At 72.1% G+C, this 55988-nt stretch carries 41 protein-coding genes and 2 pseudogenes (1 of these 43 only partly in view); 22 read left to right on the plus strand and 21 right to left on the minus strand.

Annotated elements, in window-relative coordinates:
- Both R6Y94_RS23545 and R6Y94_RS23550 read left to right on the plus strand, forming a co-directional pair.
- On the plus strand, positions 1-674 hold the end of the coding sequence (locus tag R6Y94_RS23545; RefSeq protein ID WP_318398074.1) for a rhamnulokinase family protein. It extends 835 nt beyond the left edge of the window; the window shows 674 of its 1509 coding nt (coding positions 836-1509); the start codon falls outside the window, past its left edge; it ends in the stop codon at positions 672-674.
- Positions 675-813: 139 nt separating this feature from the next.
- On the plus strand, positions 814-3000 hold the full coding sequence (locus R6Y94_RS23550; RefSeq protein WP_318398075.1) for an acyltransferase family protein: 2187 nt from the start codon (positions 814-816) through the stop codon (positions 2998-3000).
- Positions 3001-3020: 20 nt separating this feature from the next.
- On the opposite strand, the gene R6Y94_RS23555 is transcribed toward R6Y94_RS23550, so the two are convergent.
- Positions 3021-3455, minus strand: a complete 435-nt coding sequence (locus tag R6Y94_RS23555; RefSeq protein ID WP_318398076.1) for a VOC family protein — start codon at positions 3453-3455, stop codon at positions 3021-3023.
- A 5-nt stretch (positions 3456-3460) separates the two neighbouring features.
- Positions 3461-4018 (minus strand): DinB family protein, encoded by a 558-nt coding sequence (locus tag R6Y94_RS23560; RefSeq protein WP_412102854.1) that lies wholly within the window; start codon positions 4016-4018, stop codon positions 3461-3463.
- Between the two features lie 62 nt (positions 4019-4080).
- On the opposite strand from R6Y94_RS23560, the gene R6Y94_RS23565 reads away from it, so the two are divergent.
- The 4 genes from R6Y94_RS23565 (at position 4081) to R6Y94_RS23580 (ending at position 9542) form a co-directional block, all read left to right on the plus strand.
- Positions 4081-4440, plus strand: a complete 360-nt coding sequence (locus tag R6Y94_RS23565) for an HTH domain-containing protein (RefSeq protein ID WP_318398077.1) — start codon at positions 4081-4083, stop codon at positions 4438-4440.
- 392 nt (positions 4441-4832) lie between these two features.
- The gene (locus R6Y94_RS23570; RefSeq protein ID WP_318398078.1) at positions 4833-5894 is read left to right on the plus strand and encodes an IniB N-terminal domain-containing protein; all 1062 of its coding nucleotides are present in this window, start codon (positions 4833-4835) and stop codon (positions 5892-5894) included.
- Between the two features lie 353 nt (positions 5895-6247).
- The gene (locus tag R6Y94_RS23575; RefSeq protein WP_318398079.1) at positions 6248-8170 is read left to right on the plus strand and encodes a polysaccharide lyase family protein; all 1923 of its coding nucleotides are present in this window, start codon (positions 6248-6250) and stop codon (positions 8168-8170) included.
- A gap of 1 nt (position 8171) precedes the next feature.
- A complete protein-coding gene (locus R6Y94_RS23580) occupies positions 8172-9542 on the plus strand; it encodes an alpha-L-fucosidase (protein ID WP_318398080.1) in 1371 nt (456 codons plus the stop codon).
- 290 nt (positions 9543-9832) lie between these two features.
- Here the strand turns inward: R6Y94_RS23580 and R6Y94_RS23585 are convergent, their stop codons facing one another.
- Positions 9833-11131 (minus strand): ABC transporter substrate-binding protein, encoded by a 1299-nt coding sequence (locus R6Y94_RS23585; RefSeq protein WP_318398081.1) that lies wholly within the window; start codon positions 11129-11131, stop codon positions 9833-9835.
- Between the two features lie 459 nt (positions 11132-11590).
- Here R6Y94_RS23585 and R6Y94_RS23590 point away from each other — a divergent pair, with 459 nt between their 5' ends.
- A complete protein-coding gene (locus R6Y94_RS23590) occupies positions 11591-14554 on the plus strand; it encodes a M36 family metallopeptidase (RefSeq protein WP_318398082.1) in 2964 nt (987 codons plus the stop codon).
- A 61-nt stretch (positions 14555-14615) separates the two neighbouring features.
- Here the strand turns inward: R6Y94_RS23590 and R6Y94_RS23595 are convergent, their stop codons facing one another.
- Positions 14616-15560 carry a hypothetical protein gene (locus R6Y94_RS23595; protein WP_318398083.1) on the minus strand — a complete coding sequence of 315 codons (945 nt, stop codon included), beginning with the start codon at positions 15558-15560 and terminating at the stop codon, positions 14616-14618.
- Positions 15561-15788: 228 nt separating this feature from the next.
- Here R6Y94_RS23595 and R6Y94_RS23600 point away from each other — a divergent pair, with 228 nt between their 5' ends.
- The 4 genes and pseudogenes from R6Y94_RS23600 to R6Y94_RS23615 form a co-directional block, all read left to right on the plus strand.
- Positions 15789-16481, plus strand: a complete 693-nt coding sequence (locus tag R6Y94_RS23600) for a class I SAM-dependent methyltransferase (RefSeq protein WP_318398084.1) — start codon at positions 15789-15791, stop codon at positions 16479-16481.
- A 9-nt stretch (positions 16482-16490) separates the two neighbouring features.
- Positions 16491-17654 carry a cytochrome P450 gene (locus R6Y94_RS23605; protein WP_318398085.1) on the plus strand — a complete coding sequence of 388 codons (1164 nt, stop codon included), beginning with the start codon at positions 16491-16493 and terminating at the stop codon, positions 17652-17654.
- Positions 17655-17809: 155 nt separating this feature from the next.
- A complete protein-coding gene (locus tag R6Y94_RS23610; RefSeq protein WP_318398086.1) occupies positions 17810-18571 on the plus strand; it encodes a DeoR/GlpR family DNA-binding transcription regulator in 762 nt (253 codons plus the stop codon).
- A gap of 74 nt (positions 18572-18645) precedes the next feature.
- Positions 18646-19266, plus strand: a pseudogene (locus R6Y94_RS23615) (MFS transporter); the annotation flags it as partial.
- 486 nt (positions 19267-19752) lie between these two features.
- Here R6Y94_RS23615 and R6Y94_RS23620 read toward each other — a convergent pair.
- The 5 genes from R6Y94_RS23620 to R6Y94_RS23640 form a co-directional block, all read right to left on the minus strand.
- Positions 19753-20292, minus strand: a complete 540-nt coding sequence (locus R6Y94_RS23620) for a signal peptidase II (protein WP_318398111.1) — start codon at positions 20290-20292, stop codon at positions 19753-19755.
- A 450-nt stretch (positions 20293-20742) separates the two neighbouring features.
- Positions 20743-21357, minus strand: a complete 615-nt coding sequence (locus R6Y94_RS23625; RefSeq protein WP_412102860.1) for a response regulator — start codon at positions 21355-21357, stop codon at positions 20743-20745.
- Between the two features lie 107 nt (positions 21358-21464).
- Positions 21465-23114: a sensor histidine kinase gene (locus R6Y94_RS23630; protein ID WP_318398112.1), complete on the minus strand. Its 1650-nt coding sequence runs from the start codon at positions 23112-23114 to the stop codon at positions 21465-21467.
- Positions 23115-23203: 89 nt separating this feature from the next.
- Entirely contained in the window at positions 23204-23938 is a 735-nt protein-coding gene (bioD, locus tag R6Y94_RS23635; RefSeq protein WP_318398088.1) for a dethiobiotin synthase, read from the minus strand.
- A gap of 16 nt (positions 23939-23954) precedes the next feature.
- Positions 23955-25091, minus strand: coding sequence for an 8-amino-7-oxononanoate synthase (locus tag R6Y94_RS23640; protein WP_318398113.1), 1137 nt, complete (start codon positions 25089-25091; stop codon positions 23955-23957).
- 283 nt (positions 25092-25374) lie between these two features.
- Between R6Y94_RS23640 and bioB the strand changes: the two genes are divergently transcribed.
- Together bioB and R6Y94_RS23650 are read left to right on the plus strand one after the other, a co-directional pair.
- Positions 25375-26370, plus strand: a complete 996-nt coding sequence (gene bioB, locus R6Y94_RS23645; RefSeq protein WP_318398089.1) for a biotin synthase BioB — start codon at positions 25375-25377, stop codon at positions 26368-26370.
- Positions 26371-26372: 2 nt separating this feature from the next.
- Positions 26373-26573 carry a hypothetical protein gene (locus tag R6Y94_RS23650; RefSeq protein WP_318398090.1) on the plus strand — a complete coding sequence of 67 codons (201 nt, stop codon included), beginning with the start codon at positions 26373-26375 and terminating at the stop codon, positions 26571-26573.
- A gap of 99 nt (positions 26574-26672) precedes the next feature.
- Here R6Y94_RS23650 and R6Y94_RS23655 read toward each other — a convergent pair whose 3' ends face one another.
- Positions 26673-27572 carry a LysR family transcriptional regulator gene (locus R6Y94_RS23655; protein ID WP_318398091.1) on the minus strand — a complete coding sequence of 300 codons (900 nt, stop codon included), beginning with the start codon at positions 27570-27572 and terminating at the stop codon, positions 26673-26675.
- Between the two features lie 106 nt (positions 27573-27678).
- On the opposite strand from R6Y94_RS23655, the gene R6Y94_RS23660 reads away from it, so the two are divergent.
- Together R6Y94_RS23660 and R6Y94_RS23665 are read left to right on the plus strand one after the other, a co-directional pair.
- Positions 27679-28218 carry a cysteine dioxygenase family protein gene (locus tag R6Y94_RS23660; protein WP_318398092.1) on the plus strand — a complete coding sequence of 180 codons (540 nt, stop codon included), beginning with the start codon at positions 27679-27681 and terminating at the stop codon, positions 28216-28218.
- A gap of 121 nt (positions 28219-28339) precedes the next feature.
- The gene (locus R6Y94_RS23665; RefSeq protein WP_318398093.1) at positions 28340-28777 is read left to right on the plus strand and encodes a VOC family protein; all 438 of its coding nucleotides are present in this window, start codon (positions 28340-28342) and stop codon (positions 28775-28777) included.
- A 344-nt stretch (positions 28778-29121) separates the two neighbouring features.
- Here the strand turns inward: R6Y94_RS23665 and R6Y94_RS23670 are convergent, their stop codons facing one another.
- The 3 genes from R6Y94_RS23670 to R6Y94_RS45270 all read right to left on the minus strand — a co-directional run bounded on the left by R6Y94_RS23670 (position 29122) and on the right by R6Y94_RS45270 (position 32351).
- A complete protein-coding gene (locus R6Y94_RS23670; RefSeq protein WP_318398094.1) occupies positions 29122-29298 on the minus strand; it encodes a hypothetical protein in 177 nt (58 codons plus the stop codon).
- A gap of 267 nt (positions 29299-29565) precedes the next feature.
- Entirely contained in the window at positions 29566-32022 is a 2457-nt protein-coding gene (locus R6Y94_RS23675; RefSeq protein WP_318398095.1) for a M14 family zinc carboxypeptidase, read from the minus strand.
- 116 nt (positions 32023-32138) lie between these two features.
- A complete protein-coding gene (locus R6Y94_RS45270; RefSeq protein ID WP_412102855.1) occupies positions 32139-32351 on the minus strand; it encodes a putative leader peptide in 213 nt (70 codons plus the stop codon).
- A 176-nt stretch (positions 32352-32527) separates the two neighbouring features.
- On the opposite strand from R6Y94_RS45270, the gene R6Y94_RS23680 reads away from it, so the two are divergent.
- The 3 genes from R6Y94_RS23680 (at position 32528) to fxsT (ending at position 38999) form a co-directional block, all read left to right on the plus strand.
- Complete coding sequence (locus R6Y94_RS23680) at positions 32528-34570, plus strand: glycoside hydrolase family 3 protein (RefSeq protein WP_318398096.1); 2043 nt, start codon at positions 32528-32530, stop codon at positions 34568-34570.
- A 400-nt stretch (positions 34571-34970) separates the two neighbouring features.
- Positions 34971-35756: an effector-associated domain 2-containing protein gene (locus tag R6Y94_RS23685; protein WP_412102856.1), complete on the plus strand. Its 786-nt coding sequence runs from the start codon at positions 34971-34973 to the stop codon at positions 35754-35756.
- Between the two features lie 63 nt (positions 35757-35819).
- The gene (fxsT, locus tag R6Y94_RS23690) at positions 35820-38999 is read left to right on the plus strand and encodes an FxSxx-COOH system tetratricopeptide repeat protein (protein ID WP_318398098.1); all 3180 of its coding nucleotides are present in this window, start codon (positions 35820-35822) and stop codon (positions 38997-38999) included.
- On the opposite strand, the gene R6Y94_RS23695 is transcribed toward fxsT, so the two are convergent.
- On the minus strand, positions 38992-40125 hold the full coding sequence (locus R6Y94_RS23695; protein WP_318398099.1) for an aKG-HExxH-type peptide beta-hydroxylase: 1134 nt from the start codon (positions 40123-40125) through the stop codon (positions 38992-38994). The genes fxsT and R6Y94_RS23695 overlap by 8 nt on opposite strands.
- 445 nt (positions 40126-40570) lie before the next feature.
- Between R6Y94_RS23695 and R6Y94_RS23700 the strand changes: the two genes are divergently transcribed.
- The gene (locus tag R6Y94_RS23700) at positions 40571-41248 is read left to right on the plus strand and encodes an SMI1/KNR4 family protein (protein WP_318398100.1); all 678 of its coding nucleotides are present in this window, start codon (positions 40571-40573) and stop codon (positions 41246-41248) included.
- Positions 41249-41329: 81 nt separating this feature from the next.
- On the opposite strand, the gene R6Y94_RS23705 is transcribed toward R6Y94_RS23700, so the two are convergent.
- Complete coding sequence (locus R6Y94_RS23705) at positions 41330-43825, minus strand: glycoside hydrolase family 9 protein (RefSeq protein WP_318398114.1); 2496 nt, start codon at positions 43823-43825, stop codon at positions 41330-41332.
- Positions 43826-44666: 841 nt separating this feature from the next.
- Between R6Y94_RS23705 and R6Y94_RS23710 the strand changes: the two genes are divergently transcribed.
- Entirely contained in the window at positions 44667-46244 is a 1578-nt protein-coding gene (locus R6Y94_RS23710; RefSeq protein WP_318398101.1) for an aldehyde dehydrogenase family protein, read from the plus strand.
- A gap of 187 nt (positions 46245-46431) precedes the next feature.
- Here R6Y94_RS23710 and R6Y94_RS23715 read toward each other — a convergent pair whose 3' ends face one another.
- Together R6Y94_RS23715 and R6Y94_RS23720 are read right to left on the minus strand one after the other, a co-directional pair.
- Positions 46432-47514 carry a GNAT family N-acetyltransferase gene (locus tag R6Y94_RS23715; protein WP_318398102.1) on the minus strand — a complete coding sequence of 361 codons (1083 nt, stop codon included), beginning with the start codon at positions 47512-47514 and terminating at the stop codon, positions 46432-46434.
- 320 nt (positions 47515-47834) lie between these two features.
- Positions 47835-48551, minus strand: a pseudogene (locus R6Y94_RS23720) (amino acid-binding protein); the annotation flags it as partial.
- Positions 48552-48808: 257 nt separating this feature from the next.
- Here R6Y94_RS23720 and R6Y94_RS23725 point away from each other — a divergent pair.
- Complete coding sequence (locus R6Y94_RS23725; RefSeq protein WP_318398103.1) at positions 48809-49918, plus strand: phosphotransferase family protein; 1110 nt, start codon at positions 48809-48811, stop codon at positions 49916-49918.
- A gap of 124 nt (positions 49919-50042) precedes the next feature.
- The gene (locus tag R6Y94_RS23730) at positions 50043-51278 is read left to right on the plus strand and encodes an acyl-CoA dehydrogenase family protein (protein WP_318398104.1); all 1236 of its coding nucleotides are present in this window, start codon (positions 50043-50045) and stop codon (positions 51276-51278) included.
- Between the two features lie 56 nt (positions 51279-51334).
- On the opposite strand, the gene R6Y94_RS23735 is transcribed toward R6Y94_RS23730, so the two are convergent.
- The 4 genes from R6Y94_RS23735 to R6Y94_RS23750 form a co-directional block, all read right to left on the minus strand.
- A complete protein-coding gene (locus tag R6Y94_RS23735) occupies positions 51335-52378 on the minus strand; it encodes a LacI family DNA-binding transcriptional regulator (RefSeq protein WP_318398105.1) in 1044 nt (347 codons plus the stop codon).
- A 172-nt stretch (positions 52379-52550) separates the two neighbouring features.
- Positions 52551-53984 (minus strand): GH1 family beta-glucosidase, encoded by a 1434-nt coding sequence (locus R6Y94_RS23740; RefSeq protein WP_318398106.1) that lies wholly within the window; start codon positions 53982-53984, stop codon positions 52551-52553.
- Positions 53981-54814 carry a carbohydrate ABC transporter permease gene (locus R6Y94_RS23745; RefSeq protein WP_318398115.1) on the minus strand — a complete coding sequence of 278 codons (834 nt, stop codon included), beginning with the start codon at positions 54812-54814 and terminating at the stop codon, positions 53981-53983. Before R6Y94_RS23745 ends, R6Y94_RS23740 begins: the two co-directional genes overlap by 4 nt.
- 77 nt (positions 54815-54891) lie before the next feature.
- A complete protein-coding gene (locus R6Y94_RS23750) occupies positions 54892-55875 on the minus strand; it encodes a sugar ABC transporter permease (protein WP_318398107.1) in 984 nt (327 codons plus the stop codon).
- Positions 55876-55988 lie beyond the last annotated feature (113 nt).

Genomic DNA, 55988 nt, shown 5'->3' on the forward strand with positions numbered 1-55988 from the left:
TGCCCGCACCGGTGCTGACCGAGGCGAGCCGGGCGGCCAACTTCACCAACGAGGCCGGGGTGGACGGCACGGTCCGCTACCTGCGCAACGTGATGGGGCTCTGGCTGCTCCAGGAGTCGCTGCGGGTGTGGCGGTCGCAGGGGCTGGCCGACGACCTGACCGCACTGCTCGCCGCCGCCGCCCGGGCGCCCTCGCTGGCCGCCGTGGTCGACCCGGACGACCCGGTCTTCCTGCCTCCGGGCGACATGCCGGCCCGGATCGCCCAGGCGTGCGCCCGGCGCGGCGAGCCGGTACCCGAGGGGCCGGCGGCGCTGACCCGGTGCATCCTGGACAGTCTGGCCCTGGCCCACCGGGTCGCGGTACGCCAGGCACAGCGGCTCTCCGGCCGGAACGTGGACGTGCTGCACGTGGTCGGCGGCGGGGCCCGCAACGAGCTGCTCTGCCAGCTCACCGCCGACGCGTGCGGACTGCCGGTGGTGGCCGGGCCGGTGGAGGCGACCGCGCTGGGCAACGCGCTGGTACAGGCCCGGGCGCTCGGCGTACTGGACGGCGGGCTGACGGAGCTGCGGGCGCTGCTGCGGCGTACCGGATCGACCCGGACCTACCGGCCGCGGGCCGGCGGCGAGGCCGCCTGGCGGGCGGCGGCGCAGCGCGCCGGTCTGGCCGACGGATAGCCGCGGACCGTCCACCCCGGCGTCACCGGCGCAGGTCCGAAGGTGAAGGCCGCTCGAAAACGTCAAAAGACATCTATCAGGGCGTTTATCTGTTAAGAAGGGACTAACTGGACAGAAAGCCCGGGCCGGAGGTTGAACAATGGTTACGCGGTCGCGACCACGGTCCCGAACGGACGCCGCCGGCCCGACCCGGCAGCGCGCCGACCTCACCGGCCTGCGCGCCCTGGCCGTCGGGTCACTGCTGCTGGGCGCCGCCGGAATCGGCATCGTCCCCGGCGGCTTCGTCGGCGTCGACGTCTTCCTGGTGATCTCCGGCTTCCTGGTCACCGGTGCCCTGCTCGGTGCATGGCAGCGCACCGGACGGATCGACCTGACCGGATTCTTCGCCCGACGGGCCCGGTGGGCACTGCCGGCCGGCACCCTGGTGCTCGCCGCGTCAATGCCGCTGACGCTGGCCTGCCTGCCCCGGGGCCGCTGGTCGGCGGCCGGCTGGGACGTGCTGGCCGGTGCCGGGCACGTGCTGAACTGGCGGCTCGCCGCGCAGCACGCCCAGGCGGTGGTCCCGGACGCCGGCGCCAGCCTGCTGGCCCAGTTCTGGGCGGTCGGGGTCGCCGCACAGTTCGTCCTGGTCTGGCCGCTGCTGGCGGCCGGCGTCGCCGCCTGGACGGTACGCCGCCGGGGACAGCCGGGCAGCGGCCCCGTGCGGCTCGCCGGCCCGCTGCTGCTCACCGCCGGCCTGCTCGCGCTCGCTTCGTTCGCCTGGTCCGTCTGGCACACCGCCGCCGAACCGGGTCGTGCCTTCCTCGTCACCACCACCCGGTTCTGGGAGCCGGCCCTCGGCGCCGTGCTCGCCCTGCTCGGGGCGCGACTGGCCGGACTGCCCCGGCGCCTCGGCACCCTGCTCGGCTGGGCCGGCGTGGCCGCCGTCGCGGTCGCGGTACTCACCCTGCGGCCCGGCCCGGAATTTCCCGGACCGCTGGCCCTGCTGCCCGCACTGGGCGCGGCCGCGATCATCGCCGGCGGCACGATCGGCATGCCGGCCGGCGCCACGGGTACGGCGGCGAGGCCGGGTGCGGTGTACCGGGTGCTGGGCGCGAGGCCGCTGCGGGCGGCGGGTGCGGTCAGCTATCCGCTCTACCTCTGGCACTGGCCGCTGCTGGTCGCCGCGCACGCCCGGTTCGGCGACCTGCCGCCGGCAGCCGATCTCGGCGTACTCGGCGGGGCCGTACTGCTCGCCGTACTCACCCACCGGTACGTCGAGATCCCGGCCCGGACCGGTGCGTGGGACGGCTGGTCACCCGGGCAGGTACTCCGGGTCGGCGCACTGCTCCCCGCCGCCGGAATACTCGCCGGGCTACTCTTCCAGCTCTCCGTCTGGCCACCCGAGCGGCCGGTCCCGCCGTCCGCCGCCGCACCGGTGTCGGCGCTTCCCAGCCCGGCGCCGTCGGCGGCACCGGGCGCCGCCGCGCTGGGCCGGTCGCCCCAGAAGAGCCGGGCCGGCGTCCCGGTCGACCGGGTCGGGTCGATCACCCCGGACCCGGCCGACGCCGCGGCCGACCTGCCCGACGTCTACCGGCACAACTGCTTCCCCGCGGTCATCAGCGGCACCGCGCAGGCGTGCGTGTACGGCGACCGGGACGCCCCGTTCACCGTCGCACTGGCCGGCGACAGCCACGCCGCGAGTTGGGTACCGGCGCTCCAGGCGGTCGCACTGGCGAAACGCTGGCGGCTGGTGACGTACCTCAAGCCGAACTGCCCGTTCCTCCGGCTCGAGGTGCTGACCGGAGACCAGCGGCAGCGGGACGCCTGCGCCGAGTGGTACCGCAACGTCCGCGCCGCGCTCGCCGGACCGGAGCGGCCCGAACTGCTGCTGACCACCAGTTCCCGCTACCGGCCGATGGCCGACGGCCGGGGCCTGGACGGCGAGCGGGCACACGACGCGCTGGTGGACGGCATGCGCCGCACCTGGTCGGACCTGGTTTCGGCCGGGGTGCCCACGGTGGTGCTCCGGGGCACCCCGATCCTCACCGCCGACAGCGCGAAATGCGTGTCGGCGAACCCGCGCCGGCTGACCCGGTGCGCACCCGACCGGCAGGACGCCTTGGCGACCGGCGCCGGAGCCGCGCAGCTCGCGGCACTGGAGGACCTCCCCCGGGTCGGCCTGATCGACCTCACCGGGGCGATCTGCCCCAGGCAGCGCTGCGCCCCGGTCATCGGCGGAGTGCTGGTCTACCGGGACAACCAGCACCTCACCGCCACCTACGCCGGTACGCTCGCACCACGGCTGCGCAGCGCGCTCGAACGGATTCTCGCGACCGCCCCCTGAGCCGGCCACCGGCAGCCCGGCTAGCGGGAGACGCAGAACTCGTTGCCCTCCGGATCGGCGAGGGTGACCCAGGTGTACGGGCCCTGCCGCCCGTTGTGCAGGAACTTCGCGCCGCGCGCCACCAGCGCCTCGACCACCGGCGTGAGGTCCTCGGCACCGGTACGGACGTCGAGGTGCATCCGGTTCTTGACCGTCTTGGCCTCCGGAACGAGTTGGAACAGCACCCGTGGCGCCCGCTGCGCCCCCTCGGGGTGCCGGATCGCCGCCCCTTCCTTCCAGACCAGCACCCCGTGGTGAGTCCGGGTGTCGTCCTCGGTGGCGTGCCCCTCGGCGACCATGCGGCGGATGAACGCCTCGTCGGAGGGCTCCACCTGCCAGCCGAGCGTCTCCGCCCACCAGTCGGCGAGCACGTGCGGGTCGGCACTGTCCTGTGTCACCTGGAACTCGTACGCCATTCGGATCACCGCCGCACCCGGTAGAGGTCACGGAGCAGACTGATCTCCGCGCCGTGGTGGATGGTTTCGCGGTTGATGTGCAGCACCAGTGCGGCCATCGGGAAGTCGGCGTACGGGCCCTCGGCCGGGCCGCACGGCCGGGCCAGCGCGTCCGGGCCGAGCCCGCGTACGCCGTCGCGCCAGGTGGCGTACGCCGTGTCGAGCTGGTGCAGCGCCTCGGCGGCGGTGCCGGCGTAGTCGAAGCTGTCGAAGTCGACGGGCGGCCCGCCGAAGTGTGCCGCGCTGCGCAGGCCGAAGACTCCGACGATGACGTGCGCCAGCCGCCAGGCGATGGTGGTGACCGGCGGTGGCGTCGGCTCGGGCAGCGCGTACTCGATGACATAGCTGCCGGCGCCGTACGCCGTCGCCGCCTCGACCTCGCCGCGCGGGCGCACGCCCCAGCCGCCGTCCACCGGCTCCCAGTGGTACTCGTCGTCGGTGAGCCCGTCGAGCCGGGGCCGCAGCTGGTGCTGCCAGTGCCAGTCCACCTGGTCGACCAGTTGTCCGGTCCAGTCGATGTCCATGTTTGGCAGGCTAGGCCCAATTGAGGACAGGATCGTTCCTGGTTTGCTGACAGACTCGGGAAATGCTCGACAGCTCGGCACGGCTGCTGCGCCTGCTCGCCATCCTGCAGACCCGGACCGAGTGGACCGGCCCGGAACTGGCGCAGCGGCTGGACGTGACGGTGCGTACCCTGCGCCGGGACATGGCCGAGGAGGTCGCCGAACGGGTCCCGCCGACGGCCGGACTGGTGGAGGCGGTCGACCGGCGCAGTTGCCTGCTCAGTGCCGGAGCGGACACGCTCGGTTTCCTGGCGCTGCACCTCGCCCTGCTCGGCCCCGAGTTCACCGTGCTCGAACCCGCCGAGCTGGCCGACGAACTCGGCGTCCTGGCCGGACGACTGGACCGGGCCCGGAGCCGGTCCGGGTCGCAGCGACCGGAGTAGCCCCGGGCCCGCCGAGGGGTGCCCGGGCCGGCGCCTCGAACCCGCAGGGGCAGCCGGGATGAACTGGGCCGATCCGTCGGCCGGGTGCATCGCGCCGGGACGGTGGCGGGGCGGCGATCGGGGTGACCCGCCGACCGCAGCCCCTATGCCCCTAACCCGGGGCGTGGCCTGGCACCTAGCCGGTTAGGGCGAGAACCGGGGATCGTCCCCGATGTCCGGTACGTCGGCAACGCCGTACGGTCGGCGCCAGGTCTGGAACGACATGCCCAGATCATCCCGCCCAAACCTCTGAGGAGATCGTCACCGTGGAATCGGCACCGACCGTGGAGACCCCCGCCCCGGCTCCGGCCCCGGCCCCTGCCCCCGCCCCGGCCTCCGAGGCGACTCCCGCCGTGGAATCCACCCAGACCCTGCAGGAGTTCGTGGTCAACCTGCTCACCGACGTGGACCTGCGCACGGCGTACGAACTCGACCCGACCGGCACGCTGGAGAGCGTCGGGCTCGGCGACGTGGTCCCGGCCGACGTGGCGGACGTCCTCCCGCTGGTGGTCGACTCCGTACCGCTGCAGGGCCTGACCGACCTCGGCGCGGTGGAAAGCCTGGGCCTCGGCTCGGTCAGCCTCAGCCCGACCAGCGTCGTCGGCCAGGTGCAGACCGTCGCCAACCAGTTCACCGCCGGCGTCTACGGCACCGGTGTCGACGTCGACGTGGCCGGCGTGGGCGCCGTCAGTGTGGACCCCAACGGCCTGGAGGTCGGCGTCAGCTCCGCCCTGCCGGTGCTGGGCCTGGGCAGCGGCCTGAGCGTGGACCTGTCCGGCGTGCACGACGTGGCCGGCACCCTCGACTCGACGGTGCTGGGCACCGCGGGCGGGGTCGACACCGTCGACGGCGTGCTCGGCACCGCCGACTTCGCCGCCAGCACCGTGACCTCCACGGTGGCCGGCACGACCAGCCTGGTCGGTGCCGGCGACCTGAGCGGCGTGACGGACCTGAGCAACATCACCGACCTGACCAACGTCGCCGACCTGGGTGGTGTGGCGGACCTCGACGGCACCCTGGGCAGCGTCACCGGCACGGTCGGCGGCGTCACCGGCACCGTCGACGGGACGCTCGGCGGCATCGGCCTGGGCGGCGTCACCGACACCGTCGGCGGAGTCACCGACCTCGGCGCCACCCTCGGCGGGGTCACCGACACCGTCGGCGGGGTCACCGACCTGGACGGCACCCTCGGCGGGGTCACCGACCTGGACGGCACCCTCGGCGGGGTCACCGACCTGGACGGCACCCTCGGCGGCGTCACCGACACCGTCGGCGGAGTCACCGACCTCGGCGGCGTCACCGACACCGTCGGCGGAGTCACCGACCTCGGCGGCACCCTGGGCAGCGTGACCGGGCTGGTCGGCGGCGCCGACTTGGGCGGCACCACCGACCTGCTCACCGACGGCGTGCTCTGAGCCGTATCCGCACCAAGACGGCGGTGGCCGGCCCCCACAACCGCCGGGGCCGGGCCCCCCCGCCGGGGGTTCCCCCCCCGCGGGGGGGGCGCCCCCCCCCTCCGGGGGGGGGGCCCCCCCCCCGCCGTCGGGCTTTACCCGAAGAGCGAACCCCGATCCCGCCCTGACATCCGATGTCTGGTGGCGGTGCCTTGACAGGTGTCCTCGTAGCGCAATAGCGTCGTAATCCGATTGATTCGTTTCAACCACGAGTCGGCGACGGTCGCACCGGGACGGTTCCGCCTGCGGTGGCCGGACGCTGTGGCCGGCCACCGTGGGCAGACATCCGATGCTCCTGATCGGAAGGACACGACGTGATCGCACGCAGGGACTTTCATCGAATCAGCGCGGCGACCGCCCTCGGCGCCGGGATCGGTGCCGCAACCGGCGGCGCGGCCGCCGGTGCGGCATTCGACGAGGGGCAGCCGAGCGAGGGGCGGACGAGCTGCGAGGTCACCGAGACCGACGCCGAGATCGTCGTCGACAACGGACCGGTCCGGATCACCGTCAGCAAGACCAGCGCCAGCCGGCTGACCTCGCTGCGGCTGCACGGTCAGGAGTTGCTCGGCGCGGGCGGTCGCGGCAACTTCGACATGAACAACGCGATGGAGGGCAATCCGCTGCCGTTGCCGCCGGCTCAGAACTCGTACGAGATCCGGCGCGGGGACGACTTCGTCGACATCGCCTTCCGGTACAGCCCGACCAACGGCGGGCCGTTCTGGCTGGAGCGGCACCACATCGTCCGGGCCGGCGAGCCCGGCATCCACCTGGCCACCGTCTTCCAGCACCCGTCGGAGCTGCACGGCTTCCGCTCCGACCAGCACCGGTACGTCTGCTACCTGGACCCCGAGCTGTTCACGGACGTCTCGGTCGAGGACGACCCGATCGGTGCACCGTGGCGGGCCGGCGCCGCCCGGATGCCCACCCCGGCCGAACTGGCCGCCGCTCCCGTGGTGATGGACGCGACGCACGACCTGGCCGGCCTCGGCTCGGCCTATCCCCGGCGCTACTACACCAAGTACGACTGGGCCACCTACCTCAAGGACCACGTGGTGCACGGCCTCTACGGCAACGGGTACGGGATCTGGGCCGTCGCGCCGAACCGGGAGGCGTTCTGCGGCGGCCCGGTCCGGCAGGACCTGACCCTGCACCAGACCACCAGCCGACCGGTGCTGCTGGTCGAGCCGCAGGCGACACACTACGGCTCGCCACCGGTACGGGTGGCCGCCGGCCAGGCGTGGGAGAAGACGTACGGGCCGTACTTCGTCTACCTGAGCCGGGGCGACGACCCGGCCCGGATGCGTGCCGAGGCGCTGCGCTACGCCCGCCTCGACGTGCACCGGAACTTCTACGACCGGGTGGCGCTGCCGGGCTGGACGCCCGGTGCACAGCGGTGCACCGTACACGGCCGGATCCGGCTCGCCGGCCAGCCGCACCTGCGCGGCGCGGTGGCGGTGCTCTCGGACAACCGGCTGGACTTCCAGCGGACCGCGCTCGGATACGCGTACTGGACGGACGTGGACCCCGGCGGCGCCTTCCGGCTACCCGACGTGCGGCCCGGGACGTACCGGCTCACCGTCTACCGGCCCGGCAGCTGGGGCGAGTACGTCCGCGACGACGTGACCGTGCCGGCCGGCGGCCGGGTCGACCTGGGTGAGCTGCACTGGGAGCCGCCCCGCAACGGCCGGACGGTCTTCCAGCTCGGTACCCCCGACCGCACCTCGGCGGAGTTCCGGCGTGGCGACGAGTTCCGGCAGTGGGGCACGGCGCGGTTCTTCAAGGCCGACTTCCCGGACGGGGTTGTCTACACGGTCGGGCGCAGCGGTGACGACGACTGGAACTACCTCCAGTTCCAGCGGGTCGACGGGGAACCGGTGCCGCCCTGGCGGATCCGGTTCGACCTCGACCGGCCGGTACGGCCCGGCGCGACCGCCACGCTGACCGTCGCGCTCGCCGCCTGGGCGATGGACACCGCCCGGGACGTACCGCCACTGCCGAGCAACCTGACCATCGGTGTCAACGACCTGCGGCTGGTCTGGACCTTCACGCCGGACGACGCCCGGGGCGCCACCTACCGCAGCGCCTGCGGCGGCCGGCACTACCGGCGGGAGTTCCGGTTCGACGCGGCGGCGCTGCGCCGGACCGGCAACGAGATCACCCTGGCGATAAACGAGGAGACCCCGCCGGAGCTGGGCAACGAGGCGGCGTACGACGCGATCCGGCTGGAGCTCGACTGACGTGCGCGGGGAGCGGGAGACCCCGGCCTGGTACCGGGACGCCAAGTTCGGCATCATGATCCACTGGGGCCTCTACTCCGTCCCGGCCTGGGCACCCCTGGACGACGAGGTGGTACGGCTGCTCGGCGCCGGCCGGACCGGCCCGGACGGGTCCGGCTCAGGCGAGTCCGCCCCGGAGGGGTCCGCCGGCGCGGTGGAACGCTCGGACCCGCTGGCCCGGCACTCGTACGCCGAGTGGTACCAGAACACCTACCTGCTGGACGGGCCGACCCGGGCGTACCACCGGCGGGTGCACGGCGACCGGGCGTACGCCGACTTCCGCTCCGAGTTCGTCGCGGCGGTCCGGGACTGGGATCCGGCGCCCTGGGCCGACCTCTGCGCGGCGGCCGGCGGCCGGTACGTCGTGCCGACCAGCAAGCACCACGACGGTTACCTGCTCTGGCCCTCCGCCCACCCCAACCCGCACCTGCCGCAGTGGCAGACCGGGCGGGACGTGGTCGGCGAACTCGGCGCGGCGGTGCGCGACCGGGGGCTGCGCTACGGCCTCTACTACTCCGGCGGCCTGGACTGGACCTTCGGCAACCTGCCGATCCACCGGATGGCCGACGTGGCGGCGAGCGTCCCCGACGCGCCGGGATACGCCCGGTACGTGGACGCGCACTGGCGTGAGCTGATCGACCGGTACCGGCCGAGCGTGCTCTGGAACGACATCGGATATCCGCCGGCCGGTGACCCCGACCGGCTGGTCGCGGAGTACTACGCGGCGGTACCGGACGGGGTGGTCAACGACCGCTTCTCCCGGGACGGTGCCGACGTGCGCACCCCGGAGTACGGGACCCGATCGGAGATCGATCCGGCACCGTGGGAGACGGTCCGGGCCCTCGGGCTCTCGTTCGGCTGGAACCGGCAGGAGACGGCGGAGCACCTGCTCTCCGCAACCGAGGTGGTGCGGCTGCTCGCCGACGTGGTGAGCAAGAACGGCAACCTGCTGCTCGGGATCACCCCGGACGACCGGGGCGTCGTGCCGGCCACACAGCGGGCGGTGCTGCACGAGGTGGGCCGCTGGCTGGCCGAGCACGGCGAGGCGATCTACGGTACCCGCCCGTGCGAGGTGCCGGCGGCGGTCACCAGTGCCGGGGTACCGGTCCGGTTCACCCGGCGCGACGACGTCCGCTACCTCATCGTGCTCGGCGACCCGGGCCCCGAATTCGGGGTACCCGGGCTGTCGTTGCCGCCCGGGGCCCGGCTCCGGGCGGTCGGCCCGGCGGCGGCGCAGCCCCGGGTTCGCCCCGGCCCGGACGGCCCGGTGCTGACGGTCGGCCCGCTGCCGCCGGCCCCGGCGCACGTGTTCGCGGTCTCGCCCGGCCCCTGAGCAGCGCGGCGGACGTCTCACGGTGTGCGGCGTGATGGCGGCCTCGACCCGGGCCGCTTCGACGTACGCGGCGGGGGTCCGCCCGGTCTGCCGGAAACGCCCGGGCGGCCGGCCGGATGGCCGGGTCGGCCGCCCGGGTAACCGGGACTCGGCCGCCGCGCGGGGCCAGCCCGGCGGAACCCGCCCGCGACCCTGGAACCGACGGACCGGAACGGCATCGTGCGGTGCACCGGCGACGAAGGAGCCCTCGTCCGTACGGACGAGGGCTCCCCCGGCGTCGCGCCGGTGACTCAGCCGAGTTGGCTCTTGGCCTCGTCGATGACCCGCTTGGCACCCTCGGCGGCCGGGATCCGGCCGAAGATGACCTCGTCGTAGATCCGCTGGAACTCGGCCTTGACCGCGCCGCCGCCCTTGGGCTGCGGCGGCGGGGTGGGCAGCAGCTTGTCGACGACGGACCGCTCGAACTCGTAGACCAGCTTGTCGTTCGGGGCCAGGGTCGGGGCGATCGCGTCCCGCACCTTGGCGTTGGCCGGCATGCCTCGGGAGACCGCCAGCACCTTGCCCGCCTCGACGTCGTTGACCAGGAAGTCGACCAGCATGGTCGCCTCCTTCGGGTGCTCGCTGCGCTGCGCGACGCTGTAGGCCATCGACATCGCCGCGATCATCCCCCGCTTCGGGGTGTCGCTCGGCATCGGCGCGATGGCCAGCGGCGCGCCGTACGCGCTGACCATGCCGGTGAAGCCGGAGTCGTAGTTGACCTCGGCGGTGACGCCCTTCTTGATCAGCGAGGAGTTGGTGATCGAGCCGTCGAGCTGGGTGGTCAGCGCCGGGGGCGCCAGCGCGCCGACCGCGCGCATCTGGCCGGTCATGGTCCAGAACTCGGTCAGCTCCGCCTCGGTGAAGCCGAGCTTGCCGTCGTCGGTGTAGATGGCCTTGTCCCGCTGGCGCAGCCAGATGTCGAACCAGTCGATGGCGAAGCCGAAGTCGCCGAAGCCGGCCACCTTGCCGCCGCTGGACTGGCTCAGTTTCTGCCCGGCGGCCTGCATGTCGGCCCAGCTCCACTCGGGGGTCGGCGCGGCCACTCCGGCCTTCTGCCAGAGCGCCGGGTCGTAGACGACGCCCTGGGTGTTCTGCGCGATCGGCACCGCGTACGTCGCGTCGCCGACCTTGCCGGCCGGCAGCAGCGTCTGGGTGATGTCCCCGACCTTCAGGGTGCCGTCCTCGATGTACTCGGTGAGGTCGCGCAGCGCGTTGCGGTCGGCGTACTCCCGCAGGTAGGCGCGGTCCATCTGCACCACGTCCGGCGCGTCGCCACCGGCGATCTGGGTGGAGAGCTTCTGGAAGTACGCGTCGAAGGCGCCGAACGAGGTGTTCACCTTGATGTTCGGGTACTTCTTCTCGAACAGGTCGATGGCCTGCTCGGTCACATTGGCCCGGTCTTCGTTGCCCCACCAGGTGAAGTCGAGGGTGACCGGGCCGTCCGAGGCGTCGTCACCACCGCCACAGGCGGCCAGCGGCAGGACGAGCAGGGCCGCCGCGGCGAGGGTTGCGGCCCTCGCGGCTCGGCGGGCCCGTCGGGTGTGCACCATGGACATTCTCCTTCCCGAGGGCGACGACGGCCGGTGGTGCGGACACCGGGGCAGGAAACCGCTTGCCTGAGCGGGCGCAGGGATGCCTGGGCGGGCAGCGGCGGATCCTCCCTCGACGTCGGGCCGGGTCGCGGGGGCGGTAATTGACGGTGGCAGGTCGTGCGGTACGGCAATGAAACGATCCAACAGAACCGGACGCTAGGTGTGACGCGGGCCGCTTGTCAAGAGACACCGTCGCGACGAAGACCGGCCGGACCTGCGAGAACGCCGGAGAACCGATCGGCCCGGCCGAACCGTTATACGAACGGAACCTATCCCCGTGGCCGGTACCCGACCGATCCTTGCTTCCCCCGGCACCGGCTGATATCCACGTATCTACACGCGCTCATGATCCAACTCTCCCATTCGTAAGCCGACCTGACCGGTCGGCTTCGTCGTATCTCGTCCAAGGAGGACGCCTTGCCACATACCCGGTGGAGATCAACGATCTGGACCGGTCGGCGCGGGCTGCCCGCGCTGATGGCGGCCGTGCTGGCCGCCGCCCTGCTGCCCGGCGCCACCAGCGCCAACGCGGCACCCGCCGGCGACCCCGGCGCTGCGGTCCAGCCGGGGGAGCACCCGGAGTCGTACGGGGGCAGCCACGCCCACCGGGACGTGGACAACCGGGCCGGCTCGGCCACCCCGAACGCCCGACAGCGCGGCCTGGCCAACCAGGTCGCCGGTGAGGTCCGGTGGAACGCGCTCGGCACCCCGCACGCGCTGACCGCCACCGACGGCCCGCTCGCCACCGGGCTGGACGCCGACCCGGAGACCGCCGCGCGGCAGTACCTGGCCCGCAACAGCGAGCTGTTCGGCCTGGACGGCGCGGCCGTGGCCAGCCTGGAGAGGCTGCTGGTCCGGCAGATCGGCGCCGGTGCCGTGGTGACCCTGCGGCAGCGCTTCGGCGACCTGCCGGCCGGCTACGACGGACTGGTCAGCATCGCCGTCACCGGCGGCACAGTGATCAACGTCAGCTCCTCGCTCTCCCGGAACACCGGAACCCCCCAGCCGGTCACCGTCACCGCCGACCAGGCGTACGCGGTGGCGCTGGCCGACGCCGGGCTGACCGCCGACGAGGTGGCCAGCCGCGACATCCGGCAGGTCGCCGTGCCGGTGCCGGACGCCGCGCCCCGGGCCGCCTGGGAGGTCACCCTGATCTCCGACCGGACCGACCACCCGACCGCGTTCACCACCTTCGTCGACGGTGAGCGCAGCACCGTGCTGCTCCGCGAGGACCTGGTCGACTTCGACTCGGAGAACCCGAAGTGGGCCGTCTTCCCGGCCACCCCGCCGAGCAGGACCAAGCCGGGCCGGGACTCCCGGGTGCTCTGGTGCCTGACCGTCGAGCGCGGCTGCGAGCGCCCGGTCCGGGACCCGAACAGCGGGCAGGCCTGGGACGTCGACCTGACCACCGGACAGCCGACCCTCACCGCGCGGGGCAACTCGGCCAACACCGTGGTCTCCTGGGGCGGCGGCACCCCCGCCGTACCGGCGACCGAGAGCCCGACCCGGGACTACGTCTACCCGTTCACCGACCCGTGGAAGACCTCCCGGTGCAACCCGGCGGTCTTCGCCGCCGAGCACGACAACGACGCGAACGCGGCGATCGCGAACCTCTTCGCCATGCACAACCGGATGCACGACTGGACCTACCGGCTCGGCTTCGACGAGGCGGCCTGGAACCTCCAGGCGGTCAACCTCACCGCCGACGGCCTCGGTGGCGACGCCGAGCAGGGCCGGGCCCAGCAGGGTGCGCTCAGCGGCAACCGGAACAACGCCAACCAGAGCACCCCGCGCGACGGCCTCCCGCCGAGCACCAACATGTACCTGTGGCAGCCCGCCGCCGGTGGCCCGTACCCGCCCTGTGTGGACGGCGACTACGACATGACGGTGATCGGGCACGAGTACATGCACGCGGTCACCAACCGGATGATCGGCGGCCCGAACAGCGGTATCAGCGGCCACCAGGGCGGCGCCATGGGCGAGTCCTGGAGCGACCTGATGGCCGCCGAGTACCTCTTCCAGCACAACCTGCGGGCCCCCGGCGAGACGCCGTTCATCATCGGCGGCTACGTCACCGGCAACACCGTCAGCGGCATCCGGAACTACGACCTCAGCCGCAGCCCGCTGAACTACTCCGACGTCGGCTACAACACCGCCGGGCCGGCCGTGCACGCCGACGGCGAGATCTGGGGCGCGACCAACTACCGGGTCCGGTCCGCGCTGGTCCGGCGGTACGGCCAGGGCACGCCGTCGAAGCAGCTGGACTGCGCCCTCGGCAGGGTCGCGGTACAGAAGTGCCCGGGCAACCGGCGCTGGAGCCAGCTCGTCTTCGACTCGTACCTGCTCCAGGCGGCCAGCTCGGTCAGCATGCTGGACATGCGGGACAACATGCTCGCCGCGGACCAGCTCCGGTTCGGCGGGGCCAACCAGGACATCATCTGGGACGCCTTCGCCGTCTCCGGGATGGGCCGGGACGCCGCCACCAATGGCGCCGCCGACACCGATCCGACGCCGAGCTTCGCCTCGCCGCGCGCCCGCAACGTCACCGTGCAGCTGAAGGCCGACGGCGAGAGCCGGGATGCGCCGATCCGGCTCTACCTCGGCGAGTACGAGGCCCGGGCCGTCCCGGTCGCCGACACCGACCCGGCCACCCCGCTGCCGGACACCTTCGAGGTGATCGCGGACACGAGGTTCTCGTTCGTGGCGGTCGCCCCGGGCTTCGGGCACTCCCGGTTCAGCCGGGAGTTCGAGCCCGGCCGGGGCCGGCACGGCGACAGGCCGGTCACCCTGGAGCTGGAGCTGAACCGCAACCTCGCCTCGGCCGCCTCCGGCGCGACCGTGGCCGGGGACGGGGTCAACACCGACAAGCTGGTCGACGACACCGAGGCGACCAACTGGGCCTCCCTGGACGGGGTGGCCGGCAAGCAGGTCACCGTCGACCTCGCCGGTGACCGGCCGCAGACGGTACGCCGGGTGAACGTGAGTGCCTACCTGCGGCCGACGAACGCCGCCGACCCGGCTGACCCGCGCAGCCAGAACGCCCTCTCGGCGCTGCGCTCCTTCGCCGTACTGGCCTGCGACGCCACCCGGGTCGACTGCACGGTGGACGCCAACTACCGGAAGGTGTACACCAGCCGGTCGGACGCGTTCCCCGGCGGGAAGTACCGGGCGTACTCGCGGGACGTCAACCTGCGCTCGTTCGACATCCCGCGCACCGTCGCCACGCACCTGCGGATCCAGGTGCTGCACAGCCAGTGCACCGGTGGTCCGGAGTATGCCGGTGAGCGGGACGACGACCCGGCGACCAGCACCGACTGCACGACCGCCAGCCCGGCCGGCAGTCACGTCCGGATCGCCGAGTTCCAGGCGTTCGGCAGGTAACTGACCGCAGCGGCCCCGTCCGATCGCGGTCAGGATCGGGCGGGGCCGCTGCGCGTGCGGATCACCAGTCGGGATAGTGCCGGGCGGCACCGCCGCGCCGGCGTACCGTCTCCGGGCGGCCGCGTCGGGCGGCGGGCTGGTGGCCCCGGCGCGCCGGGGCGGGCGCCGCCTCCGCGAACCGGCTGCGGAAGCGCAGCCGGAGCAGCAGTCCGGCGCCGAGGAAGAGCAGCAGGGCACCGACCGCGAAGCCGACCCCGGTCAGCCCGGTACCGCCCCGACCGGCGGTGGCACTGGCCTCGCCGCCGCCCGAGCCGCCCTCGTCCGACCCGGCGGCCCCGTCCGGCCCCTCGGCGAGTACCGGTGCGTCGCCCTCCACCGACTCGGTCGGCTCCGGTGCGACCGGCTCGGTCGGGCTCGGCGCCGCCTCGGTCGGGGTGGGCCGGGCCCGCTCCGGTGTGTTCGGTGCCGGCACACGCCGCGGCGGCGCTCCACTCCGCTCGCTGATCACCTCGCGGGTGGCGCTGCGCCGGTCGAGCAGCCGGGACTGGGCGTCGAACGCCTCCACCGTCAGCTCGATCCGGCCGTCCGTCACCGCGTCGTCGACGGCCACCCGGTACTGGGCGGTGACCGTCCGGTCCCGGCACAGCGTGCCGGGGTCCAGGTCCCGGTCGGTGAGCCTGGCCCCGCCGTCCTCGCCCCGGACGTCCATCGGGACCACCCCGGTCTGCTCGATCCGGTCGATCCCGATCTGGTCGAGCCGCAGGCCGTCCGCCCGCAGCACCAGTGACCAGCGGACCTTGCGGCACTCGCCGTCCAGGGTGGTGGAGATCACCGCGGTGATCGTCTCGGCCCCGGCACCGGCGACGAACCGCCCGGGTAGCCGGGTCAGCGCGGTGTCGAAGCCGGGAGCCGCCCCGGCCGGAGCGGCCGGCAGCATCGCCCAGCCCGCCGTCGCGCACACCAGCGTGGACCCGAGCCGGGTCGCGAGCCGCCACACCGTCACCACCACCCATCCGCGCCGATTGCATACTCAATGGACGCTATGGGCATTGCTGGATGCGCGGAAGACTGGGGTATCAGCACCATTCAGCAATGAAGAGGGCGATTTTGACGCGGAGTACTGAACCGGTTACCACTGTGCCGCGACACGCCCGGGTGCGGGAACCGGGCCGGCCGGCGGGGGTGCCGGGGGCGGACGGTGTCGCCGGCGGGCTGACCGGCACAATCGGCGGTTGTGTCCGAGAACCCGGCCGAGTTCGTCCGAAGGTACGCCCAGCTGGCCCCGGTGTCGGCGGTACCGGAGATCCGGCTGTACCAGGCGGCCGAGCCGATCGGCCTCTGGGAGCTGACCGAGGGCGAGTTCCGCAGCGAGCAGCCGCCACCGTTCTGGGCCTTCGCCTGGGCCGGCGGCCAGGCGCTGGCCCGCTACCTGCTCGACCATCCGGAGACGGTCGCCGGCCAACGGGTGCTGGACCTGGCGTCCGGCTCCGGACTGGTGGCGATCGCCGCCGCCCGGGCCGGCGCCACGCAGGTCCGGGCCGTCGACATCGACCGGATGGCGGTGGCCGCCGTCGAGGCCAACGCCGGGGCCAACGGGGTGGCGGTGGCCGGTGAACTCGGCGACATCCTGGACGCCGACGCAGGCGGTGCCCAGGTGGTGCTGGCCGGCGACGTCTTCTACAGCCAGGCGATGGCGAACCGGGTGCTCCGGTTCCTGATCCGGGCGGCCCGGGCCGGCGCCCGGGTGCTGGTCGGCGATCCGGAGCGGGCGTACCTGCCCAGGGGTCGGTTCCAGCCGCTGGCCGGCTACGACATCCCGGTCACGGTCGCCCTGGAGAGCGTCCGGGTCAAGCACAGCCGGGTCTGGGAACTGACGAAGGTCACCCCGGCGACCGGCGGCCCCGGCCAGCGAGCCGGTACTGGTTAGCGTGATCGGGTGTTGTTCCGTAGTTGGCAGGAGCCGGCCGAGCGGTCGTGGCCGGACGTGGTCGCCGTGCCGGACCATGTCGGGGTCGAACACCTGGTGGTGACCAGGCACGCGCTGGTCCGCCAGGTGCTCGCCGATCCCGGGACGTTCCGCCCGGACAACGCCCTGGACGCGATGACCCCGATCCCGGTCGGCGCGCTCCGGATCCTCGCCCGGCACGGCTTCCGGCTGCCCGCCACCCTGGCCAACAACGGCGGGCCGAGCCATCCGGAGATCCGGGGCATCGTGGCCGAGGCGCTGCATCCGCACCGGGTCGCCGCCCAGCGGCCCTGGCTGACCACCGTCGTGCGGGAGCGGGTCGGCCGGCTCGGCGCCGCGCTCGACGCCGGTGAACCCGTCGACCTGTACGCGGACCTCGCCGCCGACCTGCCGCTGCTGGTGCTGGCCCGGCTGGTCGACCTGCCGGAGGCGCCGGCCGAGGTGGTCAAGGAGTTCACCCGGGCCGCCCTGGAACTGTTCTGGGCCCCGGTCGACCTGCCGCGGCAGCGGGTACTGGCCGACGTGGTGGGCCGGTTCCACGCCGTACTGCGGGAGTTCGCCGCCACCGGCGCCGGCCTGGCCGCCGAACTGCGTGCCGCCGGGCATCCGCCGGACGCCGTCATCGGGGCACTGTTCTTCCTGCTGGTCGCCGGTCAGGAGACCACCTCGCAGTTCCTCACCCTGCTGCTGCACCGGCTCACCGGCACCCCGGAGGTGGTCGCCGGAGTGCGTGCCGGCACGGTGGACGTCGAGGACGTGGTCGAGGAGGCGCTGCGGCTGGAGCCGCCGATCGTCACCTGGCGCCGGGTCGCCGCCCGGGACACCGAGCTGGCCGGCACCCCCGTACCCGAGGGGACCAGCCTGGTGCTCTGGCTGGCCCGCGCCGGCCGCGATCCGGCGGTGGTCGCCGCTCCGGAGGCGTTCGTGCCCGGGCAGCGCGGCTCGCGGCGGCACCTGGCGTTCGGGGCCGGGGCGCACCGCTGCGTCGGCGCCCAGCTCTCCCGCCTGGAGGCGGCGGTGGTGGTCGCCGAGACCGCTCCGCTGCTGGCTGGCGTGACCGTACTCCGGGCGCCGTGGTGTCCGGACAACCTCTCGTTCCGGATGCCGGACGCGCTGGTCGTCATGCGCTCCTGACCCGCTGGCGGGTCCCTCGACGTCGACGTCGCCCCCCGACCCCGACGTCGACCCCGACCATCGTCGCGCCTGCTGGGAGATGGTCGGGCTGAGACTCGCCTCACTCGAACAAAAAATCTTGCGATTCAAACAGAGTTGCTGTTTTACTCGAACACATGTCTGCACAGGAACGGCACCAGGCGATCGTCGAGACGCTGCTGACCTCCGGCCGGGTGACGGTCGCCGAGCTGAGCGCCCGAACCGGCGTCTCGGAGATGACCATCCGCCGCGACCTGGAGCTGCTCGAACGGGAGGGGCTGCTCCAGCGGGTGCACGGCGGCGCGGTCAGCACCGTCTCGGGCAGCTACGAGCCGCCGTTCGCGGTACGGGTCCGGCAGCACGCCGACGCCAAGGCCCGGATCGGTGCCGCCGCCGCCGAGCTGATCGGCGGCAACGAGACCGTGGTGGTCGACGCCGGCACGACCGCGCTGGCCACCGCCCGGGCACTGCGCGGGCGCCGGCAACTCACCGTGTGCGCGCTGAGCGTCCCGGCCAGCACCGAACTCGCCGACGAGCCCGGGATCCGGCTGATCGCCGCCGGTGGCGACGTCCGGGCCGGGGAACACTGCTTCGTCGGGCCGCTCGCCGAGCGGATCTTCGAGGAGCTGCGGTTCGACACCTTCGTGCTCTCCGTCGGTGGTGCCGACCCGGAAACCGGACTGACCGACTTCAACCTGGACGACATACGCGTCAAACGCGCCGCCATCGGCGCCTCCCGCCGCCGGGTGGTGGTGGCGGACTCGACCAAGCTCGGCCGGGCCACCTTCGCCCGGATCGGGCCGGTGCAGCTCGCCGACGTCCTCGTCACCGACGAGCGCGCCGACCCGGAACAGGTGGCGGCGCTGCGCGACGCCGGCCTCACGGTGGTGCTGGCATGAGCACGCCGATCCGACGCCCCGGGCCACCCCGGCTACGCCGGCTGGCGGTGCTCGGCGCGGTCACCGCCTTCGCGATGATCGGCCTGCAACAGGCGCTGTACGGCCCGGCCATCCCGCAGTTGCGCCAGGCGCACGGGATCACCGCCGCCGGGGCGGCGGCCGCGCTCAGCGTGCATTTCGCGGGTGCGATCATCGGCGTACTGGCGATGCCCCTGGCCCGCCGGTTCGGGGTACCGGACGGCCGTTTCCTGGCCTGGTCACTGCTCGGGGTCGCGGCGGGCGCCCTGGCCTTCCCGCTCGCCCCGGACTGGCCCTCCGCGCTGGTCGCCGCCTTCGTCGCGGGCGTCGGTTTCGGCGGCCTGGACGGCGGCGTCAACCAGGTCTTCACCGAGGTGTACGCCGAGCAGGGCCACGGCATGCTCAACCTGCTGCACGGCTGCTTCGGTGCCGGCGCGGTCGCCGGGCCGATCGCCGTCGGGCTGCTGCCCGGATACGGCTGGTCGTTCGCCGGCTGCGCCCTCCTCGCCCTCCTCGCCCTGCCGGCCCTGCGTACCCTGTCCGGCCCGGCCCGGCCCGCTGACCAGACCCGCCGCGCCGCCGGCCCGGTCACCCCCACCGCCCGGGGTGGCCCACGACGGCGGGCGTTCCCGGTCGGCACCGCGCTGTCGCTGGGGTTCCTGCTCTTCTTCGTGCTGCACGTCGGGCTGGAGACCGGCGCGGCGGGTTGGGAAACCACCCACCTGATCGCGACCGGCTGGCCGGCGGCAGCGGCGGCGACCGCCACCTCGGGGTTCTGGCTGGCCTTCACCGCCGCACGCTTCGCGGTGGTACCGCTCTGCCGCCGCTACTCGGCCCGGGGCATCGTCTTCGCCTGCACCGGCCTGACCGTGCTGGCCGCGACGGCCACCCTGGTCGACCCGCTCGCGCCGCTCGGGTACGGACTGCTCGGGGCCGCGATCGGACCGCTCTTCCCCACCGGACTGGCCTGGCTGGCCGAGCACCGCCCCGGGCTGACCCCGACCGTGGTCGCGGTGTCGATGGCCGGCGGCATCGCCCTGCCCCCGGCGATCGGGCTGGCGGTCAACGCGTTCGGTCCGGCAGCGATCGCCTGGGCGATGGTGCTGCTGGCCGGTGCCGGGCTCGGCACCGTGCTCGGCCTGGCCCGGCTCCGCCCGGCCGGGTCACGCCCGGTCGCGCCGGCCGTCGATGTCGATCCCGCGCAGGTACAGCAGGACGATCAGCGCACCGCCCAGCACCAGGCAGATGTCGGCGACGTTCCCGACGAAGAAGCCGGCGTAGTCGATGAAGTCGACGACGTGGCCCCGGGCGAACCCGGGCGCGCGGAAGAGCCGGTCCAGCAGGTGAGTCGTGGCGCCGCCCAGCACCAGGCCGAGGGCGAGCGCCCAGGCCCGGTTGCGGACCTTCCAGGCGGCCCGGGTGATCGCGGCCACCGCGACAGCGGCGATGATGGTGAAGATCCAGGTGACGCCGGTGCCGATCGAGAACGCCGCGCCCGGGTTGTAGAGCAGCCGCAGGCTGAGCAGGTCGCCGAGGACCGGTACGACGCCGCCGTCGGAGAGCGCCGCCACGGCCAGGTATTTCGTGATCTGGTCCACCAGCACGATCACGACGGCCAGGGTGAGCACCCGGGGGTACCACCGGACGGAACCGGCCACCCGGTCCGCTCCGGGCATCGAGGAATCCGCCTCGACCTGCTGCATGACTGAGGACCTCCAGCACCGACGGCTGCCCGGACGGCACCCAGCCTACGTCGCCGGCCGACCTGTGTACCCGCCCGGAGCACCGGCCGGCATTCCTGGCGAAAGTCGGCCCCGCCGACCCTCGATCGTCCGCTGTGTGACCGCCGTCCGGATTCCCACCGTCGCTGTCCCGCTGTTACGAGCACCGGAAGGATCCATGATCACGTTAACCGAACTGACCAGGCGCTTCGGCGCCACCACGGCGGTCGACCGGCTCTCGCCAGCGTGCTGATGGCCGCCACCGCCGGGCAACTCGCGATCTACGTCGCGAACGGCGGCGGCCGGCCTGTTGATCGTCGCCGGCGGGGTGGTCGCGGCCCTGCTGGCCGGGCTCGCCGTACTGCGCCGCCGGGACGCCTGAGCCCGGGGCGGGGCGATCCCTGGCCGGAGAGGGCCCCGCCCCGTACGGGCTCAGGCCGTCAGGCCCGCCTCGTACGCGATGATCGCCGCCTGCACCCGGTTGCGTACCCCGAGCCGGGTGAAGATGCTGCTCAGATAGCTCTTCACCGTCCCCTCGACCAGGAAGAGCCGCTGGCCGATCTCGGCGTTGGAGAGCCCGGCACCGACCAGCGCCAGCACCTCCCGTTCCCGCTCGGTGAGCCCCTCGATCCGCTCCCGGGCGGCCGGTGCCCGGGCCAGCAGCCCGCCGCCGAGTTCGATGACCCGCCGCGCCACCTCCGGCGACAGGTACGCCGCGCCCTCCGCCACCGCCCGTACCCCGGCGATCAGCTCCCGAGGGTCGCCGGACTTGAGCAGGAATCCGCTCATCCCCTCGCCGAGTGCCCGGGCGATGTAGTCGTCCTCGCCGAACGTGGTCAGCATGACCACCGCGGTCTCCGGTACCAGCCGGCGGATCTCCGCTCCGGCGGCCAACCCGTCGAGCCGGGGCATCCGGATGTCCAGCAGCGCCACCCGGGGCCGGTGGGCCCGGACCAGCTCGACCGCGTCGCGCCCGTCGGCGGCCTCGGCCACCACCTCGATCTCCGGGTCGGCGGCGAGGATCGCCCGGACACCGGCTCTGATCATCGCCTCGTCGTCGGCCAGCAGGACGGGGATCACGCGTACTCCTCAACTCGGTGACGGCCGGCGCGGCGGTGGGGCACGGCGCCGGCGGCGGGACGCGGGTTGGCGGGTCAACCGCCGAGGCGGTCCTTGACCACCAGCCGCCCGTGCAGGAAGCAGACCTGGTAGACCGCCTGCCCGAACGGGAAGGCGCCGTCGGAGTAGAACTCGCAGGTGGCACCGCTGGGTACCGCCCGGTCGGCGGCGCCGGACGGCGCGACGACCTGCCGGTCCGGCAGCAGGTCGCCTAGCTCGGCCCGGTCCTGCCCCATCCGGAGCTGCGCGTAGCGGTCGGAGTCCAGCACCGCGCCGAAGGTGGCGATCGGGTAGTAGGCGACGACCAGCAGGGCGCCGATCGCGACCGGGACGGTGACCGCGGCCAGCAGGCTGCGCCGGACCCGCTGCCGGGCCGAACGCAGCCGGTGCGCGGTGGCCGCCCCGACCGGTGGCGCGGCGACGTCCGGCACCGGGTATCCCGGCTCGGCCGGTTCGGTGTGTCCGGCCTCCGCTCGCGGTGCGGCCGGCAGGTCGGCGTACACCTCGAAGCCGCCGCGGTCCGGGCCGGCCCGCAGGGTGCCGCCGGCCAGGCGTACCCGCTCACGGAGCCCGACCAGGCCGGACCCGGCGCCCCGGACCCCGGGTAGCGGTCCGGCTGGCGGCCGCTCGTTGCCGACCCGCACCGAGATCCGGTCGGCGTCGCGGCGCACCGCCACCGTCACGGCGGCACCGGGCGCGTGCCGGGTCGCGTTGGTCAGCGCCTCCTGCACCACCGAGCAGACCGCCCGCTCCACCATCGGCGGCCCGGCGGCATCCGGGGAGTCCCCCTCGACCAGCAGCCGTACCGCCATCCCGGCGGCCCGGGCCCGCGCGACGAGGTCGTCGACCCGCTCCCCCGGCGGGCGGGTCGGCGCCGGCTCCGCGTCGTCCCGCAGCACCCCGATGACCTGGCGGAGCCGGTCGGTGGCCAGCGCCACGCTAACCCGCAGCTCACCGGCGGCCCGCCGATGCCGCTCGTCCAGGTCCGCCGCCACCTCCAGGGCCCCCGCGCGCAGCGCGATCAGGCTCAGGTCGTGGCCGAGCGAGTCGTGCATGTCCTGGGCGATCCGGGCCCGCTCCCGCATCCGGATCCGCTCGGCGGCGCCGCGCTGCTCCCGCTCCAGCAGGTCGGCCTGCTCCCAGCCGGCGAGCACCAGCGCCCGGTGCTGCCGATGGTAGCGGCCGACCAGCCACGGGAAGACCCCGCCGACCAGCAGCGTGCTGGCGAGCAGGAACCAGACCTCGGCGTCGGTGCCGAGCACGCCGAGGTTGAGGACCGTGCCGCCGAGCCCGATCCCGGCGAAGACCAGCGCGGCCGGGCCGGAACGGCGCTCGCGCAGCCCGACGAGATAGCTCAGCACCGGGATCCCGAACATGAAGTTGCCGTCCCCGGCGGTCGGCAGCACCACCAGCAGCAGCCCGAGCAGCGGTGCCCGCCGGCTGGCCAGCACCGCCAGCCCGGTCACCAGCAGGGAACCGGCGAGCCGGCCGGGAAACCAGGAGGAGTACGGCGGGGTGAGCAGCGCCGTCGCGATCGGCGCCGAGATCACGACCCAGAGCGCCAGGTCTAGGAGGCGGTCGCGCGGGCGCGGCGGCACCGCCCCGCCGGGGCGCGGGGGCCCGACCGGCGCGGCCGGGCTGCCCGCCGGCAGGCGCCACCACCGTACGTCGCGGAGCCCGGCCATCACCCGGCCAGGCTACTAGCCACGCCACCGGCTGGTTACTGCCGAAAGTCAGGAATCGCCGGATCAGCGGCGGGGCACTATTGGCCCGGTCAGCTGACCTCTTCGGCCCAGGCCCGCCAGTCGTCGAGTACGCCGTACAGGGCCGGGGTGAGCCAGCCCGGCGCGGAGCGGCGGAACACCCCCGGCTCGAGCGTGCCGGCCCCGTCCGGCAGCGCGCCGACCATGCTCGGGACCAGTTCCCGCAGGTTGGCCCAGTGCACCAGCTCGGGCTCGGCCGGCCAGGCGCCGAGCACCACGCCGCAGGGCACCGCCCGCCGGTCCAGCGCCTCCAGGGTGAGCGCGGTGTGGTTCAGCGTGCCGAGCCCGGCCCGGGTGACCACCACCGCCGGGGCGCCGATCGACACCGCCAGATCGGCGAGCGTCCACGCCTCACCGGACGGGCGCAACCCCATCGGGACCAGCAGTCCGCCCGCCCCCTCGACCAGCACCAGGTCGTGCTTGTCCGCGTCGGCCCTGATCTCGTCCGCCACGGCGTACAGCTCCAGCGGCTCGGCCTGGGCGACCCGGGCCGCCGCGAGCGGTGCCAGCGGGTCGGGATAGCTGACCAGGGTGCGCGCGGTCATCGGCGCGGCCAGCCGGTTCACCGTGTCGACGTCCGGTTCCGCCCCGGTCGCCGTACCGGTCTGGCCGGGCTTGATGACCGCGACCCGCAGGCCGGCGGCCTGGGCCGCGGCGGTAATGGCCGCGGTGACCACCGTCTTGCCCACGTCGGTGTCGGTGCCGGTGACCAGGATCGGCCCCCGCCACGCCACGCCGCTCACCATCCACCTCCGGTCGCGGTCACGGGGCACACTCCACGATCACCTCGATGGCACGGTCGAAGTCGGCACGGTCGATGCCGACGTTGATGGTCAGCCGCAGCCGGGAACGGGTGTCCGGGGTCGACGGCGGCCGGAAGCAGCCGACCGCGACGCCCCGGTCCCGGCAGTCGGCCGCCCAGGCCACCGCGGTCTCCGGACCGGGCGCGGTCACCGAGACCACCGCGGCGGCCGGTGCGGAAACCTCCAGCCCGGCCGCACCGAGCCGGCGGGTCACCGTGCCGGCTCGGTCGGCCACCTCGGTCCGGAGCGCGTCGCCGGCCCGGGCCAGCCCGGCCGCGGCGAGCACCCCGGCGACCACCGCCGGCGGCGGCGCGGTGTCGTAGATGAAGGTGCGACCGGTGTCGATCAGGTGCCGGACCAGCTCGGCCGGCCCGGCCACCACCCCGCCGGCTCCGCCGAGCGACTTGGAGAGGGTCGCCGTCACCACCACGTCGGGCTCGCCGGCCAGTCCGGCGCCGGGAACCGCGCCCGCCCCGGCCGGACCGAGTACGCCGAGCGCGTGCGCGTCGTCGACCAGCAGCAGCGCGCCGTACCGGCGGGCCACCGTGTGCAGCTCGGCGAGGGGCGCGAGGTCGCCGTCGACCGAGAAGACCGACTCGGTGACCACCACCGCCGGCCGGCCCGGTGCTCCGGCCAGGGCCGCCTCGACGGCGCCGAGGTCCAGGTGCGGGGTGACCCGGGTCTCCGCACCGGAGAGCCGGCAGCCGTCGATCAGCGAGGCGTGGTTGTGCGCGTCGGAGACCAACAGGGTGCGGGGCTGGACCAGGGCGCGGACCGCGCCGAGGTTGGCGAGGTAGCCGGAGGAGTAGACCAGGGCCCGGCCGGCGCCGAGCCAGTCGGCGAGGTAGGACTCGAGCGTCTGGTGTGCCTCGGTGGAGCCGCGTACCAGTCGGGAGCCGGTGGCGCCCAGGCCGTACCCGGTGAGCGCCTCCGCCGCGGCGGCGACCACCGCCGGATGCCGGGACAGTCCGAGGTAGTCGTTGCCGGCGAGGTCGACCACGTCCTCGGCGGCGCTCCTCGGCCGCAGCCGCCGGGTGAGCCCGGCCTTGGCGCGCAGCCGCGCCCGCCGGTCCAGAGTCTCCAGCCAGCTCGGCACCGCCACCCCCACACTGGTCCGCGTCCGCCCCCGGGCGCTGTCGGAAACCCGATCGCCGCATGGTGCGCGGCTCCGGCCCGCCCGGGGCGGCTCGCACCGGGCCCGGGCCCGGGCTCGGCGGGCCGCGGCGCCGGCCGGCGCGACGGCCCCGACCGGCGAAAATACCATCCGTCGCGGTCTGCGGCGTCCCGCCGGGCCGGCCGATCCACCACCGGCGGGGCGTCCGGGCAGGTCGGCCGGGTGGGACCACATCGACGGACGGCCCGCTTGTAGGGTACGACCCATGCCAGAAATCCTCGACCGGGCGCGTACCCAGGTGCTCGACGGCGGTGTCGGCCTCGACGAGGCAGGCGTGCTCGCCGTGCTGCGGCTGCCCGACGAGCACCTCTCGGCTGCGCTCCAGCTCGCGCACGAGGTACGGATGCGCTGGTGCGGCCCGGAGGTCGAGGTCGAGGGGATCGTCTCGCTGAAGACCGGCGGCTGCCCGGAGGACTGCCACTTCTGCTCGCAGTCCGGGCTGTTCGCCTCGCCGGTCCGGTCGGTCTGGCTGGACATCCCGTCCCTGGTCGAGGCGGCGAAGCAGACCGCCGCCACCGGGGCCACCGAGTTCTGCATCGTCGCCGCCGTCCGTGGCCCGGACGAGCGGCTGATGAAGCAGATGCGCGACGGCGTCGCCGCGATCCGGGCCGAGGTGGACATCCAGGTCGCCGCCTCGCTCGGGATGCTGACCCAGGCCCAGGTCGACGAACTCGTCGAAATGGGTGTGCACCGCTACAACCACAACCTGGAGACCTGCCGCTCTTTCTTCCCCAACGTGGTGAGCACGCACTCCTGGGAAGAGCGCTGGGAGACGCTGCGGATGGTACGGACCTCCGGCATGGAGGTCTGTTGCGGCGGCATCCTGGGGCTGGGCGAGACCGTCGAGCAGCGTGCCGAGTTCGCGGCGCAACTCGCCGAGCTGGACCCGCACGAGGTGCCGCTGAACTTCCTCAATCCCCGCCCGGGCACCCCGCTGGGCGATCAGCCGGTGGTGGCGCCGCGCGACGCGCTGCGGGCCATCGCCGCGTTCCGGCTGGCGATGCCGCGGACCATCCTCCGGTACGCGGGTGGTCGCGAGATCACCCTCGGCGACCTCGGCACCCGGGACGGCCTGCTCGGCGGGATCAACGCGGTGATCGTCGGCAACTACCTGACCACACTGGGCCGCCCGGCCGGCGAGGACCTGGCGCTGCTGGACGAGTTGAAGATGCCGGTCAAGGCGCTGTCGGCGACGCTGTGACGATGTCGACGGATACGGCCAACTGGTGCGACCGGTGCGGCGAGGCCGCCGCCACCGGCGACCATGACGCCTGTCGGGCCGCCCGCGCGCTGGAGCCGCCGCGCTACTGCGCCTCCTGCCGGCGCCGGATGAAGGTCCAGGTGCTGCCGTCGGGCTGGTCGGCGGTCTGCGTCGAGCACGGTACCCACACCGCCAGCCGCTGACGCACCCCGGGACCGTTTCGGTCTGGATGCTCGGTTGGCGGATGTCGGGACGTGGTTGGCGGATTCGGCGGATCTTCCGTCCTTCTTTGATGATCGTTGTTAGGCCCCCTCGTCGGGTGGTGTTGGCTCGCCGGGGCGGGTCTGCTGGACGGCGTGGCGCAGCGCGGTGCTGAAGGCTGTGGTGGCGGGGGGATCCGGTGGGTCGCCGTAGGTGGCGAGGTAGACGCGTCGGCGGAAGTCGGGCAGCGGGGTGGCTTCGATTCCGGGCGCCCGGTGGGTGCGTAAGGCCAGGCCGGGCATGGTGGTTACGCCCATGCCGGCGGCGACGAGGGCCTGTTCGACGATCACGTCGTCGCTGGTGTAGACGACGTGCGGGGTGAAGCCGGCCCGCTCGCATGCGTCGACGAACTCGCGGCGGCAGTTTTCGCAGCCGGCGATCCAGGCCGAGTCGCGGTGGTCCCGCAGTGTCTGGCCGGGTTCGAGGCTGAGCAGGTACATCGGGTCGTCGAACAGGTGCGTGGCGCGGATGTCGTCCGGTGTGGTGTCGTCGTAGCGGAAGATGACGGCGGCGTCGACCTGCCCGTCGCGCAGCAGGTTCAGTGCCACCTGGGGGTGGGCGTCGGCCAGGCGCAGTTCGAGGCCGGGGTGGTCACGCCGCAGGGTGGCGGCGGCGTGCGGTACCAGGGCGGCGAGTGCTGATTGGAAGCCGGCGACCCGGACCCGGCCGGTTCGCAGGCCCACCATCGCGGACAGTTCCGCGGCAGCCGTGTCGACCCGTCCGACGATCTCCACGGCGCGGCGGGCCAGGTGCTCACCCTCCGGCGTGAGTCGGATGCCTCGCCCGATTCGCTGGACGAGTTGGGCGCCGGTCTCGGCTTCCAGCCGGGCCAGATGGTGGCTGACCGCTGGCTGGGAGTACTTCAGGTGCTTGGCGGCCTTGGTGACCGAGCCGTGTGCGGCGACAGCCGCGAGGATGCGTAGCCGCACGATGTCCAGCATTCATCCATGGTAGTTATGGGTAACCGCAGAAGTTGGCATTGGACGAATGAGTCTTGCTTGGTAGACGCTGACCGGGACGACCCCGCTGGCGAACGAGGAGGACGACATGGCGGGCACGGCTCTCCAGCACGTGATCACACCCCCGGCCGGCTTCATCGCCGGCCCCACCGACGCTCTCATCGCCGCGGTACGCCAAGTGATCGACATGCGGGCCGACTGGGCACGGACCGCGGAACTGGTCGCCGATCAGCTCCGCGCGTATCTGCCCGGCCCCGACATCCTGACTCCCGAGCAGCAGCACGGCGACCCCGACCGACCGGCCGGTCACGTTCTGCACGCCGAGCTGGACGGTACGTTCTCCATCCTCGGCCTGGTCTGGCGACCTGGTCAGAGCACCAGGATTCACGACCACATCACCTGGTGCGTCGTGGGTGTCCTGCAGGGCGTCGAGCACGAAGACCTCTATGACGACGAACTCAACCTCATCGGCACCCGGGAGAACCACGTGGGCGAAGTCAGCGGCTTCGCCCCGCCGGGTGACATCCACCGGATTCGCAACACCGGCACCCGCACCGCCATCAGCCTGCACATCTACGGCACCGACATCACCCGGACCGGGTCCAGCGCCCGCCGCTACTACAACTAACCCGACCCGCCAGCAGGTCCTGGAACTCAGCACCCTTGCGGTGTCGAGAATGTGGCGCTGGCTGCGTCCCCGGAAACACCAGCGGCCATGACGTGCCGTGTGACGAACAAGGAGAACCACCATGATCAAGCGGATGGACAACGTCCTCATCGTTGTCGACGACCTTGCGGCGGCAATTGCGTTCTTCGTCGAACTCGGTATGGAGCTGGAGGGCGAGACAACAGTCGAGGGTGAATCGGTGGACCAGCTCGTCGGGCTGGACGGCGTCCGAGCGGACATCGCCGTCGTGCGGACCCCGGACGGCCACGGCCGGGTCGAGCTGACGAAGTTCCACAGGCCGAAGGCGATCAGCGCCGAGCCGAAGGACGCACCGGCGAACACGCTGGGCATACGGCGCATCATGTTCGCCGTCGACGACATCGAGGATGTCATTGCCCGCCTGCGCACCCACGGCGCCGAACTCGTCGGCGAGCTGGTCCAGTACGAGGACAGCTACCGGCTCTGTAACGTCCGTGGCCCGGAGGGCATCATCGTCGCCCTGGCCGAGCAGCTCAGCTGACGATCCGTCCGGACAACAAGCGACAGGAGGCACGACCGTGCAACCGAGCGAGATCACCGAGGTGCTGAACCGGCCGATCAGCCAGGAACTGTTGGCCCGCGACGTAGCGCCGTCGAGGAACTCATCCGGCAGCGCGACGAGCGTCAACGCGCCTGAAAGCCCGCCCGGCGGCCCGCGTTGGGTGAATCGCCCACACCTCAACCCCACCGCGGTACGCGGACAAGGCCCACTCCTGCCGGCCGCTACGCGGTTCCGCGTAGCGTCTTCGGCGACGTGAGTATCCGGTCTCAATAATCTCGTTCCGGCCGCAGGCGCTGCCGCTGACCCCTCGTCCCGGGTCCGGACTACTGACCCGCCGGGCGCGGGGCGCTCGGCGAGTAGCAGCAGGTCGGTGACGACGAACCCGGGCAGCGTACCCGGATGCACCGGCGCAGTCCCTGCCCGGTCCGGACGTGGTCGATCCGGGCCGTCCAGGTGAACTGCCGGTCGTCGGCGTAGAGCCGGCGCAGTCTGGACCTCACGGAGGCCGTGCATCCTTCCCGAGTTTGTGCCATCGCGGCGCGGCTACCGCCCCGGTGGTGCCCCGGTCCGCTTCACTTGCCGAGAGTACGGCGGCAAAGGCCCCGGGACGGGTCCGCGCCGGCGCCGCTCGGGACCGGCGGGTCTGCGAAGCTGCGGGGCAGACCCGCCGGTGCCGAGCGGGCCCGGCCCGTTCCGGTCACCGGACGCACCCGGGGTCCGGGTGTCTGACACCCGGGCCCCGGTCTCACCCGGTCATCGGGATCGGGTCAGCGCTGTGCCGCCCAGAGCAGGGCCCGGCCCAACTGCGAGTGCAGGCCCTTGGGGTGCAGCCGGAACGTCGGGTCCGTGCCGAACAGCACCACGCCGTTGCCGCCCGGGCTGACCGTACGCACGATGCTGGCCTGCCCGGCCGCCGCGGCCTGACCGGTGGTGCCGGCCTCGTTCGCCGCCCACCAGCCGGCGAGCAGCGGGTCGGCGGCGTACGACTGCTCGACCGTGACCCCGGCGCCGAGGTCGGTGAACCAGACCGGCCCGTTGATGAACGCGTGCGGGATGGCACCGGCGGTCACCGGGCCGCCCCGGTTGACGATGTTCGCCACCCCGCTGGCCAGGCTGGCGCCGGCGGTGGCGGTGACGCTGAGCAGTCCGGCGGCGTTGCCGAAGCCCGCCCCGGCGGTGCCGAGCCCGACCACCCCGCCGCCCCGGGCCAGGAACGCGTCCAGCGCGGCGCGGTTCTCCGGGGTCAGGTTCGCCAGGTTGACGTTGCTCGCCACCAGCAGGACGTCGAGGTCGGCGGTGAGGGTGGTGGCCAGGGTGGTCGCGGTGACCGTGCGGGCCTCGAAGCCGGTGTCGAGCAGGGTGTCCCGGTCCTCGACCGTGCCCAGGTAGCCGACGACCACCTCGTCCAGCAGGGTACCGCGCCAGCGGGCCGGGGCACGGGTGAAGGTCACGTCGTGCTCGCGGGCCTCCGTCCAGGCCAGCCAGCGGTTGACCGGGGTACCGGGGACGACCACCGAGCCGTCGGCCAGCCGGTAGACCTTGACGCCCTTGTCCAGCAGGGAGTTGACCGCGAGCAGGTCTGCGCCGTCCTGGATGTCCAGCCGCAGGTCGACGTTGCCGGCGGGCAGGTCACCCTCGGCCGTGCCGTCGTAGGTCCGCTCCAGGCGTACGTCGGGGAGGCGGTTCCACAGTGTGTCGACGGTGGCACCCCAGGTCAGCCCCTGGCTCCAGGCGGCCGGGCCGGCGTAGAGGTCGTCCACCCGCCCGGTCAGGTCGATGCCGGGTTCGAGCAGGGAGTTGACCAGGCCGCGCTTGGGCTGGTGCAGGTCGATGACGTACGAGCCGGCCCGGTAGGACTTCCCGTCCGCCCGGAAGTCCTTCTTCGCCTTCCAGACCCGACCACCGCTGCCGATGAGTAGGTCTACCAGGCGGGCCGCGGCGGCCTCGGAGTGCTGGCCGGGGCCGGTCGGGATCACGTACGCCCGGGGGAAGGTGGTGTGGTAGTCGTCCTCCGGGCCCCAGCCCGGCACGTAGCCGTCCGGGATGTCGCGCAACGGTTCACCGGCCCAGCCACGCCGGTAGACCTCGGCCTGGTCGAAGATCACCTGGTTGCGGTGCTCCTGGATGTACCGCAACGAGGTCTTGATCGCCACCTCGTGCACCTCGGTGTTGATGCCGGAGCGGCGCACCTTCTCCTCCGGCGTGAGGTTGCCGCGCGGGTTCAGCGGCGCCTCGATGGTGTACGGGATGCTGCTCTGCAACATCGCGAACGACGGTACGTAGATCGGCGGGAAGTCGTCCCAGACACCCGGCTCGTCGTCCCGGAACGGGATCCGGGCCCGCTGGGTCTCCGGATAGCCGAGGGCACGCAGCCCCTCCTCGATCGCCAGCGCGTTCGGCAGCCCGTGCTTGATGTAGAGGTCGTACTCGTTGTTGACGTTGTGCGGCGGGGTGCTCGGGTGCAGCAGCGTCGGGTTGACGTAGCCGTGCAGGTCGAGCGTGATGATCGGCTTGGTGTCGACGATCAGCTCGCGGATCAGGTTGGTCTCCGGCTGCGACACGATGGTCAGGTCGCGGTTGAGGTCGTAGCCGGCCGCGTTCTGCCGGGTGCCGGCGACCCGGCCGTCCGGGTTCGAGGTGATGTTGAAGACCAGCCGGTTCCGCTTGAGTAGCGTGACGACCGCCGGGTCGGTGCTGGTGGCGTACTCCTCGATGACCCGCAGCGCGGCGTCGGTACCCTCCCACTCGTTGCCGTGGATGTTGGCGTTGACGAAGAGCGGGGTCTTGTAGTCGCGGAGCAGCCGGCGGTCGGTGCGGGCCCGGACCGGCTCCTCCTCGATCAGGCGCTTCCACTGCTCCTGCTGGCGTGCCTCGGCGCGGCTCTCCGGCGCGGTGACCGTGACCGCGTAGAGGTCGTGGCCGCCGGAGGACTTTCCGGCCACCCGGGCGGAGACCCGGTCGCTGGCCTTCTGCAACGCGTTCAGGTTGGGCGCGATCTCGTGGTACGGCGTGACGCCGATCGGGATCGACGCGTCGTTCGGGTTGTCCGGCCAGACCGGCAGCACGTTCTGCCGGGGGTAGCCCTTGATGTCGTGCAGGTCGGCGGGACGCGGCGGTACGGCCGGCAGCGCGGACGCGGTCGCCGGGCCGGCCCAGACCAGCGTGCCGAGCAGCGTGGCGGCGACCGCCGCGGCGGCGGGCCCGGGATGGGGACGTCTGAGCATGAAGCAGAGTTCTCCTGTCGGGATAGGACATTGCCGCGCGGGCGGACGTCACGCAGGGCCGGAGACCTACGGGTCGGAAACGCCGCCGGCAGGGCGGAGCGGACTGGAGCCCGGCGTCAGAGGGACGGTCGACAGGCGGCGCTGGCGACGCGCAGGAGGTCGATGTGACCCCGCTTGGTCAGAAAGGCGCTTCGCACAAAGTAGATCTTGATAGGGCGCCGACGCGCTGTCAACCGTCGATCCACTCCCTGCGCCGAACACCTCCGTACGCCGGATCCGGCTCGCACCCCCGGATGTGCCGCTCGATCCCACCGACGTGCCGTCGGCACCGCCGGCGGCCGGTCTTCCCCGGATCGGAGACTGCGAATGCCTACGAAGGTGGACGAAACCTTATGGATAGAGCGCTCTCAGGAAGGAACCTTTACCGTCCGATATTGACGCCGTCTTATGGTCACCGGGAGGATCGGGCCTGGCGCGCACCCCGACTTCGTTCTGGAGGCACGACATGCGTCCACACTCGCGATCCCGAACACCACTGATAACCCTGCTCACCGGCCTGCTCGTCGTCTCGCTGCCGCCCACCGGCGGGGCGGCGGCGGCGCCCGCCGGGTCCACCGACCCCGCCTCCGTCGCCGGCTCGGCCGACGACATCAGGGGTTACGCCGCAGGCGGCCACGGCGGCAAGCCCGACTACCGCAATCCGCGGCTGCCGATCGACCGGCGGGTCAACGACCTGCTCGGCCGGATGACCCTGGCGGAGAAGGTCGGCCAGATGGCCCAGGCCGAGCGGCTGGCGGTGGACGCCGACCCGACGCTGGTCGCCCAGTGGGGCCTCGGTTCGCTGCTCTCCGGCGGCGGCTCCATCCCCACCCCGAACACCCCGGAAGCCTGGGTGTCGATGATCAACAACTTCCAGCGGCAGGCGCTGAGCACCCGGCTGGGCATCCCGATCATCTACGGCGTCGACGCCGTGCACGGGCACGCCAACGTCTACGGCGCCACCGTCTTCCCGCACAACATCGGCCTCGGCGCGACCCGCAATCCGCAGCTCGTCCGGCAGATCGGCAAGGCCACCGGCGAGGAGGTCAAGGCCACCGGCGTCCCGTGGAACTTCGCCCCCTGCCTCTGCGTCTCCCGTGACGAGCGCTGGGGCCGGGCCTACGAGGCGTTCAGCGAGGAACCGGGGCTGGTCGGCGAGATGAGCAGCTACGTCGACGGGCTGCGCGACGCCGGGGTGCTGGCCACCATCAAGCACTACGCCGGGGACGGCGACACCGAGTACGACCAGGCCGCCGCCGACGCCAACGAGAGCCTGCCGTCCGGCTCCCAGCGGTACGTCATCGACCAGGGCGTCACCGTCACCACCCGGGCCGACTTCGCCCGGACCAACCTCGCGCCGTTCTGGACGGCACTGCGCCGGCACGACGTGGACAGCGTGATGCCGTCGTTCTCCAGTGTGGACTGGATCGAGGACGGCGTCGGCAACCCGGTCAAGATGCACGCGCACAAGGAACTGCTCACCGACGTGCTCAAGGGGGCGCAGCGGTTCAGGGGCTTCGTCATCTCGGACTGGGAGGGCATCCACCAGATCCCCGACCCGGACGAGCCGACGGTGGCCGGGCTGACCGCGTACAAGGTGCGGACCTCGGTCAACGCCGGGATCGACATGTTCATGGTGCCGAACAACGCCAAACAGTTCATCGACCTGCTCCTCGCCGAGGTGCGGGCCGGCCGGGTCAGCCAGGCCCGGATCGACGACGCGGTGCGCCGGATCCTGCGGGCCAAGTTCGAGATCGGCCTATTCGAGCGCCCGTACGCCTCCGCCGACGACGTCGACGAGGTCGGCAGCCGCGAGCACCGGGCGCTGGCCCGGCGGGCGGTCGCCGAGTCGCAGGTGCTGTTGAAGAACAGCGACCGGGCACTGCCGCTGCGCAGGGACGCCAAGATCTACGTCGCCGGCCGGAACGCCGACGACATCGGCAACCAGGCCGGCGGCTGGACCATCACCTGGCAGGGCGCCTCCGGCGACGTCATCCCGGGTACCACCATCCTGGAGGGCATCCGCGAGGTGGCGCCGCGCGCCCAGGTCACCTACAGCGCGGACGGCTCCGCCCCGACCGCCGGCTCGGACGTCGCTGTCGTGGTGGTCGGCGAGACGCCGTACACCGAGGGCTTCGGCGACGTCGGCGGGCCGGAGTGCGGCTGGTGCACGACGCCGCAGCAGGAGGAGAAGTCGCTCTCCCTCCAGCCCGGCGACAAGGCGGTCGTCGACAAGGTCTGCGGCGCGATCGACACCTGCGTGGTGCTCGTCGTCTCGGGCCGGCCGCAGGTGCTCACCGACCAGCTCGGTCAGATGGATGCGCTGGTCGCCTCCTGGCTGCCCGGCAGCGAGGGCGCCGGGGTGGCCGACGTCCTCTTCGGCCGGCGCCCGTTCACCGGCAGGCTCTCGGTGAGCTGGCCGCGCAGCGAGGCGCAGGTGCCGATCAACGTCGGCGACCGGAACTACCGCCCGCTCTTCCCGTACGGGTACGGGCTGCGGACGCGCTGAGCACCTGCCAATGGGGTGGGGGGGGGGGGTTGGCCGGCGCCACCACCCCGGCGTTAATGATGGCACGCCCAACCCCCCGCGTCGCCCCGCGCCGGGGGGGGTGTGGGGGGGGTGGCGCCCGCCCCACCACCCTGGTTCTCATGCTCGACCCGACCAGCAAGTCCTTGATCTGATAGCCCCTGGTCGCGGCTCTGCGAATACTTTCCCGCTGTGAGAGACGTGGCCCGGTCCGCAGCCCGGTAGGTGGCGTGTGACTGACTCCACGCTCTTCCGGGGAAGGGTAAGGATCTGGGGCGGAGCCCGGGCCGGGACAGTCGGTTCGGGGGTACTCGTCGCGGCCGACCTCGTCGTCACGGACTTTCACGTCGCAAACCCCGACGGAGTTCCCCGGTCCACGATCATGGTGGACATACCCGATGCCGCCGAACTGGGCCTCGTCCCCGGCACGGTAATCCAGGCACGGCCGATCATCGGTAGCCAGGTAGATGACATCGCGTTGGTGAGATTGTGGAATTCGGTGAACGCCCAGGTGGCCCGACTGGCGGGGACGAACACCGCGCGCCGGGTACGGATCTTCGGCTTTCCACCCGGCTCCAGGGATGGCCTGTGGATCAGCGCCGATTTGGAAGCGCAGCCTGATCCCCGAACCGGCTGGCGAAGACTCCGATCTTCCCCCCGGGAGGTGGGGACGGACCATGGATTCGTGGGAGCGCCCGCCTACGACCCTCCGACGGGTGCCGTCCTCGGCATCACCACCACCCGGATAGATTCGGCCGGGCGGACGGCAACCTGGGTGGTACCAACCACGGGGTGGACCGGACGGCTGGCTCGTACGACCGCCGGTGCCGTGATCCGAACGAACGAATCACCCCGGTCGCTCACCCTCGCCCAGAAGCGTTCTCTGGTCGACAGCCTGATCGAGATCCCGGTAATGGCCGACCCGCAAGGTCGTCGTCTGGTCGTGGACATGCTCCCGGCAAACCTTCGTCGAGCCGTCCCGGTGCACCCGGTCGCCAGCCTTGACGTGTTTGGGCTCGTCGATACATTATTAAGGTTTCCCCATGGATTCCGGGAGCTCTACGCGGTGATCGCGATCCTCGCCCACCCAACTACCGTCAATGTCGCCCGGTTTCGCGATTTGATGGTCAACTACGGACTGGATGTCGAGGAGGGCGCCGATGACTAGTCATGCGTTGACCCGCTCTCCTTCCCGACGCGCAGGTGGGACGATCCGGTGAGCTCGGCTTCCATGTCCACCCGGCGCGTCAACGCCCTGGTAACGCTGCTGTTGCAGATACCGGGGTTGAAGGACCCGAACACACGTCCGCTCTACCGGCAGGAACTCGAGGCCGCCCTCCAAACCGAGCTTGCTATCCGGGACACCAACAGCCCACGAATGGATCTCCATTCACTGGTCCGGCGATGCGAGGCGGAACCATACGGGCTTCAGACACTCTTCGATGTCGTAGAGATCCTGAACGAGGGCACGACGGCAACGCAGGATCTCAAGCGGCTCCTGCAGGAATGGGCGCACGAGGACGAGTTGATCGAGATCCTACAGGGCACCCCTACCGAGGAGATCCAGTACGCGATCAAGGCCGTGACGGGTACCACCGTCAATAACCAGCGAATTCACGCCCTAGTGCAGGAGATTGGCTGGCAGGTCAACGAAACCTGGGCGGCGCCGGCTATTCTGGCAGTCGTCGAAGTCTTATTTCACAATCGGGACGACCGCTCAGGCATAGACCAATGGCTAGATCGAGCCGCACCTCATCTAGGATGGGGGAAGACAGATCTGAGCAGGCTACGCGGGGCGGCCGGCGAAATCCTGAAGATACCGCAGCCGGAACCACCAGATTCCCAAGTCGACACCAGCCATGACAGTCCGGAGCCGAAGATGAAGATAATCATCAAAGAGGAGACGACCAAGGAAGTCTCCTCGACGAGGATACGCGGAGGCATACCGGCACGCAGCCCTTACTTCACCGGCCGCGACACGATATTGCGAAAGTTGGAGCAGACCCTCCACGACAAGCAACAGGCAGCGGTCCTCCCGGAGGCGATCCTCGTGGGCCAGGGCGGTGTGGGCAAGACACAGATCGCGGTGGAGTTCGCCTACCAGCACGCCGAGCGCTACGAGTTGATCTGGTGGATGCCGGCGGAGGACCTGGGCAGCGTCCGCGCCTCACTGGCACACCTCGCCACGAGGCTGGAGCTGCCGAGCACCGGTAGCCTCGACCAGACGATCCGGTCCGTGCTCGACGTGCTCGCCAGCACCACCACCCTGCGCTGGCTGCTGGTCTACGACAACGCCGACGACCCCGAGCAACTCGAGTCGCTGGTCCCCAGCTCGGGCGGGCACGTCCTGGTCACCTCCCGAAACCCCGACTGGGCAGCGACCGGCCCGATCTGCGAGGTCGATGTCTTCACTCGGGACGAGAGCATGGCGATGCTGCGCAAGCGCCAGCCGGAACTGTCCGAGGCCGACGCCTCGCGACTGGCCGACGTACTCGGCGACCTTCCGCTCGCTCTCGAACAGGCCGTGATCTCGTTGATCACGGGACTGACATCGGTCGACGAATATCTGGACCAGTTCCGCAGGCGGGCACAGTCGCTACTTCGTGAGGGCAAGCCGCGCCAGTACCCCCACACCGTGCTCACCCTCGTCGCACTGGCAGTCGCCCGCCTGCGGGAAGAAGCACCCGTAGCGGCGCAGCTCGTCGAACTCGTGGCGTTCCTGAGTCCCGAGCCGATTTCGGTCACCGTCCTGTGGCAGGGGCGAGGGGCAGATCTCACCGAGCCGTTGCGCGGCGCCCTGCAAGAGCACAACCACATCGCCCGCGCCGTGCGTGACCTGGCCCGGTCCGGACTGGTGAACGTGGACAACGCCAACCGGCGGCTGAGCATGCATCGCCTGTTCCAACAGGTGCTTCGTGAAGAGTTGGTCGACGAGCGACGCGAACAGGGGCTACTCAACGCCCGCCGGCTCGTCGCGGCCGCCAACCCGGGAGATCCGGACGACCTCGCCACCTGGCAACGACATGCGGAGCTGAGGACCCATGTCCGGGCGGCCGGCCTCGTCGACGGCGGTCTGCACGAGCGCCGCACCGTCGTGGACCAGCTCAGGTACGTCTACAACACCGGCGACTTCGAGCAGTGTCGCGACCTCGCGGAGACGATCATCGCGGTGTGGGAGCGGCCGGTGGCGGCGGGTGGACACGGTCCTGACGACCCACTGACCCTGCTGGCCGTCCGACGGTACGCCGACGCGCTACGGATGCTCACCGATCCGCGCGCGGCCAAGTTCGCCAGGAGGGCTTACGACGGCATGCTGCAGACGCTCGGCGAGGAGCACGAGTACACCCTGGGTGCCATGAACAGCGTGGGCGCGGACCTGCGCATCGCCGGTAACTTCGCCGAGGCGCGCCAGCTCGACGAGCGGAACCTGGAGATACACCGACGCGTGTTCACCGACGGCGACCCCAGCACTCTGCGGGCGCTGAACTCGGTCGCGGTGAACCGGCGGTGGGCCGGTGACTTCGCGGGCGCGTACGAGATCGACACCGAGGCTGAACGGCTCTCGAGAGCGGCACTCGGCGAGTCCGACGCCGCCAGGTTCCTCGCGGTCGAAGGGCAGGCACGGGACCTGATGGGTCTCGGCCGGTACACCGAGGCGCTCAACCTCCAGCAGGAGGTTCTTTCACAACAGGAACGGCTGCTGGGCAAGGACCATGCGCTCGTGCTCCGGGCGACCAACCTGATCGCAGGCACTCTGCGCAGGAGCGGCAAGATCCGTGCCGCGTTGCGGGTCGCCCACGACAACTACCGTGATCACACGATCCGTTTCCTTGAGAAACACGGCCAGACCGTGATGTCGACGGCGACCTACGCGAACTGTCTGCGTGCCGCCGGTGATCCCACCCTGGCGTTGAAATACATGACAACGGCGTTGACGGGTTATCGCGACCTCTACGGCGAGGAACATCCGATGACCCTGGCCACCGCACTGAACCTGGGGATCATCCAGCGGACCCTCGGCTATGACCGGGAGGCACTCCGGCTGGACGAGCGGACCTATTCGGCGCTGCGGCGGGTACTCGGGGAGCATCACCCCTTCACCCTCGCCGCGATGGTCAACTACAGCAACGACCTCTCCCGTACGCATCAGCTCGACCAGGCCCGGGCCATCTCCTCTGCCGCGTGGGAGCACTCGATCCGGGTACGGGGGCCGAGGCACCCGTACACGCTCTACGCGGCCGTCAACGCGGCGCTGGATCTGATCCAGACAGAGGAAGAGGAACGCGGTGAGAGCCTCCGCGCCGAGGCCATCGACGGACTGCGACAGGCATACATCCCCGAGCACCCGGACATCCAGGCGGCGCAGCACTACCGCCGGCTGGAATGCGAACTGGAGCCGCCGCCTATCTGAGCCGGTCAAGCCGCCTCGCGCGCCAACGCGTCTCCAGATCCGCGAGCCGGGCGGAAACGTCTCGTTCGGCCGAGGCATCGACTACGACACCGCCAAGCCGTCGTACTCTGGCCGACACCTGGTCGACGAACCGCCGGCCGGCCGGGGTCAGTCCGGGTGAGTTCTCGATTCCGGTCAGCGCATGCCGCACCTGTGCCCTCGTCGCCGCAAACTCCGGCATCGCTCGCCCCCGGAACTCGGGTAGGTCACCGAGGTCCGCCCAGAACTCGGCTACGGCGACAAAGGCGTAGATGCCCTGTAGTAAACCACTGAGCGGCCTCGGGTCCGGTCGCCATGGCGCGAAGTAGGTCGCGCTGTGGTCAGTGTGTGACAACGGCACGAGAGCGCCGAGCGCACAAAGCTTGCTGTGCTGTATCTCATGGACCATGGTGACCGCGAGTTGCACCGGATCTCGTGGCAGGGTTGTGCCGAATCCACCGAAGGCGTCCTCGTTGGTGGCACTGCATCCGGGCGCTGCGGCCCCGACATCGCTCGACACCCTCCGTGCCGTCCCGAGCGGCACCAACGCGGTCAGGCCAGCGGCCACTTCCGCCGCTCTCGCCGGCGAGCAGACGACCAGAAGGCGCCAGGCGGCAGAGAAGAGCCGGTCGAGTTCATGAAACTCGGGTTCGGTCAATCGGCTCCGCACCGGATGTCCATGACAATCACGGTACGGATCGAGGTCTTCCACCGCGATTTCCATCCGTTGCCCCCCGCACTCGGCCCGGACGGCTCGCACGGGATACCAGTCCGGTCCACAGAGGTCGGGTGCGCCGAACCTGCCTGGTCCGTCCCTCCGCAACATGCCCAGCGTGGGAACCATCACGGCACCACGAGTCGGGGTGAGCAGCACGCGCCGGTCCGGCAATCCGACCCGAACGGCGGCCGCCAGCGCAACCGCGCTCATCGCCTCGCAGTGGAGTGCGGATGTCGGTTGGCGGGCGAATCGCGCGAGCCGCACGGCGACCCAGGGGTTTCCGAGAATGGCCTCGACGGCTGCGGCGTCCACGCTCTGCGCCTCGTCGAGCAACTCGGCGACGGAACGCAGCACCGGCACCGAGTCGACAAGATACTTCAGAAGGAGCATGGAGCGGCTGAGCCGAGATCGTCTCAAGGAACCGATTAACTCGGGTACTGCCCGCCTACTCCCTAGCGCGTCGAACTCGGCCGGGATGATTCGGTGGAAGGGCCAATGTCGAGATGACTGTTCCATCCCAGGGTAACCTCTGCCGGTGTCGTCAACAGTGCCACAAGTGCGCGAACGGACTCCTCAAGGAGTGGATCGTGTCGACTCACCAGCTCGGACAGCCTCGCTGAGGCAACATCCGGCAAGTCGTTGTGTCGCAGTCTCGGAGCCCCGGGTTCTTCCATACGAAAGCCTCCAACCTGGACCGGTCGGCCAACTTGAGCATACGGCCCGGATCCACGTTGCCCAATATCTTCGGTGACCGACGTAAATCAATTGATGAGCAACTTCCACCGGCTGGTGTCCGGATCCGGATCCGTCGGACCGCCCCGATAGGGTCCGGCCCGTGACGAACATCGACTGGTCCGGGGTACGCGACCGGGTGGCCGCGCTCTCCACTACGCCCGATGCGAAGGTCTTCGGCGCCAACGGCCACGGGTGGCTGCTCGATCCACCGCTCCGCCCGGCCGAGCTGGCGGAGTTGGAGGAGCAGCTCGGCGTGCGGCTGCCGGAGGACTACCGCGGCTTCCTGCTGGAGGTGAGCCGGGGCGGGGCGGGGCCGTTCTACGGCCTCTTCCCGCTGCGCCGGGTGGACGGTCGCTGGCGCTGGGAGGGTGACGGCGCCGACCTCACCGAAATCGGGACTCTCGGCGAGCCGTTTCCGCACACCGGCCCGTTCAACCCGGCGGCCGAGCTGCCGGAGCCGCCGGACGAGGAGGACTTCGGCACGGTCGAGGAGTTCAACTCGGCCGAGGACGCCTACTGGGAGCTGCACGACCGGGTGGCGTACGACCCGTTGCACACCGTCGGCGCCGTCTACCTGTGCCACCTCGGCTGCGCGTACCGGCACCTGCTGGTGGTCAGCGGCCCGGAGCGCGGTGCGATGTGGGCCGACGACACCGCAGACGACGGCGGCTTCACTCCGCTGGCCGGTCCGCACGGCGAGCGGATCGGCTTCGCCCGGTGGTATCTCGACTGGCTCGACGAGGCGACCGCCAAGGCCCGGGAACCGCTGCACGGATAGCCCCGATCCACCGGACCGGGGCCGTCGGGCAGCCTGCTGGTTACCGCCCGACGGCCCCGGCGGGACCGGCCAAGGGACGGATCAGCCGGTCGCGCAGGCCGCGCCGTTGAGCGTGAATGGCGTCGGCCGGGGGTTGCTGCCGGTGGATGTGCCGTTGAATCCGAAGCTGGTCGAGGCGCCCGGGGGGAGCGCGCCGTTGTAGCCGAGGTTGGTGGCGGTGACCGCCGTGCCGGACTGGGTCACGGTCGCCGACCAGGCCTGGGTGATCCGCTGTCCGGGGGTGAGGGCGAACTCCAGCGTCCAGCCGTGCACGGCATCCGTCCCGGTGTTGGTGATCGTGATCGTGCCGCTGAACCCGGTACTCCACTCGTTGCCGGTCCAGCCGATCCGGCAGCCGCCGGCCGGATCGCTCGGGGTGGTCACCGAGACCGGCGCGGACGCCGTCGAGCGGTTGCCCGCGGCGTCCCTGGCCACCACGTAGAACTGGTACGCCGTCCCGGCCGCCAGCCCGGTCACCGCGAACGTCGGCGTGGCCGCCGAGCCGAGCAGGACGTCGCTCGCGCCGTTCTCCCGGTACACGTCGTAGCCGGTGACCCCGACGTCGTCGGTGGCGGCGGTCCAGCTCAGGGTGGCTGCGCCAGCGGTCACGGCGGCGGCGGTGGGGGTGCCCGGCGCGCTCGGCGCGGTGCTGTCCGGAGCCGACGGCGCCGGTTCGGAGCCCCAGATCAGCGCGCCGGCCTCGTAGAGCGCCAGCTTCGGGTTCGGCCCGGCGGCGGCCTGGTACGACGGGTCGTTGCTCGGATCCCAGGTGCCGCCCTCGGGTACGCCGATCTTGAACTGCACCTCCATCCGGTGCGCCGACTGTCCGGCCGGGGCGATGGTGTAGCCGGAGCAGTCGACCTCGACGTACCAGATGTCGCCGGAGAGTTGCCGGGCGGCCGTCGGTGCCGGGCAGCCCTGGGTGTAGCCGCTGGTCACCTGGATCGCGCTGCTCCCCTCGGGCCGGAAGTAGTACCGGAACGAGGAGTCGGTCAGCGCCCGGGCCGGGAAGGCGGACTTGTTGTAGACGATCGCCTTGATCCCGGTGGCCCTCGGCTCGGCCTGCATCACCGTGGTCTCCACGGTGATCTCGTCGATGTCCGGCGTCTCGGCCGGCGGGAAGTTCGCCAGCGGCGTGCCGCCGTACTCGGAGATCAGCCGCGCCAGCGCGGAGGTGAGCCCGGCGTTGTAGTCGGTGGCGACCTCGTTCATCACGTAGTCCGACCGGCTGTCGGTGTACGCGTCGTTGGGCGAGGACGGCCCGCCGACCAGCGCGCCGTAGAGGGTGTGCCGGGTCGCCTCCGGCACCTGCATGCTGTCCCACCAGGAGCCGTGCGCGGTGCGGTGGTGCGGGTTGCGCGGTGGGTTGGCACCGAAGCCGATCATGTAACTGGAGTTGCGCGGGTTGTCGCCGAGGGCGTAGTTGATCTGCCGGACCGCGAAGTCGTGGTAGCGGGTCTTCCTGGTCGCGTCGGTGGTCCGGTCGCTGTAGACCAGTGCCGCGAACGCGGTGTTGGCGGCGTACCGCAGCGCGCCCCAGGTGTCCAGCACCGCCATCCCGCCCGGAGAGGTACGCACCTTCTCCCCGTTCACCCCGACGGTCCAGTAGTCGAGCCAGCGGTTGGCGTCGTCGACGTACTTCTGCTTCCCGGTCAGGTTGGCCAGCAGCACGTACGCGCCGAACTGCTTGTTGTCCCAGGCCACCGTCCACTTGTAGAGCCGGGTGCTCTGCTGTGGCTCGGTGCCGAGCCGGTCGTACTCGGTCTCCGCCTTGGTCAGGTAGCTGGCGTCCCCGGTGGCCCGGTGGAGCCAGATCGCGCCCCAGACCAGTTCGTCCTGGTAGCCGCTCCAGGACCGGTAGAAGTTCGTCACGTCGGTGATGCACTCGTGGTAGGCCCGGCGCACGCTGTCGGCGAAGCTGTAGAGCTGGCGGGCGTGCGCGACCAGCCGGTCCGCGTAGGCCGGATCGGTGGGCCGGAACACCATCGAGGAGGCGGCCATCGCCGCCGCCGTCTCGCCGGCCAGGTCCGAGCCGCCGCAGCTCGCGTCGATCTTGTACGCCGGCCGCGCCATCGGCAGCACCTCGGCCGGTCCCCACCACTTGTGGTCGTCGTCGCCCTTGCCGACCTGTCCATAGAGGACGTTGGCCTCGGGGTGTGCCCTGATGAAGTAGTCGTTGACGAAGCGCAGGTTGTTGAGCAGGTGCGGGAGCTGGCCGGAGGACTGGTAGCCGCTGCGGTACTCGACGGCGCCCCAGGCCAGCATGGTGGCGCTGAACGCCATCGGGAAGCCGAACTTGACGTGGTCACCGGCGTCGTACCAGCCGCCGGTGAGGTCCAGCCGGACGTCGGAGCCGTCGGTCAGCGCCGAGTCGCCGCGCCAGGAGACCCGGTTCCAGTCGGGCAGCGCGCCGGACTGCTGCGCCTCGTAGAAGTAGAGCGACTTCTGGAGCGCTTCGGCGTAGTTGAAGGCCGGCGCGGCGGCGACCGGGGCCGGCGCCGATCCGGCCCCGGCCGGCGCGTCGGCCGTCGGCGGCAGTGCGGCGGCGGCCGGGGCGACCCCGGTCAGTACCGCCGCCGCGGCGGCCAGTGCGGTGGCGCCGGCGGCCCCCGCGCGGAGGTACCAGCGGCCCGGCCGCTGGCCGCGGTCGGGCCGCTGCCGGCCGTCTGGTCGCTGCCGACCGTCGAGGCGTTGCCGGGCGCCTGGCTTGGGCCGGGGACCAGGCCGGGGACGTTGCCCGTTCGGCCGGGCCGGGGCAATGCGGTCGCGCACTAGAATTGCTCCTGTCCGTGGAGCCGCGCGCGGCGACGCGTAGCGGAGGACACGAGGGGCGGATGTGGGCGCATCCGCCCCTCTCCCTGCGCGGTGCACGACGCGGGTGCTGGGGCCTGGGAAAACCGTGCTGCGGTGGTGCCGGGCGAGGGTTTGGATCTCGGTCCATCGGAGCCCGGGAGCGCTCCCATGGATAGCAGACAATGTAACCGCGCCATTGCCGGTTTGTGAAGGACCCAAACCGGCGACACCTCTCCGCCGTCGGACAGCGGAGCATCGCCGGGATGTCCAGAGGAAAGCCCTTTCCTCTTCGTTGACGATCCTCACACCATCCAACGACCTCGATGAGAGGACACTGTTTTCCCAGCTCAGCTGGCTGAGCAACGACTCAGCTAGCCGGAAGCCCGGGCCAACCGGCGGTACTCCCGTCCTGGGATACGGGCGTACGGTTGCCGCGCCGCGCGCCCCGGGAGACAGTACGGCCAGATCAGGGAGACAAAAACCCAGATCAGCGGTGCCATCGACGCCGCCGCACGCTGATCGTTCCCGGCTCGGCGAGCCCTGCACACCGACGACTCAGCCGGCCGACGACCCTGAGGAGACCGCGATGGCACTGCGCCTTGCCGACGGCACCGCCTGGCCGGAGACCCTGGCCCGGGCGGTGCGGACAACCCCCGAAGCGTTCGACCTCGACGCCGGCCCACCCGACGGCACCGTCACGCTGCGCAACCTGATCGAGGGCACCTGGCAGTCGGTCGGTACGCCCAGCCCGGTGCGTACCCCGGTGGACAACACCGTACTGGCCAACCTGTCCCGGCTGGCCGCGGAGTCGGCCCGGGCCGCCGTCGCGTTCGCCTCGGCCGAGCACCGCGGCTGGGCCGAGGTCCCGCTGACCGACCGCAAGGCCCGGGTGGTCGAGGCGCTCGACGAGCTGACCGTGCACCGGGACCTGCTGGCCCTGCTGCTGGTCTGGGAGATCGGCAAGCCGTGGCGGCTGGCCTGCGCGGACGTGGACCGGGCCCTCGACGGCGTGCGGTGGTACGTCGAGGAGATCGACCGGATGCTGGCCGACGGCCGGGAACCGCTGGCCGGCCCGGTCAGCAACATCGCGAGCTGGAACTACCCGATGAGCGTGCTGGTGCACGCCGAGCTGGTGCAGTTGCTCGCCGGCAACGCGGTGATCGCCAAGACGCCGTCCCAGGGCGGGGCGGTCTGCCTCACCGTGGCGCACGCGCTGATGCGCCGGGCCGGGCTGCCCGCCACCCTGCTCAGCGGGGGCGGTGCGGAGCTCTCCGAGGTGCTGGTCCGGGCGCCCGAGATCGGCGCGGTGGCCTTCGTCGGCGGCCGGTCCAACGGCGGCAAGGTCGCCGCCGCGCTGCTCGACACCGACAAGCGGCACATGATCGAGCAGGAGGGGTTGAACACCTGGGGCATCTGGGAGTTCTCGGATTGGGAGAATCTCGCCACGCACCTGAAGAAGGGCTTCGAGTACGGCAAGCAGCGCTGCACGGCGTACCCGCGCTTCGTGGTGCAGCGGGAGCTGGTCGACCAGTTCCTCGACATGTACCTGCCGGTGGTCCGCTCGGTCCGGTTCGGCCACCCGCTGGCCGTGGACGAAGACTGGGCCGAGGGCGACCCGCTGCCGGAACTCGACTTCGGGCCGCTGATCAGCGCCGCCAAGGCCGACGAGCTGCACCGCAAGGTGGACGAGGCGGTCCGGGGCGGTGCGGTCCCGCTCTACCGGGGCAGGCTGGCCGGGGCGCCGTTCCTGGCCGGCCAGGACACCTCGGCGTACGTGGCCCCGTCGGTGCTGCTGGCCCCGCCCGGCCGGTCCCGGCTGATGCACGCGGAGCCGTTCGGCCCGGTCGACACCATCGTGGTGGTGGACACCCCCGACGAGCTGCTGGCCGCGATGAACGCCAGCAACGGCGCCTTGGTGGCCAGCCTCGCCTGCGACGACGAGGAGAAGGCGGCGAAGCTCGCGGTCGACCTCCAGGCGTTCAAGGTGGGCATCAACAAGCCCCGGTCCCGGGGTGACCGGGACGAGCCGTTCGGCGGCCGGGGCGCCTCCTGGAAGGGCGCCTTCGTCGGCGGCGACCTGCTGGTGCAGGCGGTCACCGTCAGCTCCTCGGCCCCGCGCCTGTACGGCAACTTCCCGGACTACAACAGCTACCCGGCCACCTGACAGGCCACCCACGGACAGCCCGGCCACCTGGCAGCCCAGTCACGCGAGGGCCCGGGTATCCAGCTACGCGCGGAAGGGGCCCCTCCGGCCGTCCTACCGGAGGGACCCCTTCCATCTCGCCCCAGTCAGGCGGTTCCGCCGGCCCGGCCCCGAACCAGGACCGGACCGCCGGGTCTGCGCCGCGCCGCTACACCTCGGCGGCGGCGGGAGTCTCGGCGGCGGAGGCGGCTCCGGCCCGCCGCTCGTGCAGCGGCACCGTGACGGTCAGCAGCTCGCCGTCCCGGTCGACCGTGCCCGGCCGGTAGAGCCGGTCCAGGATGCGCAGCATCGCCACGTTGTCGGCCGGGGTGTGCGCCAGCAGCGCGGCGTAGCCGGCCCGGGCGCCGTACCCGACCAGGCGGCGCAACAGTGCAGCACCGAGGCCGCGGCGCTGCCAGCCGTCCTCGACCAGCAGGGCGAGTTCGGCGAGCACCCCCTCGGGCGCCAGGTTCGCCATCGCCACCACCCGCTCGGGCTGGCCGTCCCCGCCACCGGCCAACGCCAGCAGCGTTAGCCCGTGTGCTGGGGAAAGCAGCCGGTGCAGCCGCTCCGGCGGCGCCGCGCCCCGCCCCGGATAGCGCCGGAGCAGGCTCCGCGCCGTGCAGCGGTGCTGCATCGACAGCACCGCCGGCAGGTCGTCGGGGACGGCGGGACGTACGGTGAGCTCGGCGCCGTCCGGCAGCACCAGCGTCACCCGGTCGGCGGCCTGCCGGGCCACCGCGCCGGCCAGGTCCACCAGCGCCTGGGCGCGGGCGTACTCGGCCGGGGTGAAGCTCGGGGCCGTCCGGAGCACCTCGAACGAGCCGCCGTACGGGTCGGGCAGCCGCATCGTCCCGGCGCCGTGCCCCGGGCCCGCCGGATCGGAGACCACCGGCCGCCAGGTGACCGAGTCGGCGTTGAGCAGGCTGCGCAGCGACTCGCCGAGCCCGTCCGGATCGCGTACCAGTCGGCTGGCCAGCCCGAGCGCCCGGGTCGGCTGGTCGGCCAGACCCTGCGCCTCGCTGCGGGCCACCCAGCAGTTCCGTCCGCGCCCGCGCTCCACCGCCGCCACCAGGTCGTCCGCGGTCAACTCGGCCGGCGCGTCCACCAGGAAGTCGTCGACCGCCCCCGCCTCGGTGGTGTGCACCTGGACGGTGAGGATGTTCACCCCGCGCAGCGCCAGGCTCGCGGTGAGTACGGAGAGGAAACCCGGCCGGTCGGCCACCGTCGCCCTGATCCGCCACAGTGTCATCGCAAACTCCTTCCCGGTGCCAGCCTGCCCGCCTGCTGTTACCCGCCGGTTGCTCAGCCGTGACGGGTCATGATTGCCGGCAGTCGGCCGCTCGCCGGGGCGAACGCGGTCGGACCTACCGGCGCCACGGCGGAGCCGGAGGCCAGCGCCGCGGTCATCTCCGGTCCACCGGCCGGACCGGGCTTCGCCGGCGCCACCGGCCCGGCCAGCGTCTGCGGGCCGGGAAGGGCGCGCGGCGCCGTCGCCACGGCCGGTACCGCCACCGGCGGCATCGCCAGCGCGGGAGCCGATCCGTCCACCGCCGGCGGCTGGGCCGGCTCGGTCGCCGCCGGTGGCGCGCTGACCAGGTCGAGCCGGTCGCCGAGGATCGTCGCGGCGGCCCGCACCAGTTGGGCGATCCGGTCGACCTCGGTGACGTGGAAACCGGCCGCCGCCAGCCCCTCGCCGTCCACCCGGGCCAGCATCAGCACCAGCCCCGCCCGGCCGAACGGGGCGACCGCGTAGTGGGTGCCCGCCGGCCCGTTCACCGAGCGTGCCCGCAACGGGGTCACCTCGGGCAACTGGAGCGGGCTCGGCGCCCGCCAGCTCGCGTACGCCACCGCGGGCGTGCCGCTGCCCCGGACCGTCCCCGCACCCATCCCGGTCCGCGCCGCCCAGTCCGCCGGCACCACCGCTGCGGCGGCCCAGTCGGCGGCCAGCAGGCCGGGTACCGCGTCGACCAGGGTGGCCAGCCCGTCGGCCGGGTTCGCGGCGATCTGGGCGAGCAGCTCGGCGTCCTGACCGCCGCCGTTCGGCGCGCCGATCGCCCGCCACATGCCGTTGACCCGTACCCCCGGGATCGCGCCGAGCCCGGCACAGAGCCGGTCGACCCGGGCGGCACCGGGCCAGACCACCGTGAAGTCGTCGACGGCCCGGCCGCCCAGCCGCTCCAAGACCACCACCTGGACGATGTCGGCACCGGCGACGCCCAGCGTACGGGCGACCTGACCGAGCGTTCCGGGTCGATCCGGCAGGGTCACCCGAACCCTCAGCAACATGTCCGTCCCCTCCGTCGGCGGACCGGCGCGCGTTCCGCCGGCGAACTGTCAACCAGGCTGCCCGATGACCATTTCGCCCCTGTTGCAGCGGCATGTCCCGGCAGCAACAACCCGTGTTCGCCCCGAAGACGTACGGTGCCGTTCCCGGCGGGCCGGCCCGGCGAGACCTTGGGTCCTTTCCCGCAGCGGAGCGGAGCGGATGTTGCGCCCGGCGGCCCGGGCTTGACTCCGACGGCCAGATGCCATCAACTGTCCGGATGACCGATCCGCCGGCCACCGCCGTCCGGCCGGAGCCACCCGCCGGGGCGCCGTCCGGGCTCGACCTCGACCGGCTGGCCGGGCATCTCGCCGCGCACCGCCCCGACCTGCTGACCGGTCCGCTCCGGGCGGAACTCATCGCCGGCGGCCGGTCCAACCTCACCTACCTGGTCCGCTCCGGCGACCAGGAGTTCGTGCTCCGCCGGCCGCCGCTCGGGCACGTGCTGGCCACCGCGCACGACATGGCCCGGGAGTTCCGGGTGATCTCGGCGCTCGCCCCGACCGGGGTACCGGTGCCGGCCGCCCTGCTGCACTGCGCCGACGAGACGGTGCTCGGTGCGCCGTTCTACCTGATGGCACGGGTCCCCGGGGTGGTCTACCGGAGCCGGAGCCAGACCGACCCGCTGACGCCGGCCCAGCGCCGGGCGCTCGCACTGGTCATGATGGACGTGCTGGCGACGCTGCACACCGTCGACCCGGCCGCCGTCGGACTGGCCGACTTCGGCCGGCCGGACGGCTTCCTGGCCCGGCAGGTACGCCGCTGGGGCGGGCAGCTCGACCGGTCCCGCAGCCGGCCGCTGCCCGGCATCGACGAGCTGCGCCGACGGCTGGCCGCGACCGCACCGGACGGCTGGAACGCCGGGCGGATCGTGCACGGCGACTACCGCCTGGACAACCTGGTCGCCGAGTGCGGGCCCGCTCCGGACGACTCGTCGGAGAGTCCCGCGGTGACGATCCGGGCGGTACTCGACTGGGAGATGGCCACCCTCGGCGACCCGCTCGCCGACCTCGGCCTGCTGCTGACCTACTGGGAGGTGCTCGGCGACTCCGACGCGGCCGACGGCAACCCGGTCGCCGACGGGCTCGGCCCGCGCGCCGGTTTCCCCTCCGGGGCCGAGCTGATCGACCGGTACGCGGCCCGCAGCGACGTCGACGTCGGCCCGCTGGACTGGCACGTCGCGCTGGGCTGCTTCAAGCTCGCCGTGATCTGCGAGGGCATCCACTACCGGCACACCCTGGGACAGACCGTCGGCGAGGGGTTCGACCGGATCGGCGCCCTGGTCCACCCGCTGGTCGCGTACGGCCTGGCCGCGTTCCGCCGGAACTGACCCGGCCCGCTGCCGAGAGTCGCGGCCGGGCGGGGGAACCGCCGGGGCCATCCGGGACCACCCCACCGCCACCGGAAAGGCACACACCGGAAACCCCGCCGAACTGAACCGCCGAGGAGCACCGATGGACTTCGGGTTCGACGCGCGCACCGCCGAGTTGCACGAGGCGCTGCACGACTTCCTGACCGACCGGATCCTGCCGGCCGAGCCGGTCCACGCCGAGCAGGTCGCCGCCGCGGCCGACCCGGCGACCGGGGCCGGACAGTGGAGCCGGCCGCCGATCATGGCCGAACTCAAGGCCGAGGCCCGGCGCCGGGGCCTGTGGAACCTCTTCCTGCCTCATCCGGAGTACGGCGCCGGGCTCAGCAACCTCCAGTACGCCCCGCTCGCCGAACTGACCGGCCGTAGCCCGCACCTGGCCCCGGAGGCGCTCAACTGCGCCGCCCCGGACACCGGCAACATGGAGCTGCTGGCCGACTTCGGCAGCCCGGCGCAGCAGGAGCGTTGGCTGCGCCCGCTGCTCGACGGCGAACTGCGCTCGGCGTTCTGCATGACCGAGCCGGAGGTGGCCTCGTCGGACGCGACCAACATCGCCACCCGGATCGAACGGGACGGCGACGAGTACGTGGTCACCGGGCGGAAGTGGTGGTCGACCGGGGCGATGGACCCACGCTGCGGGATCTTCATCGTGATGGGCAAGACCGATCCGGAGGCGCCCCGGCACCGGCAGCAGAGCATGGTGCTGGTGCCCCGGGACGCCCCGGGCGTGACGGTGCGGCGCGGCCTGACCGTCTTCGGCTACGCCGACGGCGCGCACGGCGGGCACGCCGAGGTGAGCTTCGACGGCGTACGCGTGCCGGCGGACCACCTGATCGGCGGGCCCGGTGACGGCTTCGCGATCGCACAGGCGCGGCTCGGGCCGGGCCGGGTCCACCACTGCATGCGCCTGGTCGGGATGGCCGAACGCGCCCTGGAACTGCTCTGCCGGCGGGCCGCCGGGCGGGTGGCGTTCGGCCGGCCCCTGGCCGAGCAGGGCGTGGTGCAGGAGTGGATCGCCGAGTCGCGGGTGCGGATCGAGCAGGCCCGGCTGCTGGTGCTGAAGACCGCCTGGCTGATGGACACGGTCGGCAACAAGGGCGCACACACGGAGATCCAGGCGATCAAGATCGTGACTCCGGCGATGGCGGAGTGGGTGATCGACAAGGCGATCCAGGCGCACGGCGGGGCCGGGGTCAGCCAGGACACCCCGCTGGCCGCACTCTGGGCCGGTGCCCGTACCCTCCGGCTCGCCGACGGCCCCGACGAGGTGCACCGGGCCGCGCTGGCCCGCCGCGAACTGCGGCGCTGGACGGGCGACTGAGACGTCCGGCTGCGGCGCGCGGCGCGGCCGGGCCCACAACCCAGCCGTCCGGCCGGTCAGGCGGAGGTGCGGTGCACCAGGTGGGTGTCGAGCAGCACGTACGGCACCTCGCGCTCCTCCCGCCGGATCCGCGAGACGAGCAGCCGGGCCATCTGCCGCCCCATCTCCTCCATCGGCTGGAAGACGGTGGTCAGCGGCGGCTCGGTCTGCCGGGCGATCGGGGCGTCCTCGAAGCCCACCACCGCCACGTCCTCGGGGACCCGCCGGCCGGACTCGCGCAGCGCCCGCAGTGCACCGCAGGCCATCAGGTCGGAGGCGACGAAGACCGCGTCGAGGTCGGGGCAACTGTCCAGCAGCCGGCGCATCGCCGCCGCACCGCTGGTCTCACTGAAGTCGCCGTACGCGATCATGGCTTCGCTGACCAGCCCGCCGCTTTCCCGTACCGCCTCCTGGTAGCCGGCCAGCCGGGCCACGCCGACCCCCATGTCCTGCGGGCCGGCGATGGTCGCCACCCGCTTGCGGCCCTGCCCGACCAGGTATTCGACCGCCTGCCGGGCGCCACCGGCGTTGTCCACGTCGACGAAGTACGCCCCGGACGGGTCGCCGAGCATCCTGGCCGGCCGCCCGCCGAGCACGGTCGGCAGCCCGCGCTGCTCCAGCAGGGTGGGCAGCGGGTCGGCATCGTGGAGCGAGAGCAGGAGTACGCCGTCCACGTGCTGGTTGGTCAGGTGGTGCTCGACCCGCTCCCGCTCGGCCGGTGACTGCGCCATCGCCAGCCAGAGCTGCATCGGGGTCTCCAGCAGTGCGGAGCTGATCCCCCGCACGATGCCGGCGAAGAACGGCTCGCCGAAGACCCGCTCCTCCGACTCGGAGACCACCAGGGCCACCGAGTCGGTCCGCTGGGTGACCAGGGCCCGGGCCGCCCGGTTGGGCACGTAGCCCAATTCGGCGATGGCCCGCTGCACCGCCGCCCGGGCCTCCGGGCTCACCTGGGGTGAACCGTTGACGACGCGGGACACGGTGCCCCGCCCCACTCCGGCGCGGGCGGCGACCGCATCCAGGGTGGGCCGCCCGAGCGAGCGGGTGCGCTGGGTTGTCATCGTCTGTCCCTCCGACGTCGGATGTCCGGCACCGAACCCGTGCGGGCCGGTGCCGGGCACCCCCAATACTGGCTGACCACGCCTATTGAACCTTCTTCGACCTGGGCAGCGCCTCGTCTGCGTCCCGACCGTCAGTCGGGGGCACGACGAACCGCGCCCAGAGGTCGAAGGTTCATTGTGCGGCCAAACCGTTACGTCGGATGACGTCGGCGTACCACCTGGCACTCGACTTGGGAATCCGGCGCTGGCTGTCGTAGTCGACGTAGACCATGCCGAAGCGCTTGGTGTAGCCCCAGGCCCACTCGTAGTTGTCAAGCAGTGACCAGGCGAAGTAGCCCCGCAGCGGCACTCCGGCGGCGATCGCCGTGTGGCAGGCCCGCAGGTGCGCGTCGAAGTAGCCGAGCCGGTCGGCGTCGTCGATCCGGCCGTCCACCACCTCGTCGACGAAGGCGGAGCCGTTCTCGGTGATGTAGATCGGCAGTTCCGGATATTCCTGGTGCACCCGCTCCAGGGTCTCGACCAGCCCCGGGGCGTCGATCTCCCAGTTCATGTCGGTCACCGGCATGCCGCGGGTGACGAACCGGACCTGCTCGCTGCCGGGCCAGCTCGACTGGGCCCGCCAGTACGGCTCCGGCTCGACCCCCTCGACCGGGGCCGCGACCACGTGCCGGCTGTAGTAGTTGATGCCGAGGAACGACATCGGGGTGGCGATGGTCTCCAGGTCACCGTCCCGGACGTGGCCGAAGTCGGTCACCGGGGTCAGGTCGGCGACGACGTCCGCCGGGTAGCTGCCGCGCAGCACCGGGTCCAGGAAGATCCGGTTGGCCAGCCCGTCGATCCGGCGGGCCGCGTCGGCGTCGGCGTCCGAGGAGGTCTGCGGGGAGACCGCGTACAGGTTGAGGGTCACCCCGACCTCGGCGTCCGGCCGGGCCGCCCGGATCGCCTGGGTGGCCAGGCCGTGCCCGAGCATCAGGTGGTGCGCCGCCCGCACCGCCTCGCCCGGATTGGTACGCCCCGGCGCGTGCGCCCCGGAGCCGTAGCCGAGGAAGGCCGAGCACCACGGCTCGTTGAGGGTGATCCAGTGCCGGACCCGGTCACCGAGGGCCGCGGCGGTCAGCTCGGCGTACTCGGCGAACCGGGCGGCGCTGTCCCGGTTCGGCCAGCCCCCGGCGTCCTCGATCGCCTGCGGCAGGTCCCAGTGGTAGAGCGTGACCCACGGCTCGATGCCGTGCTCCAGCAACTCGTCGGTCAGGCGCCGGTAGAAGTCCAACCCGGCCTGGTTGCCCGGGCCGTGCCCGTCCGGCTGGATCCGGGGCCAGGCCACCGAGAGCCGGTACGCCTTCAGCCCCAGCTCGGCCATCAACTTCACGTCGTCCCGGTACCGGTGGTAGTGGTCGCACGCGACGTCCCCGGTGTGCCCCTGCACCACCCGCCCGGGGGTGTGGCTGAACGTGTCCCAGATCGATGCGCTTCGACCGCCCTCGTGCACCGCACCCTCGATCTGGTACGCCGCGGTGGCCGCGCCCCAGACGAAGTCGGGGGGAAAGGTGGCGCCCTCACCCTCCTCGAGCAGTTGCGTGGACAGTGGGCTGGCGGAGTTGCTCACGACTTGACGGCGCCTTCCATGATGCCGCCGATGATCTGGCGGCCAAAGATGATGAACACGATCAGCAGCGGCAGGGTCGCCAGCGCGGTACCGGCGAACAGAGCTACATAATCCGTCTGGTACGGGCCGGACGAAAGGATCTTCAACGAGTACTGCACCGTCGGCGTGTCGGGAGTGAGTACGACGAACGGCCAGAGGAACTCGTTCCAGGTCTGCATGAAGGTCAGCAGGCCGAGTACGGCCGCCGCCGGACGCAGCGCCGGCAGGACGACGTTCCAGTAGACCCGCCAGGTGGAGCAGCCGTCGAGCCGGGCGGCCTCGATCAGCTCGTCGCTGATCGCCGACATCGCGTACTGGCGCATCATGAAGACCCCGAAGCCCTGCACCAGGAACGGCACGATGACCGCCTGGAGCGTGCCGGTCCAGCCCAGCTCCACCATCATCAGGTAGAGCGGGATGATGCCGAGCTGGGTCGGGACCATCATGGTCAGAATGATCACCAGCAGCAGCGCGTTGCTCCCCCGGAACTTGAGCTTGGCGAAGGCGAAGCCGGCCAGGGTGGAGAAGAAGATCACCGATATGGTCACCACGGACGAGACCACGGCCGAGTTGACCAGGCCGTACACGAACGCGGCGTCCTCGTTGGCCAGCATCCGATCGATGTTCTCGAAGAGCTTGCCGCCCGGGGTCGGCGGCATCTCGTAGACCGCGCCGTTGTCCCGGGAGGCGATGATGAACGACCAGACGATCGGGAAGATCGAGAGCACCGAGCCGATGATCAGCGCCAGGTAGGTCAGCGGGCTGGCCTTCCAGAGCTGGGCGCCGGGCATCCCGCCGGCACGGCGGCGGCGCCGGCGAGCCGGTGCCGGGTCGGGGGTCACCGTCCGGGGCAGGGTCTGGATGGTGGTCACTTCTGCTCCCCCTTGACCGAGCGGCGGACCATCGCGAAGTTGATCAGCGCGAAGATGACGATCATCAGGAAGAGCAGCCAGGACATCGCGGCACCGGAGCCGTACTCGAAGTTGCCGGTGAAGGTCCGTTCGTAGATGTACATCGCCAGCGTCTGGAACTCGTTCGAGGCGCCGCCCCGGATCAGCCCGAAGCCGTACATCAGGGGCTCGGTGAAGATCTGCAGGCCGCCGATGGTGGAGATGATGATCGTGAAGAGGATGGTCGGCCGGATCAGCGGGACGGTGATCGTCCAGAACTGGCGCCAGCTGCTGGCGCCGTCCAGCGACGCCGACTCGTAGAGGTCCTTCGGGATGGCCTGCATCGCGCCCAGGTAGATCAGCGCGTTGTAGCCGGTCCACCGCCAGTCGACCATGAAGGCGACCGCGAACCAGGAGGCGTAGCGGTTGTCCCGCCAGGCGATCGGGTCGATGCCCACCGTGCCGAGCAGCCAGTTCACCAGGCCGTACCGGTCGGCGAAGATCAACGCGAAGATGATGCCGACCGCGGCCACCGAGGTGATGTTGGGGATCAGGATCCCCATCCGGAACAGGGTGCGGGCCCGCATCTGCCGGTTCAGCAGGTTGGCGATCATCAGCGCCACCACGAGCTGCGGCACGGTGCTGAGCACGAACATGCCGAAGGTGTTGTAGGCGGCGTTCCAGAACTGCGCGTCGTCCATCAGGACCCGGTAGTTCTCCAGCCCGACGTACTCCTTGGTGCCGCTGAGCAGGTCGTACTCGAAGAGCGAGACGTAGACCGTGTAGAGGACCGGAAAGAGGCCGAAGATCCCGAAGAGGATGAAGAACGGGGCGACGTAGAGGTACGGCGAGTACTTGATGTCCCAGCGCCCGAGGCGGTACGACCGCCGGCGGTGCGTCGGTTCCGGGGTGGGTGGCGTGGCAGCGTGCCGTGGTGGTGCCGCGCCGACAGCAGAACTCATTGCGGGTCCTTCCGGGGAGGTGGACCGGCCGGTGACCTCGCGGCGGGGGGGCCCCCCCCCCCCCCGCGGGCGGCGCCCCCCCCCCCCCCCCCCCCCCCCCCCCCGGCGCCCCC

The sequence above is a fragment of the Plantactinospora sp. KLBMP9567 genome (assembly GCF_033446045.1).
Taxonomy (GTDB): domain Bacteria; phylum Actinomycetota; class Actinomycetes; order Mycobacteriales; family Micromonosporaceae; genus Plantactinospora.

Excerpts from the sequence above, each read along its gene's own strand:
- bioD (WP_318398088.1), bottom strand. The coding sequence starts at position 23,938 with ATGGTGAGCGGCGTGGCGTGGCGGGGGCCGATCCTGGTCACCGGCACC.
- R6Y94_RS23735 (WP_318398105.1), bottom strand. The coding sequence starts at position 52,378 with ATGACAACCCAGCGCACCCGCTCGCTCGGGCGGCCCACCCTGGATGCG.
- R6Y94_RS23620 (WP_318398111.1), bottom strand. The coding sequence starts at position 20,292 with ATGCAGCAGGTCGAGGCGGATTCCTCGATGCCCGGAGCGGACCGGGTG.
- R6Y94_RS23715 (WP_318398102.1), bottom strand. The coding sequence starts at position 47,514 with ATGACACTGTGGCGGATCAGGGCGACGGTGGCCGACCGGCCGGGTTTC.
- R6Y94_RS23650 (WP_318398090.1), top strand. The coding sequence starts at position 26,373 with ATGTCGACGGATACGGCCAACTGGTGCGACCGGTGCGGCGAGGCCGCC.
- bioB (WP_318398089.1), top strand. The coding sequence starts at position 25,375 with ATGCCAGAAATCCTCGACCGGGCGCGTACCCAGGTGCTCGACGGCGGT.
- R6Y94_RS23730 (WP_318398104.1), top strand. The coding sequence starts at position 50,043 with ATGGACTTCGGGTTCGACGCGCGCACCGCCGAGTTGCACGAGGCGCTG.
- R6Y94_RS23610 (WP_318398086.1), top strand. The coding sequence starts at position 17,810 with ATGTCTGCACAGGAACGGCACCAGGCGATCGTCGAGACGCTGCTGACC.
- R6Y94_RS23665 (WP_318398093.1), top strand. The coding sequence starts at position 28,340 with ATGATCAAGCGGATGGACAACGTCCTCATCGTTGTCGACGACCTTGCG.
- R6Y94_RS23725 (WP_318398103.1), top strand. The coding sequence starts at position 48,809 with ATGACCGATCCGCCGGCCACCGCCGTCCGGCCGGAGCCACCCGCCGGG.
- R6Y94_RS23675 (WP_318398095.1), bottom strand. The coding sequence starts at position 32,022 with ATGCTCAGACGTCCCCATCCCGGGCCCGCCGCCGCGGCGGTCGCCGCC.
- R6Y94_RS23630 (WP_318398112.1), bottom strand. The coding sequence starts at position 23,114 with ATGGCCGGGCTCCGCGACGTACGGTGGTGGCGCCTGCCGGCGGGCAGC.
- R6Y94_RS23655 (WP_318398091.1), bottom strand. The coding sequence starts at position 27,572 with ATGCTGGACATCGTGCGGCTACGCATCCTCGCGGCTGTCGCCGCACAC.
- R6Y94_RS23565 (WP_318398077.1), top strand. The coding sequence starts at position 4,081 with ATGCTCGACAGCTCGGCACGGCTGCTGCGCCTGCTCGCCATCCTGCAG.
- R6Y94_RS23745 (WP_318398115.1), bottom strand. The coding sequence starts at position 54,814 with ATGCCCGGCGCCCAGCTCTGGAAGGCCAGCCCGCTGACCTACCTGGCG.
- R6Y94_RS23660 (WP_318398092.1), top strand. The coding sequence starts at position 27,679 with ATGGCGGGCACGGCTCTCCAGCACGTGATCACACCCCCGGCCGGCTTC.
- R6Y94_RS23695 (WP_318398099.1), bottom strand. The coding sequence starts at position 40,125 with ATGCTCCTTCTGAAGTATCTTGTCGACTCGGTGCCGGTGCTGCGTTCC.
- R6Y94_RS23685 (WP_412102856.1), top strand. The coding sequence starts at position 34,971 with ATGGTGGACATACCCGATGCCGCCGAACTGGGCCTCGTCCCCGGCACG.
- R6Y94_RS23710 (WP_318398101.1), top strand. The coding sequence starts at position 44,667 with ATGGCACTGCGCCTTGCCGACGGCACCGCCTGGCCGGAGACCCTGGCC.
- R6Y94_RS23585 (WP_318398081.1), bottom strand. The coding sequence starts at position 11,131 with ATGGTGCACACCCGACGGGCCCGCCGAGCCGCGAGGGCCGCAACCCTC.
- R6Y94_RS23750 (WP_318398107.1), bottom strand. The coding sequence starts at position 55,875 with ATGAGTTCTGCTGTCGGCGCGGCACCACCACGGCACGCTGCCACGCCA.
- R6Y94_RS23680 (WP_318398096.1), top strand. The coding sequence starts at position 32,528 with ATGCGTCCACACTCGCGATCCCGAACACCACTGATAACCCTGCTCACC.
- R6Y94_RS23550 (WP_318398075.1), top strand. The coding sequence starts at position 814 with ATGGTTACGCGGTCGCGACCACGGTCCCGAACGGACGCCGCCGGCCCG.
- R6Y94_RS23555 (WP_318398076.1), bottom strand. The coding sequence starts at position 3,455 with ATGGCGTACGAGTTCCAGGTGACACAGGACAGTGCCGACCCGCACGTG.
- R6Y94_RS23560 (WP_412102854.1), bottom strand. The coding sequence starts at position 4,018 with ATGGACATCGACTGGACCGGACAACTGGTCGACCAGGTGGACTGGCAC.
- R6Y94_RS23625 (WP_412102860.1), bottom strand. The coding sequence starts at position 21,357 with ATGATCAGAGCCGGTGTCCGGGCGATCCTCGCCGCCGACCCGGAGATC.
- fxsT (WP_318398098.1), top strand. The coding sequence starts at position 35,820 with ATGTCCACCCGGCGCGTCAACGCCCTGGTAACGCTGCTGTTGCAGATA.